Genomic DNA, 54,748 nt, shown 5'->3' on the forward strand with positions numbered 1-54,748 from the left:
CGATCCTAAACGCCATCGCAAGAACAGACCCAGCCTTCAAACCATAACTCCACGGTTGCTTGACCCGAGGATCCACGCGGCATCCGCGGAAAGAAAGCAGGCGCGAAACCGCCGGATCACGCCGGCAGGCGGTAGTCCAGCAGGCGACCCTGGCGCATGTCGAAGAGCTTTCCCGTCTCGGCGAAATCCGGAGCCACCAGCGGCAGGATGGCCTTCGCCACCTCCGAGGGATGCTGCACCGTCGCCGGGTCCTCGCCGGGCATGGCCTGGGCGCGCATGGCTGTGCGGGTGGCGCCGGGATCGAGCGAGGTGATGCGCAGGGTCGTGCGCTGCGTCTCGCCGGCCCAGGTGCGGGCGAGCGCCTCGACGGCGGCCTTGGAGGCGGAGTAGGGGCCCCAGAAGGGCTTGCACTTGTGCGCGGCGCTGGACGAGAGGATGACGGCGCGGCCGGCGTCGGATTTCAGGAGCAGCGGCTCGACCGAGCGGATGAGCCGCCACGTCGCCGTGACGTTGATCGTCATGACCTTCTCGAACACCTTCGCCTCGACATGGCCGATCGGCGAGATCGTGCCCAGCACGCCGGCATTGGCCACGAGGATGTCGAGCTTGCCCCAGCGCTCGAAGATCGAGCCGCCGAGCCTGTCGATCGCCGCCATGTCGGCAAGGTCGAAGGGCACCAGCGTCGCGCTGCCGCCGGCCGCCTTGATCGCATCGTCCAGTTCCTCCAGCCCCCCGACGGTACGGGCGCAGGCGATGACATGCGCGCCGGCTTTCGCAAGTTCGAGGGCGGTGAAATAGCCGATCCCGCGCGACGCGCCGGTGACCAGCGCGATGCGGTCTTTCAGGTCGATGCTCATGCTTCTTTGTTTATCCGTTGCTTGCCAGAACCGAGACCTTCCGTCCCATCGTCTCGCCTTCCTTGTCAAGGAGGCGCGTCGGATAGTCGCCGGTGAAGTAATGGTCGGTGAACTGCGGACGGGCCGGGTTGCGGTCCTCGCCGCCGACGGCGCGGTAGAGCCCGTCGATGGACAGGAACTCCAGCGAATCCGCCCCGATATACTTCGCCATGGCCGTCACGTCGTTGTACTGGTTGGCGAGCAGCTTGTCCCGGTCCGGCGTGTCGATGCCGTAGAAGTCGGGGTAGAAGATCATGGGGCTGGCGACGCGAATATGCACCTCCTTGGCGCCCGCATCGCGGATCATCTGCACGATCTTCAGCGACGTCGTGCCGCGCACGATGGAATCGTCGACGAGGATGACGCGCTTGCCGTCGATCATCGCGCGGTTGGCCGAATGCTTCAGCTTCACGCCGAAGGCGCGGATCTGCTGCGTCGGCTCGATGAAGGTGCGCCCGACATAGTGGTTGCGGATGATGCCGTATTCGAAGGGGATGCCGCTCTCCTGCGCGTAACCGAGCGCGGCGGGCGTGCCGCCGTCCGGCACCGGCACGACGACGTCGCCCTCGACCGGATGCTCCCTGGCAAGGTTCATGCCCATGTTCTTGCGCGCCACATAGACGCTGCGGCCGCCGACGACCGAATCGGGGCGGGCGAAATAGACGTATTCGAACAGGCAGAGGCGCTCCGGCTGCGGATTGCCCGATTTCTTCGCCTCGATGGTGATCGAACCGTCCGGCTGGATCTCGCAGACGACGATCTCGCCGTTCTCGACGTCCCGGACGTATTTCGCGCCGATGATGTCGAGCGCGCAGGTCTCGGAAGCGAAGATCGGCTTGCCGTCGAGCTCGCCCATGACGAGCGGGCGGATGCCCGTGGGGTCGCGCGCGGCGATCAGCTTGGTGCGGGTGATGCCGAGCATCGAATAGCCGCCTTCCATCTGGCGGATGGCGTCGATGAAGCGGTCGGTGGTGGATGTGTAGCGCGAGCGGGCGATGAGGTGGAGGACGACTTCCGTGTCGGAGGTCGACTGACAGATCGCGCCGCCTGCGATGAGCTGCCGGCGCAGCGTCAGGCCGTTGGTGAAGTTGCCGTTGTGGGCGACGGCGATGCCGCCGACTTCCAGCTCCGCGAAGAGCGGCTGCACGTTGCGCAGCGCCACTTCGCCGGTCGTGGAATAACGCGTGTGGCCGACCGCGATATTGCCCGGGAGCTTGGCCAGCGTCGCGGGGTTCGTATAGTGGTCGCCGACGAGTCCCATGTGCTTTTCGGTATGGAACTGCTTGCCGTCGAAGGAGACGATGCCCGCCGCCTCCTGGCCGCGATGCTGGAGCGCGTGCAGGCCGAGCGCCGTCAGCGTGGCGGCTTCCGGATGGCCGAGGATGCCGAAGACGCCGCACTCCTCGTGAAGCGTGTCGCCGTCGAGATCGTCGTCGTGGCGGCCGGGGAACAGGAAATCGCTCATTGCTGCAAGCCTTCGTTCGGGCACGGGGTTCAGGGTCTTCGCCGCCTCGGCAAGGCCCATATGGGGTTCGCCGAAAGCATTTGCCACCGAGGCCCGGAAGCGTCAGTGGCTGTTGTCTTGATCCTACCAAAAAATCGGGTAGCCTGCCTTCGTCAATTCTCGCGAGCGGCGGCTCCCCCGATCACTTATCCGTTCGTGGCGGGCGTCTCTTCGGCCGGCGTCTGGCCGGTGCCGCCGGTGGCGGCATCCGGGTCTTCCGTGCCGTCTTCCCCTTCGACCGGCTTGCCGCGCAGGCGATCGAGGATCGTCGCGTCGGCATCTTCCGGCAGGAGCGCCACCAGGCGCGAGCCGAGATTGTCGAGGAGCGGCTTGGATTTGGCGGTGGTGACCCAGGACGGCTGCTGCTGCGGGGCGACGAGCCAGTTGAAGAACAGCATGGCGACGACGACGAGCAGGACGCCGCGGGCCGCGCCGAACAGGAAGCCGAGCGTGCGGTCCAGCGCGCCGATGCGGCTGTCGATGATGAAGTCGGCGATGCGCATGGTGATGAACGAGATCACGATGAGCGCGATCAGGAAGACGACGGCGGCCGAGCCCACCATCGCGACCGTGTCGCTCGTCGTATAGTCCTTCGCGTAAGGCAGGAGCACCGGATAGAGGAAGTAGGCGGCTGCCGCGGCGCCCACCCAGCTTGCGACGGAGAGCACTTCGCGCGAGAAGCCGCGCACCATCGCCAGCACGGCGGAGAACAGCGCGACGCCGATGACGATACCGTCGAGAATTGTGATGGGCATGTTCGTCCTACTCCAAACCCGAAATGTCGCCGGGCCCCGCATCGTGCGGGGCACATTAGCGGAAGGCATCCTCGCCGTCCCGGTTCGGCTCGCACAAGACCTGCGTTTCCCACAGGGCTTTGCGCTCGCCGGAGGGCGTCAGACGTCCTCGTCTTCCCGCTTCAGGGCGTTCTTCGATCCGGCAATGCGCGCCACCAGATCCGGCAGGCTGTCGATCTCGCTCCAGCGGCTCCCGCTGCCCTTGGGCAGATCGGCGGAGCCGGCGGGCAGCACGGCCTGCGAAAAACCCAGCTTTTCCGCCTCCTTGAGGCGCTGGGCGGTGTGCGCCACCGGGCGAATGGCGCCCGACAGGCTGACTTCGCCGAAATAGACGCAATCGGCCGGAAGGGCAAGACCGGCGAGCGAGGAAACCAGCGCCGAGGCAACGGCAAGGTCGGCGGCCGGCTCCGAGATGCGGTAGCCGCCCGCCACGTTGAGGTAGACGTCGTGCTGCCCGAGCCGCACGCCGCAATGGGCCTCCAGCACCGCGAGGATCATCGACAGCCGCGCCGAATCCCAGCCGACGACGGCGCGGCGCGGCGTGCCGAGCGAGGTGGGCGCGACGAGCGCCTGCACCTCGACCAGCACCGGGCGCGTGCCCTCCATGCCGGCGAAGACGGCGGCGCCCGGCGCCTTCGCGTTGCGCTCGCCGAGGAAGAGCTCGGACGGGTTGGAGACCTCGCGCAGCCCCTTGTCGGACATCTCGAAGACGCCGATCTCGTCCGTCGGCCCGAAGCGGTTCTTGACGGTGCGCAGGATGCGGTAGTGGTGGCCGCGGTCGCCCTCGAAATAAAGGACGGCGTCGACCATGTGCTCGACGACGCGCGGGCCGGCGATCTGGCCCTCCTTGGTGACATGGCCGACGAGCACCATGGCGGCCCCGGTCTGCTTGGCGAAGCGGATCATCGCCTGGACGCCGGTGCGCACCTGCGTCACCGTGCCGGGCGCGGCCTCGGCCGTGTCGCTCCACAGCGTCTGGATCGAATCGATGATGACGAGATCCGGCCGGCGGCCTTCGCCGACGGTCGCCAGGATGTCCTCGACATTGGTCTCGGCGGCGAGCAGCACGTCGGTCTCGGCCGCCTGGAGGCGCTGCGCGCGCAGGCGCACCTGCGCCACCGCCTCCTCGCCCGAGACGTAGACGATGCGGTGGCCTCGGCGGGAGAGGGCGGCGGCGGACTGCATGAGGAGCGTCGACTTGCCGATGCCGGGGTCGCCGCCGATCAGCACGGCCGAGCCGCGCACGAAGCCGCCCCCCGTCGCCCGGTCGAGCTCGGCGATGTCGGTATGGATGCGCGGGGCCTCCTCCGTCTCGCCGGAAAGGGTGGTCAGCGCGACGGGACGGCCCTTCTTCGGCACCCTGCCGGGGCCGGCGCCGATGCCGCCCATCGGGTCCTCCTCGACGACGGTGTTCCATTCGCCGCAGCCCTCGCATTTCCCGACCCAGCGGGAATGCACGGTGCCGCAGTTCTGGCAGACGAATTGGGTGCGGGCTTTCGCCATCGGGTCTCGCTTTCCGGAATCACTCCGGAAGCCATTAGCACAAAACGGGAACGTGTCCTATTTTTTCGCCGCCTCGTAGCGCCGCTCGTACCGGCGGCCGAGGCTGGTGAGGAGCTCGTAGTCGATGGTGCCGCCCGCGCGCGCGACGTCCTCGATCGGCATGTTGCGGCCGAACAGCTCGATGAAGTCGCCGGCGCGCACGCTGCCGGGCGGCAGGTCGGTGACGTCGAAATGGGTGAGGTCCATGGTGACGCGGCCGATCAGCGGCACGGCGCGGCCGTGCAGCATGCCGCTCGCGCCGGCAAGGCCGGCCTTGCGCAGCGGCACGCCGGAGCCGGAGAGGCTGCGCATATAGCCGTCCGCATAGCCGATGGCCGCGACGGCGATGCGCGTGTCGCGGGCAAGCACCGTGGCGCCGTAGCTCACGCTCTCGCCGGCCTTCGCCTCGCGCACCTGGAGGATGCGCGCCTCGGCCGTGACCACCGGTTTCATCGGGTTCGGCATGTCGCTGACCGCGCTGCCGCCGTAGAGCGCGATGCCGGGGCGGGTGAGGGTGAAGTGATAGTCCTCGCCCAGGAAGATGCCGGCCGAATTGGCGAGCGTCGCGTCGATGTCGTCGAAGGCCTGGACGACGCTGCGGAAGCGCTGGAGCTGCTGGCGGTTGAGCGCATGGCCCGGATCGTCCGCGCAGGCGAGGTGGCTGAGCAGCATGATCGGCGAGAAGCTCGCCGGCCGGGCCGCATCGCTCGCCAGCGCCAGCGCGTCCTCGACCCTGAGCCCGAGCCGGCTCATGCCCGTATCGACATGCAGCACGCAGGGCAGGTCGCCGCTGTCGGAGACGGCCGACATGAAGACGACGAGCTGCTCTTCCGAGACGATGACCGGCACGAGGTCGAATTCGAAGAACAGCCGCTCGGACCCGGCCCACATGCCCGAGAGCACGTAGATGCGGGCGTCCGGCAGCACGGCGCGCAGCGCCGCGCCCTCCGCCGGCGTGGCGACGAAGAAGTCGCGCGCACCCGCGTGACGAAGGGTCCTGGCGGCGGGCTCGAGCCCGATGCCGTAGGCGTCGGCCTTCAGCACCGCCGCCGTGCGGGCCGCGCCCGAGCGCCGCGCCATGGCGCGCCAGTTGTCGGCGAGCGCGGAAAGGTCGATCGTCAGGCGGGCATGGTCCTCGCCGGCGACGGGAAGGGTGGGGCGGGCGTGCGTCTGGTGCGTGCTCATGGCCTTGAATACAGCCTGTTGACCATGGCGGCAATATGCCCGCCGGCCGCATTGCCGCCGCGCGGGGCCGCCTCTATGGTGCGGCCCAAAAAAGGGAAAGAAGCATGTGGCGCGGGATAGGAGCGACCTTCGGGGCGGTGGCATTCGTTCTGGCCTGCCGGGCGCCGGCCGCCGCGCAGGACGCGCCGACGGACGCCGAGATGCGCGAGGCGCATGCGGTGCTGCTCGGCCTTGCGCAGGACGGCGCCGAGCCGGTGCGCGACAAGGGCGCGGACATCTACTATTCGGTCGTCGACAATCCCGATGCGCCGCGGCTGGTGACGCGGCTCGAGGTTTCCGGCGCGCCCTGCCGCGCCCGCACCACCGCCGCCCTGCAATTCCCGGACGAATGGGCGGCGCTGACGCTGACCCTCGTGGATCTCGGCCGCATCACCGCCGTCGCCGCCTATGCCTCGGTCGACGACATGATCGCGGAAGCCAACCCCGTCCCCTTCGATGCGCCCGAGGCGGAGCAGATCGTGCTGACGGGCAAGGGACTCTACTGTTCGAGCCGCATGTCGCTCTCCGGCAAGGACGATGCAACGGACGACACCTGCTCCGACCGGCTCGACCTGCCGATGGCGGACGCGGAGCAGAAGGCGCGCGGCCGGCGCGCCCTCGCCATCGTGGCGAAGTTCTGCAAGGCGCCGGCCTTTAACGTTAAAGAGAAGTGAGGCACGATCTTTTCCCCGTCATGGTCGGGTCAGGCCGACCATGACGGGGGAGAGGCGAGTGGCTTGCCGCCGGCCCGGCCCGGTCCAGCCTCAATGCTCGTACTGGCTGAACGACGGGTCGGCGAGGTCCGTGAAGCGGGTGTATTCGGACTGGAAGGCGAGCTTGACCGTGCCGGTCGGCCCGTGGCGCTGCTTGGCGATGATCACGTCCGCCGTGCCCTTCACCTTCTCGAACTGCATCTTCCATTCTTCGTACTTCGGGTCGAACTCGTCGCGCGGCTCGAGGTTCTTCACGTAATATTCCTCGCGGAACACGAAGAGCACCACGTCGGCGTCCTGCTCAATGGAGCCCGATTCGCGAAGGTCGGAGAGCTGCGGGCGCTTGTCCTCACGGCTTTCGACCTGGCGCGAGAGCTGGGAGAGCGCGATGATCGGCACGTTCAGCTCCTTGCCGAGCGCCTTCAGGCCCGTGGTGATCTGGGTGATCTCCTGCACGCGGTTGTCGCTCGACTTGCCCGAGCCGGTCATCAGCTGGATATAGTCCACCACCAGGCAATCGAGGCCGCGCTGGCGCTTGAGGCGCCGCGCGCGGGCGGAAAGCTGGGCGATGGAGATGCCGCCGGTCTGGTCGATATAGAGCGGCACCTTCTGCATCATCTGCGAGCAGGCGACGAGTTTTTCGAAATCGGCCTCGGAGATGTCGCCGCGGCGGATCTTCGAGGAGGAGACTTCCGTCTGCTCGGAGATGATGCGGGTGGCGAGCTGCTCGGAGGACATTTCGAGCGAGTAGAAGCCGACGACGCCGCCGTTCTTGGCCTTGAACGAGCCGTCCGCCTGCACCTCCGGCTCGTAGGCGGCGGCGATGTTGTAGGCGATGTTGGTGGCGAGCGAGGTCTTGCCCATGCCGGGGCGTCCGGCGAGCACGATCAGGTCCGAGCGCTGCAGGCCGCCCATGCGCGCGTCGAGCGAGTGGATGCCGGTGGAGATGCCCGACAGCGAGCCGTCGCGCTCGAAGGCCGCGCCCGCCATGTCGATCGCCTGGGCGACCGCATCGTTGAACGACTGGAAGCCGCCGTCGTAGCGGCCGGTCTCGGCCAGCTCGAACAGGCGCCGTTCGGCATCCTCGATCTGGCTCTGCGGCGGCATGTCGAGCGGCGCGTCATAGGCGATGTTGACCATGTCCTCGCCGATGGTGATCAGCGAGCGGCGCAGCGCCAGGTCGTAGATCGCGCGGCCGTAGTCCTCCGCGTTGATGATCGTCACGGCTTCCGCGGCAAGGCGCGCGAGGTATTGCGGTATGGTCAGGTCGCCGACCTTGCCGTCCGCCGGCAGATGCGTCTTGAGCGTGATGGTCGTGGCGATCTTGCCCATGCGGATCGTGTCGCCGGCAAGCTCGTAGATCTTGCGGTGCAGCGGCTCGTAGAAATGGATCGGCTTCAGGAAATCCGAGACGCGGTAATAGGCGTCGTTGTTGACCAGAATGGCGCCCAGCAGCGCCTGCTCCGCTTCGACGTTGTTCGGCGCCTCGCGGTGATGCGGCTCCGTCGTGTCGCGATCAGCCTGGTTCAGCTTGCGCACGGCATCGTTCATCGTCCCGAATCTCCCCGTCCTGTTTCCTGAAGCCCGGTGGTTTCGGACCTTTCAGGCCAAGGGTCAAGCGCTTCCGACTCGGCCCGTCCTTTAGGCCCGGTGTTAGACTTTTCCACAGGCGGCCGGGACACGGCAAGCCCGGATTCCGCCGGGCCCGCCGTCTTTGGATTGACTCGAGCGCCGAATCTCAGAGCGAGGCTTCCTGCGGGAACTGCCGCGCCCCGCGCCGCTCGCCCTTGGGGTTGCCCTCGTGCGAACGCAGACAATCCTCGCCGTGCCCGATATAGTCGCGGGTCAGCGGCACCGCCTCCTGGTCGTGCACGAGCTGGAGCTGGAAGACGACGAGGTTCTGCCAGCGGAAGGCGCTTTCGGATGCGGCGAGGTAGAACTCCCAGATGCGGCAGAACTTTTCGTCGTAGAGGGCCTTGGCCTCCTCGCGCCGCGCCATGAAGCGCTCGCGCCAGTGGCGCAGCGTCTCGGCATAGTGCAGGCGCAGGATCTCCACGTCCGTGACGGCAAGGCCGCTCTTTTCCACCGCCTGCATCACCTCGGAAAGGGCGGGGATGTAGCCGCCGGGGAAGATGTACTTCTCGATGAACGGATTGTTGGCGGACGGCCGGTCCGTGCGGCCGATCGTGTGCAGCAGCATCACGCCGTCCCGCTTGAGGAGCGATGCGCTCTTTTTGAAGAAGGTGAGGTAGTTCGGCCGGCCGACATGCTCGAACATGCCGACGGAGACGATGCGGTCGAAGGGGCCTTCCGTGTTGCGGTAGTCCTGCAGCAGGAACTTCACCTCGTCGGAGAGGCCGGCCTCGCTCGCCCGCCTGACGGAAAGCGCGTGCTGCTCGTCGGAGAGCGTGACGCCCGTCACCTTGGCGCCCAGCTGGCGGGCGAGGTAGAGCGCCATGCCGCCCCAGCCGCTGCCGATGTCGAGCACGCTCTGGCCCGGCCGGTTGATGTTGAGCTTGGCGGCGATGTGGCGCTTCTTGGCGAGCTGCGCGTCGTCGAGCGACTGGTCCGGCCGCTCGAAATAGGCACAGGAATATTGCCGGTCCTGGTCGAGGAAGAGGTCGTAGAGCGCGCCGGTCAGGTCGTAGTGGTGCTGCACGTTCTTGCGCGAGCGCACGATGCTGTTCTTCTCACGCGCCCAGCGAAAGAGGTAGCGCAACCGTTCGAGGAGGCGGTTCCAGGCGGTGTCGTAATACTTGAAGTCGGGATTGCCGGTGAAGACAGCCTTGAGCAGGCCGTACATGTCGCCTTCGACGATGTCTATGTCCCCGGTGCCGTAGTGGTGGCCGAGATAGTAGGCGGGGTCGATGGCAAGGCCCCAGAGGGCCTTCTTCGTGTTGATGCGCAGATGGATGGGGTTGCCGGTGCCGTCGCCGAAGGTCTGGCTGGCGCCGTCGGGATAGGTAACCGTCAGATTTCCGGTCTCGATGAGGCGGGAAACGAGAGCCTGTACAATGAATTTCATTCGCTAAACTCCGTCACGCTTAAAAATCTGGCGGAACGGGTCTGGTCGGAAACCGGCCTGGGAAGCGGCCCGACCGCCAATCCAGTCTAACGAGGTATAAATATTGACGTAAGGAAACGGATTTCAAGCCGTGTTTTCTGGCCGTCGAAAAGCGAACGGGCCGGCAGGGCCGGCCCGTCGGATCGCACAACCGAAGAGCAGAGCCGGCATCGCCGGCTCGGTTTGACGGTCTCAGGCTTCCTCGTCTTCGCGGTCTGCTTCCGGATCGAAGAAGTCTTCCGGCTTCAGGGCGTCTTCGTCGACGCCGTAGATGGCGTCGGCGGAGGTCAGGCTTTCGCCCTTGGCCTGGCGCTCGGCTTCGTCGGCGGAGCGGGCGACGTTCAGCTCGATCGAGATCTCGACTTCCGAATGCAGGTGCAGGACGACCTTGTGCAGGCCGATCGCCTTGATCGGGGTGTTGAGCTCGACCTGGTTGCGGCCGATGTTGAAGCCTTCGGCGGCAAGCACTTCGATGATGTCGCGGGCGGCGACCGAACCGTAGAGCTGGCCGGTTTCGCCGGCCGAGCGCACGACGACGAAGGACTTGCCGTCGAGCTGCTCGGCGACCTTCTGGGCTTCCGACTTGCGCTCGAGGTTGCGCGCTTCCAGCGTCGCGCGCTCGGCTTCGAAGCGCTTCTTGTTGGCTTCGTTGGCGCGCAGGGCCTTGCCGAGCGGCAGGAGGTAGTTGCGGGCAAAGCCGTCGCGGACCTTTACCGTCTCGCCCATCTGGCCGAGCTTGGCGATGCGTTCGAGGAGAATGACTTCCATGTTCGGGTTTCCTTTCTTTAAGTTCCGTCGTTCTGGTCGTTCTTCTCGGCCGGGCCGGCGGGCGTCAGCGCGATGGTGCGCCTTGTGTCCATCAGGCCGAGGACGAGGATGGCGAAGATCGGTATCGTGAAGAGCAATACCGAAAGATAGGCGAGCCACAGCGCAAAGAGCCGCCAGGGCTTGCCGCGCGTCCTGAAATGCAGGCTCGCGAAGCCGGCGAGCACGAAGCCGGCCCCGAAGGTGCCGCAGACGAGCGCGCCGATGATCGCCGGCACGCCGCCGAGGAAGGCGAGGACGAGGCCGGCGAGGAAGAGGAAGATGGCGTTGCGGTGCATGCGCAGCGTGGACGGCATGTCCTCGCGCGGGCGCAGGCCCTTGCCCGAGACGCGCACGATGAAGGTGGCGATGTAATAGGCCGCGAACAGCAGGAACACCCAGAGCGCGCCCTGCACGAGCGGCAGGGCCAGCGCGAAGACGGACTTGAGCTGCGCGACCGCGGCGGCGTCCGGGTTGTAGAGCGGCTCCTGCGCCTTCAGCGTCTCGATGACGATGTCGACGAGCTTGGCGGCCATGGCATCGTCGTAGCCGACGATCGCCCCGACGGCGATCATGCCGAGCGTCACCATGACGGCAAGGTGCGCGAGGATGTTGGACAGCGGATACCAGGCGAGCGCGCCCTCCGGCCCGCCGAGCTCGGAGGCGGGGCGGGCGAGGTTGGCGAGATGGCTCAGCCAGCCGGCCGGGACCAGCGTGATGATGACGATCAGCAGCGCGAAATGCGAGGAGACCAGCATGGAAGCCGTGACGCCGGCGGCAACGATCGCGATCAGCGCGCTCATGTTGCCCCAGCCGAGGCCGGCGATCAGGATGGGAAGGGCGGACGCGGCGTAGAGCACGATCGCAAGCGACGACTGCGCGTTCGCGCTCAGCGAGAGAGCGGCGGCGGTCACACCGGCGATCAGGCCGGTCGCAATCGAGGTCGGCGTCAGGTTCTTCACGGTTCGCTGTCCTGTCCGGTCAGACAGTTAGAGGAGTTTCCTGACAAACCTGTTCAGGATCGTCTCCCCAACATGGGATTTTGGCCCAGATGCCCCGGATGTGAGGGCGCAAGGCCGGCGGTTCCGATCCGCGCCCATCGCGGAAGGGAAAGGGAAGGCGGCGCGGGCCGTCTTCCCTTGAAGTCAGGTGCCTCGGCCCGACGTCGAGCGAGGCCGCAGAGCGAGCGTCCTTACGCTACGACGTAAGGCAGCAGGCCGAGGAAGCGGGCGCGCTTGATCGCCTTGGCGAGCTCGCGCTGCTTCTTCTGGGAAACGGCCGTGATGCGGGACGGGACGATCTTGCCGCGCTCGGAGATGTAACGCGACAGAAGACGGACGTCCTTGTAGTCGATCTTCGGGGCGTTCGCGCCCGAGAAGGGGCAGGTCTTGCGGCGGCGGTGGAACGGACGGCGTGCCGGAGCGGAAGAAATATCAGCCATTGTCTTAGTCTCCTTCTGCTTCGATTACGCGCGGTCTTCGCGGGCCGGGCGGTCGCCACGCGGCGGACGGTCGCCATCGCGGCGCGGGCCGCGGTCGCCGAAGTCGCGGCGCGGGCCGCGGTCGTCGCCGTCACGGCGCGGACGGTCGTCGCGGTCGCGCTTCTGCATCATCGCGGACGGGCCTTCCTCGTGGGCTTCGACGGCGATGGTCATGTAGCGAAGGACGTCTTCGTTGATGCGCATCTGGCGCTCCATCTCGTGGATGGCAGCGGCCGGAGCGTCGATGTCCATCAGCGCGTAATGCGCCTTGCGGTTCTTCTTGATGCGGTAGGTCAGGGACTTGAGGCCCCAGTTCTCGACCCGGCCGACCTTGCCGCCGTGTGCTTCGATCACGCCCTTATACTGTTCGACGAGAGCGTCGACCTGCTGGGCGGACACGTCCTGGCGGGCCAGGAATACATGTTCGTAGAGAGCCATGTGGCTTTGCCTTTCTTGCGTTTGATCCTACACCCGAAACCGGCGCCAAGCCTCAACGACAGTTCTCAAGGGCGGCAAGCCCGAAGCAAGAAAAGCGTTAATCCAGACGGTCGAGAGCGGAGACACGGGAGGCTGGAGCCCTTGGCCCCAAACGGCCGATCGCAAGGATCGCCGGCCCTCCGTTCAGCCACCAGCCGGTCGACCGGGTGTTTTGAACAGCGCGCTTATACGGGTTTTTCGCGCGAACGCAAGGCCTGCGGCGCAAAAGGCGGTGTCTCGTTCTAAAACGGGGCGGGAACCAAATTGCCGATGGTGCGTTGTTCCGTCCGATACAACCAGATGGAGTGACCGACATGCAGGACCCCAACCTTGTCAATCGTCCCCCGGAAGACCATACGACGCGTCCGGTGGAAGACCGCGGCCCGACCGTCGTCAATCAGAGCAGCGGCGGCACGGGCGGCTGGGCCGTCGCCGTTATCCTCGCCGTGCTCGTCGCGGTGGGCATCTTCTATTTCGTCGGCAGCGGAACGCCGGGTGACGGCGTCGATCCGAACGCCAACACCTCGGCGATCGGCACGCAGGACAATGCCCCGGCCGGCGGCACGGCCACCGATGGCCAGTCGGGCGCTCAGCCTGACGGGGCGGCAGGCACCCAGCCGCTGGAAAGCCAGCCGGGCGAGGGCGGCGGCGCCACCACGACCAACCCGTAACGTCACCCGCATGCAAGCGTAGGAAAACCCGCCGGAAACGGCGGGTTTTCTTTTTAGGGACGAAGCTGGAGGCGAAGGCAGCGCGCCTACATCGGCGCCGGATAGAGGCGGTGGATGCGGCGGATGCCGTTCATCACGTCGGTCGAAAGTTCGAGATCCTTCGCCGCGATATCCGTCTTCAACTGCTCCATCGACGTCGCGCCGATGATGACCGAGGCCATGAAGGGGCGGGTCAGGCAGAAGGCGAGGGCCATCTGGGCGGGGTCGAGCCCGTGTTCCTTCGCAAGTTCCACATAGGCGCGCACCGCCGGCTCCTGCAGCGGCTGGTAGCGTCCGCCGAGGTCGCCGTTCTTCGTCAGGCGCGAGCCCTCCGGCCGGGCGCCGTCGAGATACTTGCCGGTGAGGAGCCCGGCGGCGAGCGGCGAATAGGCGAGGAGGCCGACATCCTCGTGATGCGACAGCTCCGCCAGGTCGAGGTCGAAGGTGCGGTAGAGCAGGTTGTACTCGTTCTGGATCGAGGCGACGCGCGGCAGGCCCCTTTCCCCGGCGAGCTTCAGGAGCTGCATCGTGCCCCAGGCCGTATCGTTGGAAAGGCCGAGCGCCCGCACCTTGCCGGCCTTGACGAGCTCGCCGGCGGTCTCGAGGATTTCGAGGAGCTCGGCCGCCACCTTCTGCCGGTCCTGCTTCGAGGGATCGTAGCTCCAGGCATTGCGGAAATGGTAGTGGCCGCGGTTCGGCCAATGCAGCTGGTAGAGGTCGAGATAGTCGGTCTTCAGGCGCGAGAGGCTGTCGTCGATCGCCGAGAGGATGCCGGCACGGCTCATCGGCGCGCCGCCGCGGATATAGGGACGGCCGGGACCGGCGACCTTGGAGGCGAGCACCACCCTGTCGCGGTTGCCGCGCGCCTTCATCCAGTTGCCGATGAAGCGCTCGGTATCGCCGTAGGTCTCGGGCGAAAGGGGCGTCGTCGGGTAGAGTTCGGCCGTATCGATGAAGTTCACGCCCTGGGAAAAGGCATAGTCGAGCTGGTCGTGGGCTTCCTGCTCGCTGTTCTGCGAACCCCAGGTCATCGTGCCGAGGCAGATCTCCGACACGCGGATGCCGGTCCGGCCGAGCGGATTGTATTTCATGGGTGGGAGAATCCTGTTTGTGGAACGGCGCGAATGTAGGCCGGTGGCCGCGAAGTGCAAGACGCAAGCGTCGATTCCCTGTGCGAAGCCCCGGAAATGCCGGCCCGGGAGCGGCACGGGGCGGCCTCACGCCTTGACTTGCGGGGCCGGAATGTGAATGGAAGGGAAAACATAAGACGGGAGAAACCCCTATGAGCGTAGCATTCACCTTCCCCGGCCAGGGCAGCCAGGCCGTCGGCATGGGCAAGGACCTCGCGGAAGCCTTTCCGGAGGCGCGCGCCGTTTTCGCGGAGGTCGACGAGGCGCTCGGCCAGAAGCTGTCCGCCGTCATGTTCGACGGGCCGGAGGAGACGCTGACGCTGACGGCGAACGCCCAGCCGGCGCTGATGGCCGTCTCGATCGCCGTCATGCGCGTCCTGGAAGCGCGCGGCTTTTCGCTGAAGGATCAGGTCTCCTACGTCGCCGGCCACTCGCTCGGCGAATATTCCGCGCTCTGTGCCGCCGGCGCCTTCTCGCTGGCCGACACGGCGCGGCTCCTGCGCATCCGCGGCAATGCCATGCAGTCGGCCGTCCCGGTCGGCGAGGGCGCCATGGCCGCCATCATCGGCCTCGAGCACGCCGACGTGGACGCCATCTGCCGGCAGGCCTCCGCCGGCGGCACCTGCCAGATCGCCAACGACAACGGCGGCGGCCAGCTCGTCATCTCCGGCTCCAAGCCGGCCGTGGAGGTCGCCGCCCGGCTCGCGACGGAAAAGGGCGCCAAGCGCGCGCTGATGCTCTCCGTCTCCGCCCCCTTCCATTCCGCCCTGATGGGCCCGGCCGCCGACGCCATGCGCGAGGCGCTGGCCGGCGTCGCGGTGAAGGCCCCGGTCGTGCCGGTCGTCGCCAATGTGCGCGCCGCCCCGGTCAGCGACCCGCAGGAGATCGTGCGCCTGCTCGTCGAGCAGGTCACCGGCCAGGTGCGCTGGCGCGAGACGGTGGAATGGTTCGCCGTAAACGGCGTCGCCACCCTCTACGAAGTCGGCTCCGGCAAGGTGCTGACCGGCCTTGCGCGCCGCATCGACAAGTCCGTCACCGGCATCGCGGTGAATACGCCGGCCGATATCGACAGCGCGCTTTCCGCGCTGATCTGAGGGGCGAATTGGGAGTGGCGAATAGCGAATAGCGAATAGAAAAGCTACGCTCTCGCTCTTCCCCTGTTCGCCACTCCCCATTCGCTATTCGCTCCAACGAGAGGAACCAACCCATGTTTGACCTTTCCGGCCGCAAGGCCCTCGTCACCGGCGCGTCCGGCGGCATCGGCGAGGAGATCGCCCGCATCCTCCATGCCCAGGGCGCCGTCGTCGGCCTGCACGGCACGCGCGTCGAGAAGCTCGAAGCGCTGGCCGGCGACCTCGGCGAGCGCGTCCACATCTTCCCGGCGAACCTCTCCGACCGCGCCGAGGTGAAGGCGCTCGGCGAGAAGGCGGAGGCCGAGCTCGGCGGCGTCGACATCCTCGTCAACAATGCCGGCATCACCAGGGACGGCCTCTTCGTGCGCATGAGCGACGAGGACTGGGACGCCGTGCTCGAAGTGAACCTGACGGCCGTCTTCCGCCTGACGCGCGAGCTCACCCATCCGATGATGCGCCGCCGCTACGGCCGCATCATCAACATCACCTCCGTCGTCGGCGTCACCGGCAATCCGGGCCAGGCGAACTACTGCGCCTCCAAGGCCGGCATGATCGGCTTCACCAAGTCGCTGGCGCAGGAGATCGCGACCCGCAACGTGACGGTCAACTGCGTGGCGCCCGGCTTCATCGAAAGCGCCATGACCGGCAAGCTGAACGACAAGCAGAAGGAAGCGATCATGGGCGCCATCCCCATGAAGCGCATGGGCACCGGCGCGGAAGTCGCTTCCGCCGTCGCCTATCTCGCCTCGTCGGAAGCCGGCTACATGACGGGCCAGACGCTGCATGTGAACGGCGGCATGGCGATGATCTGAACGATGATCCGGACACGGCCCAAGCGCCCGGCGAAACAGCATAAATTGCATGTTGACCGCTGGCGCGCCGGCCATTTTCGGACTTTGCGGCAGGCATAAACCGTGTTAATCGGGCCATGACTGCCAGCAGTCGACCGGCAAATGCCTGAGCGATCAGGCGATACGGGAACAGTATCGTCGATGCCGCATTGCCGGTTGAAGGGATTGCCGGGTGTGTTCTTGAGGCACATCGGGCGTGTCGAGTGTCCGGTGCCGTGACAGGCGCCGATCAAAAACGAAGGTCGAGGAATCCGACATGAGCGATATCGCAGAACGCGTAAAGAAAATTGTCATTGATCATCTGGGCGTTGACGCCGAAAAGGTCAGCGAAGGCGCAAGCTTCATCGATGATCTTGGCGCGGACTCGCTCGACACCGTCGAACTGGTCATGGCGTTCGAAGAGGAATTCGGCGTCGAGATCCCGGACGATGCCGCCGACTCGATCCTGACGGTCGGCGACGCCGTCAAGTTCATCGAGAAGGCTCAGGCCTGACCTGAACCGACTTGCCGGCGGGCCGCTTTCCAGGCGGCCCGTCCCGGTCTCCGTCCGGGAGGCCGCACCTCTCTACGAGGCAACGAATACGAAAAAAAGGGTGGATCACGGACGATGAGGCGTGTCGTTATCACGGGTACCGGCATGGTATCCCCGCTGGGCTGTGGTACCGAAGTGACCTGGAGCCGGCTTCTGGAAGGCCGCAGCGGCGCCGCCAGGGTAACCGCCTTCGAGGTCGAGGACCTTCCCGCCAAGATCGCCTGTTCCATCCCGCTCGGCGACGGCTCCGACGGCACCTACAATCCCGACCAATGGATGGAGCCCAAGGAGCAGCGCAAGGTCGACCCCTTCATCACCTACGCCGTGGCCGCCGCCGACATGGCGCTCGACGATGCCGGCTGGCATCCGGCGACCGACGAGGACCAGGTCGCGACCGGCGTGCTCATCGGTTCGGGCATCGGCGGCCTCGAAGGCATCGTCGAGGCGGGCTACACGCTGCGCGACAAGGGGCCGCGCCGCATTTCGCCCTTCTTCATCCCCGGCCGCCTGATCAACCTCGCCTCCGGCCAGGTCTCCATCAAGCACAAGCTGCGCGGCCCCAACCATTCCGTCGTCACGGCCTGCTCGACCGGCGCGCATGCGATCGGCGACGCGAGCCGCCTGATCGCGCTCGGCGATGCCGACGTCATGGTGGCGGGCGGGGCCGAATCCCCGATCTGCCGCATCGCGCTGGCCGGCTTTGCCGCCTGCAAGGCGCTGTCGACCGCGCGCAACGACGATCCGGCCGCCGCATCCCGCCCCTATGACCGCGACCGCGACGGCTTCGTGATGGGCGAGGGCGCCGGAGTCGTCGTCCTGGAGGAGCTGGAGCACGCCAAGGCGCGCGGGGCGAAGATCTATGCCGAAGTGGTCGGCTACGGCCTTTCCGGCGATGCCTTCCACATCACCGCGCCGTCCGAGGATGGCGAGGGCGCCTTCCGCTGCATGACGATGGCGCTGAAGCGCGCCGGCATCTCGCCGGGCGAGATCGACTATATCAACGCGCACGGCACCTCCACCATGGCCGACACGATCGAGCTTGGTGCCGTCGAGCGCCTTGTCGGCAATTCCGCCTCCCGCATCTCCATGTCGTCCACCAAGTCGGCGATCGGCCACCTGCTCGGCGCGGCCGGCGCGGTCGAGGCGATCTTCACGGCGCTGGCGATCCGTGACAATATCGCGCCGCCGACGCTGAACCTCGACAATCCCGACGTGGAGACGGCGATCGACCTGGTGCCGCACAAGGCCCGCGAGCGCGAGATCAACGTGGCGCTGTCCAATTCGTTCGGCTTCGGCGGGACGAACGCGTCGCTCGTGCTCAAGCGATACGCCTGACCCCGCATCGCCGGCGAGTCTCCTCATCCGGCATTCGGTGTCGACTAACTGGGCGGGACATCCCCGCTTTTGCCGTATTGCTCTGCTGAACACGTCGGGCAATACCCGAACCATGAGGACAGTCCGTGAGCGACACGAACGATTCCGGCGAGACGCCGTTTGGCCGCGAGGCATCCGGCCAGCCGCGCATCATCCCCAAGTCCGCCAAGGAGGCCCTGCGTCCCGAGCAGGTGCCCGAGCCGCCGAGCCGCCGCCGCTCGCGCAAGGCGCGCAGCCAGATCGTCATCTTCCTGAACTTCGTGATGACCGTCATCGTCTTCGCGACGATCATCGGCGTCGGCGTCTTCTACTACGGCGTGAAGAGCTACGAGGAGCCGGGGCCGCTGACCGCCAACACGAACTTCATCGTCCGCAACGGCGCCGGCACGAACGAGATCGCCGCCAACCTGGAGCGCAACAACATCATCACCGACAGCCGCGTCTTCCGCGTGCTCTCGCGCGTCTATCTCGACGGCGAGACGCTGAAGGCCGGCGAGTACGAGATCAAGGCCGGCGCCTCCATGCGCGAGATCATGGAACTGCTGAAATCCGGCAAGTCGATCCTCTACAGCGTCTCCGTGCCGGAGGGCCTGACGGTCAAGCAGGTGTTCAAGCGCCTTGCCGACGACCCGGTGCTCGAAGGCGACCTTCCGGCCGAGCTTCCGGCCGAGGGCACGCTGATGCCCGACACCTACAAGTTCTCGCGCGGCACCAAGCGCGCCGACATCCTCCAGCAGATGCTGACGGCGCAGAAGAACCTGGTCGACCAGATCTGGGAACGGCGCGACGACAACCTGCCGATCGCCACGCGCGAGGAGTTCGTGACGCTCGCCTCGATCGTCGAGAAGGAGACGGGCCGGGCGGACGAGCGGCCGCGCGTCGCCTCGGTCTTCCTCAACCGGCTTGAGAAGGGCATGCGCCTGCAGTCCGACCCGACGATCATCTACGGTATCTTCGGCGGCGAGGGCAAACCGGCCGATCGCCCGATCTTCCAGTCGGACCTCGAAAAGCAGACGCCCTTCAACACCTATATCATCAAGGGCCTGCCGCCGACGCCGATCGCCAATCCCGGCCGGGCGGCGCTCGAGGCGGTGGCAAACCCGTCCCGCACGCCCGACCTCTACTTCGTCGCCGACGGCACCGGCGGCCACGTCTTCGCCGAGACGCTGGAGGAGCACAACCAGAACGTCCGCCGGTGGCGCAAGCTCGAAGCGGAGAAGGCCGCGGAGGCCGCCAAGGAGGCGGAAGCCACCAGCGCCCAGTAGCGCCCTGCAATCCGCAAGCGGCCCCGGCGTCCTCGTCCGGGGCCGTTTCGTTCGGGCCCCGTAACCTTTGATGTGGATCGCCGCCCGTTCCGCACGCTTGCCCGTTTCCAACCCCGTGAAACTGTTCCACTTTGAAAAAACGGTGTCGCGCATGCCGCGCACACCCGGCCGGCCCGCCTGCGGCATGGCGAGGCGGGGCGCCATTGGAGGCTGACATGACATTGCAATCGATGACCGGCTTTGCGCGGGTCGAGGGGACCAGCGGGCGCACCCGCTGGGCGTGGGAACTGCGCTCGGTCAACGGCAAGGGCCTCGACCTGCGCCTGCGCCTGCCGCCCGGCTTCGAGGCGCTGGAGACGGACGTGCGGCGGCTCGCGGGCGAGGCCTTCTCCCGCGGCAACCTCCAGGTCGGCCTTGCCGTCAGCGTCAGCGAGCCGCAGGTCGAGGCCGTGGTGAACCAGGGCGCGCTCGCGGCCGTGCTGGCGCTGCGCGACCAGCTTGCCGGCATCGTCGATCCCGCGCCCCTCAAGCTCGATACGCTGCTTTCCGTGCGCGGCGTCGTCGACTTCCGCGAGGCGGAGGAGAGCGAAGCGGAGCGCGCCGCCCGCGACGGCGACATCCGGCAGGGTTTCGCCGAGGCGATCCGCTGTCTCGCCGACATGCGCCGCAAGGAGGGGACCGCGCTCGCCGAGGTCCTGCTCGGCCAGGTCGCGCGCATCGAGGCGCTGACCGAGGCCGTCGAAGCCGATCCCTCGCGCAGCGTCGCGGCGATCGCCGAGCGGCTTGCCGCGCAGGTCGCGATGCTCATGCAGGGCGGCACCGCGCTCGACCGTGACCGGCTGCATCAGGAAGCCGCGCTGCTCGCCACCAAGGCGGACCTGCGCGAGGAGATCGACCGGCTGAAGGCGCATGTGGCGGCCGCGCGCGCGCTCATCGCCGCGGGCGGGCCCATCGGCCGCAAGCTCGATTTTCTCGCACAGGAATTTAACCGGGAATCGAATACGATCTGTTCCAAGTCGAACGCCGCTGCTGTAACGGCTGCAGGCATCGAACTGAAGGTCGTCATCGACCAGTTCAGGGAACAGGTCCAGAATTTGGAGTAGGGCATGGCCGAGCAGTCGAAGCAGATCCACATCGAGCGCCGCGGGCTGATGCTCGTCATCTCCTCGCCGTCCGGCGCCGGCAAGTCGACCATCGCCCGCAACCTCCTGGAGGCCGATCCGGGCCTCAGCCTCTCCGTCAGCGTCACGACGCGCCAGCGCCGCGCCAGCGAGATCGCGGGCCGGCACTACCACTTCATCAACCAGAAGGAATTCGAGCGCCTGCGCGACGGCGATGCGCTGCTCGAATGGGCCGAGGTGCACGGCAATTTCTACGGCACGCCGCGCGAGCCCGTGGAGGAGGCCATGTCCGCCGGCCGCGACATGCTGTTCGACATCGACTGGCAGGGCGCCCAGCAGCTCCAGGAGAAGATGCCGGCCGACGTCGTCTCGATCTTCATCCTGCCGCCCTCGATGACCGAGCTGCAGTCGCGCCTGCATCGCCGCGCCGAGGACACGGAGGACGTCATCCAGACGCGCCTCGCCAACTCCCGGGCCGAGATCGAGCATTGGCGCGAATACGACTACGTCATCCTCAACGACGACCTCTCGGTCGCCTTCGACGCCGTGCAGAGCATCGTCAAGGCCGAACGCCTGCGCCGCGACCGCCGCCACGGGCTGTTCGATTTCGTGACGAGGCTGGTGACGGAGAAGCCGGTTCTGTAAGGTACGGCGCCCGTGGCGACGGCGCTCAGAGCGCGTTCGCCAGCCGCACGAATTCTTCCACGCTCAGCGTCTCGGCCCGGCGCTGCGGATCGATCTGCGCCCGCGCCAGGAGCGCCTCGCCGCCGAGCGACTTGACGCTCTGGCGCAGCATCTTGCGGCGCTGGCCGAAGGCGGCGTGGGTGACGCGCTCCAGCGCGGCGGCGTCGCAGGGCAGCGGGTCTGCGAGCGGTTCCAGGTGCACGACGGAGGACGTCACCTTCGGCGGCGGCGTGAAGGCCTGCGGCGGCACGTCGAAGGCCATGCGCGCGTGGGTGCGCCAGCCGCACAGCACGCCGAGCCGGCCGTAGTGGTCGTCGTTCTCCCCGGCGACGATGCGCAGGCCCACCTCGCGCTGGAACATCAGCGTCAGCGAGTCCCAGAAGGGCGGCCAGCGCTTCGGCAGCAGCCAGTTGACGAGGAGCTGCGTGCCCACGTTGTAGGGCAGGTTGGCGATGACGCGCACCGGCTCGCCCGGCGCCAGCGCCTCGAAATCCGTCTTCAGGGCGTCGCCCTCGATCACCGTCAGCCGGCCCGGATAGTGCCCGGCGATTTCCGCGAGCGCCGGCAGGCAGCGCGCGTCGCGCTCGATGGCGATCACATGTCTTGCGCCGAGCGCCAGGATGGCGCGCGTCAGGCCGCCCGGCCCCGGCCCGACCTCGATCACCGTATGGTTCTCGACGGGGCCGGCCGTGCGGGCGATCTTCTGGGTGAGGTTGAGGTCGAGCAGAAAGTTCTGGCCGAGCGCCTTCCTGGCGTCGAGCCCGTGCCGCTGGATGACGTCGCGCAGCGGCGGAAGTCCGTCGAGCGCCGCCATCACGCCGTCCCCTTCGCGGCGCGCTCATGCGCGGCAAGCTCGGCCGCCAGCCTCAGCGCCGCCAGCAGGCTGTCGGGCCTCGCCAGCCCCTTGCCGGCGATGGCGAAGGCCGTGCCGTGGTCCGGCGAGGTGCGGATGAAGGGCAGGCCGAGCGTCGCATTGACGGAATCGTCGAAGCCGAGCGCCTTGGCGGGGATCAGCGCCTGGTCGTGGTACATGCACAGCGCCACGTCATAGGTCGCGCGGGCCGCGTCGTGGAACATGGTGTCGGCCGGCAGCGGCCCGACGGCCTCGATGCCTGCCGCCCGCAGCCGCTCGACGGCGGGCCGTACGATGGCGTCGTCCTCCAGCCCCAGCGCGCCGCCTTCGCCCGCGTGCGGATTGAGCCCGGCAACGGCGAGGCGCGGCCGGGCGATGCCGAAGCGCCGGCGCAGGTCCCGCGCGGTGATGACGGCGGTCTCGACGATGAGGTCTTCCGTCAGCGCTGCCGGAACGTCCTTCAGCGGGATGTGGATCGTCACGGGCACGGCGCGCAGCTTCGGCCCGGCAAGCAGCATGACCGGGAGGAGGGCGGCTTCGCCCGTCGCCTTCGCGGCGAGGTCGGCGAGGAATTCGGTATGGCCGGGAAAACCGAAGCCGGCATCGTAGAGGACGGCCTTGGCGATCGGGTTGGTCACCACGGCGGCGGTGCGGCCCGCCATCGTCAGGGCGACGGCCGTTTCGATGGCACCGGTGATCGCGGCGGCATTGCGGGAATCCGGCGTGCCGGCGACGACGGGCGCGGCGCAATCCGACGTAAGAACCGGGATGGCCTCGGCAAAGACGGCGGCGGCCGTCTCCGGTTCGGCGGCGGCGACTGCAACTTCGAAGCCGAGCACCGCCGCGCGGTCGCGCAGGACCCGGGCATCGCCGATGAAGAGGAAAGGAGGGAGGGAAAGCGCCGCGCGGGCCGACCAAAGGGCAAGCGTGATGTCGGGCCCGATCCCCGCCGGATCGCCCATGGTGAGCGCCAGCGGGGGCGTGTTCGTCGTCGTCATGAAGGCCCTGCCGTCAGCGGGTTGGGACGGGCGCCCCGCTTGGGGCGCCGGGAGATCGCATGGGGCCGTCAGCGTTCGGTGATCGTCGCCTTCTTGCGCAGCTCGGCGAGGTACTTCTTGCTGTTCTCGTCGTTTTCGTTGCCCTTCGCCTTGGCGAGGTCCTCGGCGCGGAAGACCATTTCGGCGGCGACGTCGTCGTTCACTTCGCGCTGCTTGCAGATGGCGAGGTATTCGACGCCGCGCTCGGTGACGCGCGTACCGGTCGTCTGGCCCTTGGCCTTCTCGACCAGCGGCTTCCAGTCTTCCGGCATTTCCGGCGCCAGGATGCGGCCGAGGTCGCGGATCGACACGTCGCGCATCGTCGCGGCGAAGGCCTTGGCCTGGTCGCAGCCGGGGAACTTCGAGCGGGAGGCTTCCGCCTCCGCCTTGCGCTTGCCGAGGATGGCGCTGCGGCGCTTTTCCGGCACGACGAAGATGACCTGCTTGAGGAAATATTCCGTGGTCACCGGCTTCCTGCCGCCGTTCTCCTGCATGCGCTCGACGAGGGTCTTGCCGTTGTTCGTGCGGCCGAAGCGGGCGTTGACGACGCGCGGCCAGCTCATCTGCAAGGCGATGAACTGCTTGAAGTGCTCGGAGCCGACGCCGGCCTGGTTCAGGATCTTGCCGAGCTGCTCGGGCGACATCTTGTTGGATGCCGCAAAGCGCGCATAGGCTGCGTCCACTTCGGTCGTGCTGACGGAGGCGCGCGCCTTGACGATCTCCTCGCGCTTCAGCGCATCCTCGATCAGCTGCTCGCGGGCGACGGCGCGCAGGTTCCCCTTAGCCCGCTGCAGCCGGAGGAAGTTGACCCGGCGCTCGACGTCGCCGGAGGTGATCGGCGTGTTGTTGACGACCGCGACGACCGAACTTGCGGCGGCCTGCACGGTGCCTGCCGGAGCGGCGATCGTCACCGCGGCGGCCAGTGCGACGCCCATCGTCATGGAGCGCATCAGAGAGTGTCTGCCCATCATGCCAGTCCCTTTTCCAAACCCATTTCGCGTCCCCGCCTGCCGCGCGGCATCATACAGGCGCAGGGCGCCGGCAGGAAACGCTTTTCCCGGATGTGCATAATACATGCGGCCAAACGATGACAAGAGCAGCCTGCCGGCCTCTTAGAAGCCGGCGAGCGTGGTGTCGCCGACCTGGATGTCGCCGATCGTGCGGAACATCAGGCGCGCGCCGATCGACCAGTCGTTGGCCACGCTGCTCGATTTGTCGCGGGTCTGCTCGTAGACGATCGAGAAGACCGTATCGCGGTCGTCGTAGGACAGGCCGATGCCGTTGCGCGAGACGATGTGGTTGCCGATGTCGTAGGTGACGGAGCCGAAGACCGACCAGTAGTCGTGGAACTTGAACGCCGCCGCGCCCTGGACCTCGCTTGCGGTATCCGGCAGGCCGTAGAGCGGCTGCGCGGCGATGCGCGTGTAGGTGATCTCGGTCTCGAAGCGCGCGCCGTCGAAGCGCAGCGACGTGTCCGAGCGGCGCAGCGAGAAATTGTCCTTGTCGAGCCGCGCGCTGGTGGAGAAGGAGATGCCGTTCGGCAGGTCAATGCCGGCCATGCCGACATAGTCGGAGGCGTCCGTTTCCAGGCCCGAATTCGCGCCCGCATTGACGAGGTCCGGCGTGGCGAAGGAGTTCACCCCGCCGAGGTGGAAGGACTGGCCGACGATGCTGCGCAGCAGCACGCCGTTGTCGAAGGTGCCGGTATAGCGCAGGCCGAGATTGGCGCGCGTGCCGCCTTCGACCCGGTCGAAGCCCGAGAACTTGTCACGCTCGAAGAGATTGGTGGCGTCGAAGACGAAGCTCTGGGCGTCCTCGTTCGGCAGGCCGCCGGCAAGGTCCTCGTCGGGACGCACGTAGATCTGCGCGATCGGTTCGAAGAGGTGCGTGCTGTAGTCCGTCGTCGCGAGGATCGGGTAGCGTGCTTCCAGGCCCGCCGTCAGCATCGAGCGGGTCGCGCTGTCGCCGGATTCGAACGCGCCGCCGTAGCTGGCGCCCGGCGGGCGCATGTCGAGGCGGTAGATGTCGCCGCGCGCGGCGAGAAGCGGCGTCAGCACCAGGCCGCCCGGAACAATGAACTGGCGCTTCCATTCCATTTCGCTGGTCAGCCGGGTCGAGCCGCCCTCCAGGCCGCGGAAGCGGTCACGTCCCTGCACCGAGTAGATGTCGGCGAGGTCGCGGTCGATGTTGGTGATGTTCGTCGTGACGCTGAGCTCGCCGCCGAGCACCGGTTCCGGCACGATATATTCGTGGTCGAGCGTCTGGGCGATCGCCTGCTTGCGCTCCGCCTGGTCCTGCGGGTCGGCGTCCTGGACGTCGAAGTAGAAGGCGCGCAGGTCGAAGCTGTTGCGGCGGCCGAGACCCGACAGGTAGCCCTGGTTCACGAAGGTATCGCTGTCGAAATCCCTGATCTCGTAGGTGCGCGAGAAGTTGTTGTCGCTCTGCGCCATGACGTTCCAGCCGAACGCCCAGCGCGGGTTGATCTGGAAATGGCCGGTGGAGGCGACCATGCCGCGCAGGCCGTCCTCTTCCCAGTCGCTCGTGTCGGCCGTGAAGCTGTCGGCGTTCATCTGCTTGATGCCGGCGGCGCGCAGCGTCACCTGGCCGTTGTGGAAGCGCTTGCGGAACTCCGCTTCCATCAGGAAGCCCTGCTTGGTCAGCACGGTCGGCGAGAGCGTCGCGTCCATGTCGGGCGCGATCGCGATGTAGTAGGGCGTCGTCACGCCGAAGCCGAGCTTCTGCGCGTAGCGGAACTGCGGGAAGAGGAAGCCGGTCTTGCGCTTGACGGTGTGGTCCGGCACCTCGAGCACCGGGATATAGGCGATCGGCCTGCCGAACATCTCGAAGCGGGCGCGTTCGAGGCGGATGGTGTGCGTGCGGCCGTTCTGCACGACGCGCTCGGCCTTGACTTCCCACAGGCCGCGATGGGTCGGGTTCGTGGCGCAGGGCGTACAGGCGGTGTAGACGGCGTGGTTGAGGATCATCTCCTCGCCGTTGACGCGCTCGCCGCTGGTCGCCGCCAGCTTGGTGAGGTCGGTGGTCTCGATGCGCAGCGCGTTGACGAAACCGTTGGCGAAGTCGTCCGACAGGTCCATCTCGTCGCCGTAGAGGCGGTTGCCGGTCGGCTCGATGAGCTCGATGTTGCCGCGCGCCTTCAGCCGGCCCGTCTTCTGGTCGTATACGACCTCGCGGGCGACGAGCTTGTAGCCGGCATAGTTGATCTGCACGGCGCCGCGGGCGACGACCGTTTCGTTGTCGTTGTTGTAGACGAGCTCGTTGGCGGCGAGCAGCAGCTTGCTGCCCTCGGGAATGTCGGGCTGCATCGCCGCGATGTCCGAGGTCTGGGCGCGGGCGGGAAGGGCGGAAGCGGACACGAGGGCACACGTGGCCGCACCTGCAAGCAGGGCGGCTTTCAACCACCGATTCGTTTTGCGGTCGCCTGCCGCCACTATCCGTCCTCCTGATGCAGAAGAATCGTCGCACCCAAGGACATTGCGACGACCACTGGGAGCCAGGCCGCAACGAACGGAGGAACAACACCGCTGCTTCCGAATGCCTTCACAAGCACGGTGACGACATAAAGCATGAAGCCCGAAAGGATTCCACCCAGAATCACCGCACGCGATTGATTAAACCGACTAAATTTTAACGATACACAGGCGGCGATCAGCGTCATCGCAACCAGGAGCAGCGGCAGCGAAAGCAGCGAATGGAACTGCGTTTCCATCGCATTTGTCGGGAAGCCGAAGGATTTTGCCGCCTCGATCTTCCGGTCAAGGTCGAAAAAGGCAATGCTTTCAGGCTTTTCGAGGCTTTCCTGAACGAATTCCTGTTTCAGGTTGGTACGAAGCTGTACCTCGGCGAGACGGACCGGCAGTTCGCCGCTCCGCGTCTCGTGCACGTTCTTAAGAAGCCAGTAACCATCTTCCAAAGTGGCCGAGTCGGCGTCCTGCCGCAGCACGATGCGGCTGTCGGAATCGAAGTGGATGACGGAGACGTTCAGCAGCCGCGTTCCGTTGTCGAGGACCGCCTTCGCGCCGATGATCGCCTCGTCGTTTCCGTAGATCTGGCGCAGCCACGGAACGGCGTTCTCGCCGCGCGCGGCGTTGGTCGCGCCCCAGGAGGCCTCGAACTCCTGCGCCTTCTTGCTGCCCCAGGCCGCAAGCGGATTGAGCGTCAGCACCGCGAACACGCCGAACAGGAACGCGCCGGCGACGAAGGGGCGCAGGAACTGCCAGACGGAGATGCCCGCGGCCCGCGTCACGACCAGCTCGTAGCGCCGGTTGAGCGAAATGAGGGCGGCCATGCCGGCAAACAGCGCCACGAAGGGGATCGTCTGCATCAGGATCATCGGAATGCGCAGCGCCGTCACGAGAAGGCCGGTGGAGAGCGTGTAGCCCGGCAGCGCGCCGACGCGATTCGACATTTCGCTGAAGTCGATGATGAAGATCAGCGAGAAGATGCCGAGCAGGAACCACACCGTGGTCATGATGTAGCGGCGGAAGAAGTAGAGGCCGAGCGTGCGGATCATGGATTGCCGCCTCCGCCGGCGGAGGGCGAGCCGGCCCTCGTCAGGCGCGCCAGCAGCCTGTCGCGCAGTTCCGTGACGCGCTCGCCGAGCGTCGCGGGGATCTCCAGGCTCTTGTTGCGCGCGAGGTAACGGATCGCCAGCCCCGCCGTGACGATCGGGATGAGATACATGATCGGTACGAAATAGAGCGAATCCTCGGCGCTGTTGGACGCATAGAAGCTCGCCCAGCGCACGAAGAGCGCCGTCAGCAGCGCGGTGATCATCGGATGCATGCGCGCCTCGCGGTGCGAGCGCGCGTCGCCGCTGACGACGAGGGCGATCAGGCCGAAGACCGCGGGAAACAGCCATTCGGTGAAGCGGCGGTGCAGCTCGGCGGTGAAGGAGCCCGGATTGTTCTTGTATTGCGGGTCGTCCGGATCCGGATTGAAGAGGTACGGCAGGTCGCGGTCCTTGGCGCGCACGTTCGAGGTGCCGGTGCTCTGGGTCAGGTCGGCAAGGTCGAAGGCGTAGGAATCGAACTTGATGATGGAGACGTTGCCGTCGGGCAGCTTGCGGTGCACCTCGCCGTCCTTCATCACCAGCGCCGAGGAGTGCTCGTCTACCGCGCCCTCGCGGGCATAATAGACCATCTCGAAGCGCGGATCGCGCGTATCGGCGACGAAGAGCCCGTGCAGCACGCCGTTGTTGCGCCGCTCGGCCACCTGCACGTAGAGGCCGTCGGTGATCTTGCGGAAGGTGTTCTCCTGCACCACGGAGGAGAGCATGTCGGCATGCGCCGTCGCGATCATCTTGCGCACCGCCATGCGGGAATAGGGCTCGATGAAGTTGTCGACGGCGAAGGAGACGAGGCTCATCGCCACGGCGAGGATCATGATCGGCCGGATGATCGTCGCGCGCGAGCTGCCCGCCGAGTTCAGCACCGTCAGCTCCGAATCGGAATTCATCACCGTCAAAGTCTGCGACACGCCGATGACGAGCGCGAAGGGCAGGATGATCGGGATGACGGAGGGCAGGATCAGCGTCGCGAGCCTCAGGAAGGCGAAGATCGACTGGCCGCTGTCGGTGACGAGGTTGATGCTGCCGAGCGCCTGCGTGACCCAGACGATGCCGAGCAGGGGCAGGAGCGTGGCCACGAACATGAGCGACGCCCGCCGCAGGATATAGCGCTCGATCAGTTTCATCGTTCGGTCCGTGTTTCCGACAGGCGGCTCCGGCTTGGTGTCACCACGCCCATCGGAACTGCCATGGGCATATAAGCTTTCTTGAGGCTGACGCCATAGCGGAGAGTCTCCGCCCGGATGGAAAATTTATGACGAACAAGCATGGCTAACGATCTCTAAACAAGCCGGCGCATCTTGCCAAGCGCCGCAAAAGCGACAAGGAATTGGTGCGACTAGCGGCTGGACGAAGGGTCGTGCGGCCCATATGCGGAGTAAATCATGGCTTCCAGGTTAGACATCGGATTCGCAAGGACGGCGCGTGTTTCGGGCGGTCTTGCGGTCCTCCTCCAGATTGCCGACGGGCAGGCGGCAGGGCTCGGCGAGGTCGATCCGGAAGGCATCGTGAACCGCGCCGCGGGCGTCGCGAAGTTCACGGGCAAGGCCTTGAAGAGCCTCGACGTGCTGGCGCCGCACGGCGCGCCGGTCGACCGCATCCTCGTGCTCGGCCTCGGCGAGGCGGACAAGCTGACCGCCCACGACTGGCTGAAGGCGGGCGGCGCGGCCGCCGCCAGGCTCGGCCGCGCGGAAAAGGCGACGGTCTACCTCGACGCGCCCGGCATCGCCGTCACGGGCAGGAACGCCGCCGATTTCGCGCTCGGCATGCGGCTCGGCATCTACAGCTTCGATGCCTACAAGACGAAGAAGAACGACGAGGACGAGGCGAGGAACGGCAAGAGCGTGAAGGTGACGGTCGTCACCGCCGCCGCGACCGCGGCGAAGAAGGCGAACGACGTCTCCGACGCGATCGCGGACGGCGTGATCCTTGCCCGCAACCTCGTCAACGAGCCCGCCAACGCGCTCGGGCCGGTCGAGTTCGCCGAGAAGGCGAAGGCGCTGGAAAAGCTCGGCGTCGAGGTGGACATCCTCACCGAGCGCGAGATGAAGCGGCTCGGCATGGCGGCCCTCCTCGGCGTGGCTCAGGGTTCCGTGCGTCCGCCGCGCCTTGCCGTCATGCACTGGAAGGGCGGCAAGGAGAAGGACCGCCCGATCGCCTTCATCGGCAAGGGCGTCGTCTTCGACACGGGCGGCATCTCCATCAAGCCGGCCTCGGGCATGGAGGACATGAAGGGCGACATGGGCGGGGCCGCCGCCGTCATCGGCCTCATGCACACGCTCGCCGCGCGCAAGGCGAAGGCGAACGTCGTCGGCATCCTCGGCCTTGTGGAAAACATGCCGGACGGCAACGCGCAGCGCCCCGGCGACATCGTGAAATCCATGTCCGGCCAGACGATCGAGGTCATCAACACCGATGCGGAAGGCCGCCTGGTGCTCTGCGACGCGCTCTGGTACTGCAACGAGACCTTCAAGCCGCAGTTCATGGTGAACCTCGCCACGCTGACCGGCGCGATCATGGTCGCGCTCGGCAGCCATCATGCGGGCCTCTTCTCCAACGACGACACGCTCGCCGCGCGCCTCACCGCCGCCGGCCTTGCCACCAACGAGCGCCTGTGGCGCATGCCGCTCGGCCGCGAATACGACAAGATGATCGACAGCAAGTTCGCCGACATGAAGAACACCGGCGGGCGTCATGCCGGCTCGATCACCGCCGCGCAGTTCCTCCAGCGCTTCGTCAAGGACACGCCCTGGGCCCATCTCGACATCGCCGGCACCGCCATGGGCTCGCCGACCGACGAGATCAACCAGTCCTGGGCCTCCGGCTTCGGCGTGCGGCTGCTCGACGAACTGGTGCGCGCGAACTACGAGGGGTGAGGAGAAGCGCCGTTATTCCGCCGGTTTTGCCTCTTCGGTCCCGGCTTTGCCGCTTTCGGCGTCCGGTCCCTTAAGGGGCAGCCCCGCCTTCCTGCGCAGGAGATCGGCATTGATCGGCAGTTGGATCTTTTCGTAGGCGAGCCGCCATTCCTCGTATTTGCGGTCGTTCTCCTCCGCGACGGTGCGGAGCGAGGAGCCGAAGAACATGCCCCCGCCGCTTGCCAGCGCCAGGGCCAGGATGCCCGCGGGAATGAACTGGACGCGGCCGAGGATGTCGTTCAGCGCTTCCTTCCTGGCGTCCGTCATCTGGGCTTCGTTCTTGTCCGTCAGCGAGCGCAGCAGGGCCTCGCCCCGCTCCTGCGCCTCCTTGCTCGGCTTCTCCTTGGCGTAGAGATAGGCGAGAAAGGTCGATACCAGCGTCAGCAGGGCGGGCAGGGCGACGGAAATGATCGGCGAACGGGAGAAGCCGATCATCAGCCCGGTGGTCGCGCCGACGGCGGCGAAGGCCAGCACGGCCCGGCGGTCGACGATGCCGGCATTCCTCGCCGCGAGGCGGATGGCCAGCAACCCGATCGCCAGCCCGATCACGACGATCGGCAGAAGGCCGTAGAAGATGCTGTACAGCAGGTGATACAGGAAGCCCGCGGCCATTCCGGGAAGGCTGGTCAAGGCGGCGATCATCTATCTCTCCTGCGTTTTCGTTTCGCCATCCAGGGCTGCGCCGTCCTTAAGCCATTCCGGCATGTCTTCCCTGTTGAACGGCGCGGGGTCGAACCCTCGTGCCGGCCTGGGGCACTCGACCAGGCCATCGGGTGTCAGGTCGCATGGCCTTCGCTCGTCCGCCGCCCGGGCGGAGAAGGCCGTGGTCGAGAGGAGGGCGGCGGCAAGGCACAGGGCGGCCGGGCTGGCGGTGCGGAGGATGCCCTGCATGTGCCGTGCGCCGAGGGCATGCGATGCTTCCGGCATGATGTCCATCATCTGCACCTCTTGGTCGAGTGACGATCATCCTGCAACTTTCCTGAAAAGGAAAGAGGATTCTGAGCCGTACGGGCGATGACCCGCGCGGCGAAATCCCCTATAGAACGGGCCATGAGCGAGGTCCTCTTCTACCACCTGACGGAATCCAAGCTCGAGGACGCGCTGCCGCCGCTCCTCGACAAGAGCCTGGAGCGCGGCTGGCGTGTCGTCGTGCAGGCGGGAGACGCCGAACGGCGCGATGCGCTCGATGCGCATCTTTGGACGTTTCGCGAAGACAGCTTCCTGCCGCACGGCACGGACGAGCAGGCCTTTCCTGCCGACCAGCCCGTGCTGCTCACCACGTCGCCCGAAAACCCCAACGCCGCCACCGTGCGCTTCCTCGTCGCCGGCGCCGAGCCGCCGCCGCTCGACGCCTACGAGCGCGTCATCTTCATGTTCGACGGCTACGACCAGGCGGAAGTGGAAAGGGCCCGCGCGCACTGGAAACGCCTGAAAGGCGAGGGGCACCAGCTCACCTACTGGCAGCAGAATTCCGACGGGCGATGGGTGAAGAAGGCATAGAGGCAAGCAAAGATCTTCGTGAGCCGATCATGCGCCGGACCGCTCGCAGGGGTCTATTCGCGGTCTTCGATCTAAGGGACGAAGTGCTTCCCCGTGGCCGTCTCCATCACGCCCATGAGCTGCTTGGCGAGCATGCTTTCGATCAGTTCTTCCATTTTGGTCAAATCGATCCCGCCCTTCGCCAAGGCGCGATCAGCCTCTTCGAGGGCATCGAAATAAGGCTGACGGTTGTCAACGATCTGGTCCGGTATCGTATCGCGACCGGGAAGGAGCATGCCCAGTCTCACCGACAAAACGAGATAGGAAACCATGCGTGAAGTGCGCCCGTTTCCGTCACTGAAGGGATGAATCCAGTTAAGCCGCCACATGACGTACGAGGCCAGGTGAACAGCGGTTCTATCCTTCCAATGCTCGTTCACATAGTCGCAAAGGTCTTCGATGAGCTCCGGAACGAGATGGGCGTCGACCGGTTTATGTTCGCTGCCCGATATGGCGACGCTCGACGGACGAAAGTTGCCCGCATAGCTGCTGATGCCTTCAAGGGCGGCACGGTGAAGCGCAAGGATGGTGGAAGGGCGAAGTTTCCAGCTCTCACCCTTTTCGATCGCGTCTACGATCATGCTGCATGCATGATCGAATTGGAGCAGACCGTTGCGAGCTTCGGCCTCCGCGCGTTGCTGTTCGTCTTGGATCAGATACGCTTCGCTCGCTACACTATGGCGGCGTTCTTCTTCACTCATCGACGCGATTCGCGTTGAGGTTCACATCCTCGGAGAACGGCATTTCATCCGCGATCCTGTTCACCATTTCACGCGTTATCCTGTCGTTTTCGAAATGTGTATTGCCATAGGCAAAGCTGCGGCGTTGAACTTCCAGATCACTCTTCGTCTGGGGGGCTTTGCGCGCGGCCTCGATGAGCGTTCTAAGGGATTCATTCATGCCGATGTCCTTTCAGTAAGCCCCATAGAAACATATTCGCACTTGATGGCAATGATGTTCATACGATGCCCGCCATTGCGCGGGCCTGATGGGGCGCAACTGCAACATATAGGGACGGGCAGAGCTGCCGCCAGTCTCGCCGCGTCCCTCAATCGTGAAACGCCTCGACGAACTTGCGCCGTCCCAGCATGAAGGCGTCGGCGACGTGGCGCAGGGGGGCGAGGTCGACGTCGGATGTGCCGGCCTTGATGATCTCGGCGAAGCGCCTGTAGAGCATCGGATATTCCTGCTCCGGCTCCGCGTGGACGAGTTTGCCGTCGACCGAGAGCTTTGCGCCGCCCTCCGAAAGCACCATCTCGCCGGCCTCCGTCTCGGCCACGATGTCCCAGCTCTGCTTGCCGGTCTGCCGCCAGTCGAACTCGGCTGAAAGGTCGAGGCCTCCGGCATCGGAGAAGGTGATCGAGGCGGCGATCGGCGCGTCGCGGTTCTCTGGGAATTCCAGCGTGGCGGCGGTGATGAAGACCGGGCGCGGCAGGATATGCGTGACGATGGAGAGCGCGTTGATGCCCGGATCGAAGACGCCGAGGCCGCCGGCCTGCCAGATCCATTCCTGGTTCGGGTGCCAGTGGCGCACGTCCTCCTTCCAGATCACCCGCATGGAGCGGATCGTCGTGCCGGCGAGGAAGTCCTTCGCCGCCTCGACGGCTGGCGCATAGCGCGAATGCCAGCTGGCGAAGAGCGAAAGCCCCTTCCCGGCGGCGAGCGCCTCCAGGTCGGCGACTTCGGAGAGCGTCGCGCCCGGCGGCTTTTCGAGGAAGACGTGCTTTCCGGCCGAAAGCGCCTTCTCGGCGGCCGCGTAGCGGTATTGCGGCGGCATGCAGAGCGAGACGGCCTCGATCGCCGGCACGGCCGCGAGCATCTCCTCGATCGACTTGAAATTGTCGATGTCGTCGACCGTTCCGTGGCGGCTCGCCGCGGCGATCAGCCTGTAGTCGCCGTTCTTCGCGATGGCCGGAAGATGCTGGTCGCGGACGATCTTGCCGACGCCGACGATTGCAAGATTGATCGGTGGCATGGCTCTCCCCCTCATTTGTATGATGATTTGTCTCCTCTAGCACAAACGGCGCCACTGGCAAGCGGCGCCGTCTTTCGTCTCGACGGGGTAGGAGCCTACTGCCCGAACTGCGGCGGCGAATCGAGGCCGAAGCTCGGCGCGCTGTCGAGCCCGGTGCCGCCTTCCGCGCCCGGCACGAGGATCTGGATGCTGTCGAGGTCCTGCACCACGTCCTTGTCGAGGAAGAAGGTCACCATCTCCGGGAAGGCGATCAGCAGGCCGACGAGGATGAGCTGGAGGATCAGCCAGGGAATGGCCCCGAGATAGATGTCGCGCGTGCGCACCGTCTTCGGCGCGATGCCGCGCAGGTAGAACAATGCGAAGCCGAAGGGCGGATGCATGAAGCTCGTCTGCATGTTGGCGCAGATCATCACGCCGAGCCAGATCAGGTCGATGCCGAGCGCCTGCGCGGCGGGCGCGATCAGCGGCACGATGATGAAGGCGATCTCGAAGAAATCGAGGAAGAAGGCGATGACGAAGATGAAGATGTTGATGAAGATCAGGAAGCCGACGACCCCGCCCGGCAGCGAGGTCAGCATCTCCTCGATCCAGTGGCTGCCGCCGACGCCCTGGAAGACCAGGGAGAAGACGCGCGCGCCGAGCAGGATGAAGACGACCATGGCGGTGAGCCGCATGGTCATGTCCATGCCCTGGTAGACGAGCTTCCAGGTCAGCCGCCTGTTCATCCAGGCAAGCAGCATCGCGCCGACGACGCCCATGGCGCCCGCCTCCGTCGGGGTGGCGAGGCCCATGAAGATCGTGCCGAGGACGACGAAGATCAGCGCCAGCGACGGCACCATGCCGCGGATGCACTTCCAGTAGAGCGGCCAGCCGCGCAGCGTGCGGGCTTCCGGCGGCAGCGCGGGAACGTAGTGCGGGCGCAAGATGCTGAGGATGAAGACCCAGCCCATGAAGAGCAGCACCTGCACGATGCTGGCGCCGGTCGCGCCGATATACATGTCGCCCGGCGAGCGCTGGAGCTGGTCGGCGAGCACGATCAGCACGAGCGAGGGCGGGATGAGCTGGGTGATCGTGCCGGAGGCCGCGATGACGCCGGTCGCGTGGCGGATGTTGTAGCCGTAGCGCGTCATGACGGGCAGCGAGATGAGGCCCATGGCGATGACGGAGGCGGCGACCGTGCCGGTGATGGCGCCGAGCACCGCGCCGACGAGGATGACGGCGTAGGAAAGGCCGCCGCGCACGCCGCCGAAGAGCTGGCCGAAGCCGTCGAGCAGGTCCTCCGCCAGCCCGCACCGTTCCAGGATCACGCCCATGAAGGTGAAGAAGGGGATGGCGAGCAGCAGGTCGTTCGAGAGGACCGAGAACAGCTGGTAGGTGAGGTTGCCGAGGAAGTCCGGCGCGATCAGGCCGAGCTCGATTGCCAAGAGGCCGAAGAACAGCCCGACGGCCGCCAGCGAGAAGGCCGCCGGATAACCGATGACCATGAAGAAGATCAGGCCCACGAACATCATGGGCGCCATGTAGTGGATGATGAATTCGGTCATTGCAGCGGCTTCTCGTAGGCGAATTCGCGGACGTATCCGTGGGTGAGCACGAGAACGCACTTGATGATCTCGGCGACGCCCTGCAGCCCGACGAGGGCGAAGCCGAGCGGGACCATCAGCTTGGCCGGCCAGCGCGGCAGGCCGCCGGCATTGTTGGAGCCTTCGTTGGTGATCCACGAATCGACGAACCACGGCCAGGTGAAATAGATCATCAGCAGGCACATCGGCAGCAGGAAGAAGACGCCGCCGAGCAGGTCGATCCAGGTGCGCGTGCGCTCGCTCACCCAGCCGTAGAACAGGTCGACGCGCACATGCTCGTTGACCTTCAGCGTCCAGGCGCCGCCGAGCATGACCATGCCGGCGAACATGTACCACTGCGACTCCGACAGCGTGTTGGAGTTGTTGCGGTAGAGGTTCAGGATGAATTCGAAGAAGCCGACGCCGCCGACATTGCGCTCCAGCCAGAGGATCGTGTCGGTGGAATAGCGGAAGACCGCGTTGAAGGCGGCGACCATCGACGAGAACAGCACGAGCCAGATCGCGATGACCCCGACCCGCCGGCTGAGTTCGTCGATGACGCCGGTGATGCGTAAAGCGAGAGCCAAGTTTCCCCTCCCTCCGTTTTCATTGAACGGATTGTCTGGTGCCGGAGTTTCGCGCCCGGTTTCGTTCTTCCGGCGAAACGAAGGCGGCGGGATCCGGGATCCCGCCGCTCAAAGGCAAACTCAGCCGAGTTTGCCGGCGCGCTGCAATTGCATCATGAAGGTGTCGTTGGTGTACTCCGCCACCTGCTGCCACAGGAAATATTCCTTGCGGAACGCCTTGATGGAGCCCCAGATCTTCTTGAAGTGCTCGTTGGAGCCTTCGAGTTCGGCATAGGTCTGCTCGGCCGCCTCGAAGCAGGCCGTCAGGATCTCCGGCGTGAAGGGGCGCAGCTGTGCCCCCGAGGCGACGAGCTTCTTGATCGCGGTGGGGTTCAGGTAGTCGTATTTCTGCAGCATGTTGGCGTCGGTGGCCTGCGCCGCCGTGCGCACCAGCGACTTGTAGTTCTCCGGCAGCTCGTCGAACTTGGCCTTGTTGAACATCAGGTGCACGGTCGGCCCGCCTTCCCAGAAGCCGGGATAGTAGTAGTACGGCGCGACCTTCTGGAAGCCGAGCTTCTCGTCGTCATAGGGGCCGACCCATTCGGCGGCGTCGATCGTGCCCTTTTCCAGCGCCTGATAGATTTCGCCGCCGGCGATCTGCTGCGGGATGACGCCGAGCTTGGAGACGATCGCCCCGGCAAAGCCGCCGATGCGGAACTTCAGGCCCTGGAGGTCGGCGGCGGTCTTGATCTCCTTGCGGAACCAGCCGCCCATCTGCACGCCGGTATTGCCGCCGGGGAAGGCGACGATGTTCTGCGTGGCGAAGAACTCGTTGCACAGGTCTATGCCGCCGCCGTGATAGTGCCAGGCGTTCATGCCGCGCGCGTTGAGCGCGAAGGGAACGGCAGCCGCCAGCGCCCAGGTCGGGTCCTTGCCCCAGTAGTAATAGGCCACGGTATGGCAGGCCTCGACCGTGCCGGCAGAGACGGCATCCGCCGCCTGCAGGCCCGGCACCAGTTCGCCGGCGGCGAAGGGCTGGATCTGGAAGTTGCCGTCGGTCGCTTCGGAAAGGTATTTTGCGAAGGTGTCCGCACCGCCGTAGATCGTGTCGAGGCCCTTCGGGAACGACGAGGTCAGGCGCCAGGTGATCTTCGGGTTGCTCTGCGCGATCGCCGGTGCGGCCAGCATGGTTGCGGCCGCGCCGCCCATGCCGGCGACACCGGCCTTCTTGATGAATGAACGACGATCCATAGTTTCCTCCCAATGGCGAGCGGGGTCCTCTTCCCCGCCCTCGTGTCATCACGCGGGAGCTAACCATGTCGGCCATGGCGTTTCAAGCCGAGGGGGCGAAGAACCGGGAAGGGGTTCCCTACGACTTTCGTCGTAGGCGGGGACTTCGGCTATCTGCCTGTTTTTTGTGCGTTTCTTGAAGGCGGGGCGCGGCGGTCAGCCGGCCATCGCCTCTTCGTATTCGGCCGAAAGCTCCAGCCACTGCTCCTCGGCCTCGTTGAGCTTGTCGGCCGCCATCGCGCGCAGCTTGGCCTTCTCCGCGGCCTTGGCGGGGCTCTTCTCGTAGAGCGCCGGGTCCGCCAGTTCGGTGTCGAGACTTTGAATCTGTTTCTGCAGTTTCGCCGTCAGCGATTCGATTTCGTTGATCTTTTTCCGGAGCGGGGCGAGCTGGGCGCGCCGGTCGGCGTTTGCCTTGCGCAGCTCCGCCTTGTTGGTCTCGGCGGAAGCGGGCCGGTCCTTGTCGTCCTTCCTGCCGGACTGGACGATGAGGCCGCGATAGTCCTCCATGTCGCCGTCGAAGGTCTTCACCGTGCCGTCGTTGACGAGCCAGAGCCGGTCGACCGTCGCCTCGATGAGGTGCCGGTCGTGCGAGATCAGGATGACGGCGCCGTCGTAGTCGTTCAGCGCCTCGATCAGCGCCCGGCGGCTGTCGATGTCGAGATGGTTGGTCGGCTCGTCGAGGATGAGCAGGTTCGGCGCGTCGAAGGCGGCAAGGCCCATCAGCAGGCGGGCCTTCTCGCCGCCGGAAAGGTCCTTTGCCGCGGTCGACATCTTCTCCGTCGCAAGCCCCATCTGCGCGACGCGTGCGCGCACCTTGGCCTCCGGCGCGTCCGGCATCAGCCGGCGCACGTGCTCGACGGGCGACTGGTCGGGCACGAGGTCGTCGAGCTGGTGCTGGGCGAAGAAGCCGATCTTCAGCCCCGGCGCGCGCTTGACGACGCCCGCCTCCGCCTCCAGCCGGCCGGAGATGAACTTGGCGAAGGTCGACTTGCCGTTGCCGTTGGAGCCGAGCAGGGCGATGCGGTCGTCGTTGTCGATCCTGAGGTTGATGTGCCTGAGGATCGGCTTGCCCGGCACGTAGCCGACCGCGCCGCCCTCGATCGCCACGATCGGCGAGGCGGGCTGCTTTTCCGGCTCCGGGAAGGTGATCGGCTGCACCTGCGTCTCCACGACGGCGGCCACCGTGCCCATGCGCTCCAGCGCCTTGATGCGGCTCTGCGCCTGGCGCGCCTTCGTCGCCTTGGCGCGGAAGCGGTCGATGAAGCTCTGCAGGTGCTTGCGCGCGGCCTCGTTCTTGGCCTTGGCCTTCATCTGCAATTCGTCGGCCTCGGCCTTCTGCCGCTCGAACTGGTCGTAGGAGCCGCGGTAGAAGGTGAGCTTCTGCTGGTCGAGGTGGACGATCGCGTTGACGGCGGTGTTCAGGAGGTCGCGGTCGTGGCTGATGATGATGACCGTGTGCGGATAGCGCTTCACGTAGTCTTCCAGCCACAGCGTGCCTTCGAGGTCGAGGTAGTTGGTCGGCTCGTCGAGGAGCAGCAGGTCCGGCTCGGAGAAGAGCACGGCCGCGAGCGCCACGCGCATGCGCCAGCCGCCGGAAAAGCTCTTCGCCGGACGCTGCTGCGCCTCGTGGTCGAAGCCGAGGCCGGCGAGGATGCTCGCGGCGCGCGATTGCGCCGAGTGGGAGCCGATGTCGGCAAGGCGCGTCTGGATTTCGGCGATGCGGTGCGGATCGGTCGCCGTCTCGGCCTCCTTCAGCAGGCTGGCGCGCTCCTTGTCGGCGGAAAGCACGATCTCGATCAGCGGCTCGTCCGTGCCCGGCGCTTCCTGCGCCACCTGGCCGATGCGCGCGTTCTTCGGCAGAAAGATGCTCCCGGCCTCCGGGGCGAGGTCGCCGGTGATGACGCGGAACAGCGTGGACTTGCCGGTGCCGTTGCGCCCGACGAGGCCCGCCTTCGTGCCGCTCGGCAGCGAAACGAAGGCGTTGTCGATGAGAAGACGCCCGGCGACGCGGGCGGTGAGGCCGGAAATCGTGATCATGCCGGGTCTATAGAGCAATTCCAGCGAAAGTGCGAAGCGGTTTTGCGTCCCCTCAGGCCGCAGCGCCCGTCCGGTAGGTGCGGCCCGCCCGCTCGGCCACCTCGGCCGAATAGATGCGCAGCGCGATGCCCGTCTCCGCCGCATAGCCGAGCGCCTGCTCGGCCTGGTCGTAGAGCGCGGCGGGCGAGCGCGCCGAATCGCTCATGGAAACGCCGGCGGTCAGCGTCAGGAAACCGGCCGGAAGCTCGCGGTCCATGAAGGGGAAGGGTTTTTCCGCGATGCGCACCGCGATGCGCCGCGCGATGGTGACGGCGATCTCGCGGCTGACGTCGGAAAGCAGGAGGCAGAAGAGGTCGGGGCCCGTGCGGGCGACGAAGTCGTCCTTCTTCACCGAGCGGCGGAAGATCGCCGCCAGCCGCTTCAGCGTCTTTTCCGCCGCGCCGGCCGGGTGCGTCTCGGCGAATTCCTTGAGCTGCTCGACGCGGAAGAGGAGGAGCGCGGAGGTCCTGCCGCCCGCCTCCGTCTGGAAGAAGCTCCTGAGGCGGCCGAGCAGCGCGGCGTGGTTGGCAAGGCCCGTCACCGGATCGTGGGTCAGCGCCTCGCGGCTGACGGTAAGGCCGGAGCGCAGGCCGTCGAGATGGGCCTGAAGGTCGTCGATCTTCGCGGATGTCGCCCGGTCCGCCCCGAGAATGTCGCGGACCAGGCAAAGAAGGCGCACGGTGTCGCTGGCGAAATCGGAGATGCCGAGCACGGGATCCCTTTTCATGCGGGCGACGATCTCCTCCAGCTCCTGCACGGCGACGGCCCGCTGGCGGTGGTTCTCCTCCGCCGTCTTCGAGATTTCAGAAAGCACCCGCACGGCCTCGCCGGCGGCCTGCCCGGCGGCGAGAACGTTGTGGCTCGGCAGCGAATGGCGCAGCGCGATCGAATCGAGGGACGCCTGGTCGGGCGTCTTGCCGAGCGCGGCGATCTCGCGCGCGACGCTCGCATTGCCGTTCAGCGCCTCGAACAGCAGTTCGTAGTTGCGCGGCAGCGCGGCGATGCCGAAACTGGCCATGACATGGGCGATGCGCGCCATGATCGGAGGAACGGCTTGCGGTATGTCTTTGGGGGCGGAGGTCGCTTTGCTGCTCATGGAACGCCGTAAGGTGAGGTGCAGGCGGCGTGCGCCCGCGCTTGAATGAATCGGTCGGCGTAACTATCGGATTGCGCGGTTAATTTTGCGTGTGCTGAAGCACGGATTCAACCAAAGTTGACGATGCGCAAACGCACGGCCGGGCAGCGGCCGTCGTACGGGCCGCCCCGGCGGGCCGGGCCGCGTCAGGCCGTGCGCCGCGCCAGCGGAATCACCCGCATGACCTGGCCGATGACCGTGAGGCGCTGGGGGGGCTTGCTGCGCGCGGGACGGCTCTGCTGGAGTTCGCGCAGCGCCGCCGCATAGCCTTCGGCGCGCGCCTCCTTCAGCGCCACGTCGAAGGTCTTCTCGATCACCGGATAGCATTCCTCCGGCAGGTAGGCGTTCGGGGCGTCCGTGCCGTAGACACGGGCCATCTTGCAAAGCGTACTGCCGAGCAGGGCTGCCCACTCTTCGGTCGTTCTTGCCATTGCTTTTCCTCTCTTCGGGCGAGGCACGCGCCGTTCGGCGTCAGCCCCAATGGCAGCGACTATCCCATCACCGATCGCCCGCGCCTGTCACCCGGGTGACAGGACAGGGCCGCCCCCAAAAGTCGATGCCGAGCGCTCCCATATCCCACCACTGTATCACTACTGTTGCAGGAATCGGAAGACGCCACTCACCCTAAAATTTACAGGAGGTTCTTGCCCTCGTTGCGCGCGAAATGGATGAGGTCGAGCGTGACGCTCGGCCCGCCGAGCGCCGTCAGCATCGCATGGCACTGGCCGCGGTGGTGCGTCTGGTGGTTGAAGACATGGGTCAGCGCCGTGCCGAGCGAATGGGTGACGGCCGCCGGCCGGGTGAGCGGGCTGTAGGTGAAGTCACCCCGGATCCTCTCTTCCGTCAATGAATCGATGAACGCCGCCATGCGCGCGTCCTCCGCCTGCCGCGCCGCCCGGAGGCTCGCGAAGTCCTCGTGGAGGATCGCATCGAGGCTGACGGGCGCATCGCCTTCGCCGGTGAAGCGCCTCATCCAGATGCGGTCGGCCGCGAGCAGGTGGTTGAGCGTGCCGTGCAGCGAGCCGAAGAAGGCGCCGAGGTCCCTGCGGTAGGCGGCATCGTCCAGCTTGCCGACCTCCTCGTAGAGCACGCGGTTGGCCCAGGCGTTGTAGGCGGCGAACATGCGGTAGTGGTCGAGCATTCCGGATCTCCTGCTGGCCGTGCGACTATAGCCCAGGTGCTTATCGCCGGCATGAATGCGATCCATGAAATTATCTGATTTGCGCTGTCCGCCGCCCTGCGCTCCAATACGGGAAAACCGAACGAAGAGGCTTCGATGACCCGATTGCTTTACGCGCTCGCCGGCGCCGACAGGGCCCGCCAGTTTTCGCCCCATGTCTGGAAGACGGTGATGTCGCTCGCCCACAAGGGCCTCGACTACGAGACGGTGCCGGTCGGCTTTACGGAAATCCCGGCGATCGAGGGCGGCGCGACGGCCACCGTGCCGCTGCTGCGCGACGGCGAAAGGCTGGTGCGCGACAGCTTCGACATCGCGCTCTATCTCGACGAGGCCTATCCCGGCCGCCCGTCGCTGTTCGGCGGGGAGGGCGGCAAGGCGATGGCCCGCTTCATCGAGAACTGGTCGCAGTCGACCCTGCACATGGCCGTCACCCGCATCGCCATCCTCCACATCCACGACCTGCTCGGCCCCGAGGACCGGGCCTATTTCCGCCGCAGCCGCGAGGAGCGCCTCGGCGCTCCGCTGGAGACCATCGCGGCCGCCGGCAAGGCGGAGATCGAGGGCTTCGCCAAGCGGCTCCAGCCGCTGCGCAACATGCTGAAGGTCCAGCCCTTCATCGGCGGCGAGGGGCCGCTCTTCCCCGACTATATCGTCTTCGGCGCGCTGCAATGGCTGCGCACCACGGCGGGCACCAAGGTGCTGGAAGAGGACGACCCGGTCGCCCTCTGGTTCCGCCGCTGCCTCGACCTCCACGGCGGCGTCGGCCACCGTGTGACGGCCGCGTGAAACTTTCCCGCCTAAGTCGCCAATCGCCGCCACCCCCTTGTTTTGCGGGGCGTTGGCGGCTATGGAACCGCCACTTTCACCGGAAAACCAAGGGAAACGGGAAAAATGGCGATTGAACGCACCTTTTCGATGATCAAGCCGGACGCGACGAAGCGCAACCTCACCGGCGCCATCACCAAGATGCTCGAAGACGCGGGCCTGCGCGTCGTTGCTTCCAAGCGCGTCTGGATGAGCCGCCGCGAGGCCGAGGGCTTCTACGCCGTTCACAAGGACCGTCCGTTCTTCGGCGAACTGGTCGACTTCATGTCCTCCGGCCCGACGGTCGTCCAGGTCCTCGAAGGCGAGAACGCCATCGCCAAGAACCGTGAGGTCATGGGTGCCACCAACCCGGCGAACGCCGCCGAAGGCACCATCCGCAAGGTCTTCGCGCTTTCCATCGGCGAAAATTCCGTCCACGGCTCCGACGCCCCGGAAACCGCCGCCGAGGAAATCGCCTACTGGTTCTCCGGCACCGAGATCGTCGGCTGAAGCGATTTGTCCGGCGCTGGCCGGAGCTGCAAGGCTCCGGTCAGGTTGTTTGATAAGCCTTGCTCCAAGCACTCCGTCATCCTCGGGCCTGACTCGAGGATACATTCTTTTCAAAGGCTTATGGATGGTCGGGTCAAGCCCGACCATGACGAAGGAGAGGTTCGGCGGACTTTGTCAGCAGTCTGAGCGGAGCCGCAAGGCTCCGGTTTTTTGCTGGCGCCGCCCCTCCGTTGCCCGCATCAGGCCGGGCATTTCGCCGTCTCGAAACGCGCCGGCGCCTTGCCGTCCTTGAAGACCTCCGGGTTCTTCTCGTAGCCGGGGCCGACGACGAGCGCCTTTTCCGGCAGGACGCTCTGGTCGAGGCTGGAGGTCACTTCCGTCTCCAGCGATTGCAGCCTGCTTCCGTCAGGCCCCACGACCGCGATTTCGACCTTGTAGGGCCTTCCCTTCTTCACGCAGGTCACGTCCGGGCTCTCCAGCACCACGCGCGGCAGGGCGGGGAAGATCTTCCGTTCCAGCGTCAGGGGCGCGCCGCCCGCCGGGTCCTCGAACGCGGCCTTCACGACGGAGCCCTCCGGCAGCGGCTCCGCCTGTTCCAGCGTCACGAGGTAGGTCGCGTAGGCCAGGCGATAGTTGAAGACGAACCGCTTGCCCGTCAGCTTCAGCGGATCGGGTCCCGCCTCGCGCTGGCAGGCGGAAAGCAGCAGGGCCAAGGGCAGCAGGACCGATAGGAGCTTCCTCATGGCCGTGCCTCCTCCTGGTTGCGGCGGTAGTGGCGGCGTGCCTTCGCCCGGTTGCCGCAGACGGCCATGTCGCACCAGGCGCGCGAGCGGTTGCGGCTGCGGTCGAGGAAGAGCCATCCGCAGTTGGGGCAGATCTTCAGCCGTTCCGGCTCCGGCCGCGCGAGCAGCGACAGGGCGGAGCGGGCCGTCGCCGTGTCGAGCGCCTGCGGCCGCGCGCCGGACCGGCGCAGCACTGCCGCGATGGCGTCCAGCAGGTCGGCGAGCAGCGCCGGCGTGCCCGCGCCCTGCACCTCGGCGCGGAAATGCCGGTCGATCGCCTCGCGAAGCTCCACCAGTCCCTCGCGCGCATCCGCGGCGACCGGCTCGACCGCGCCGAAGAGCGCGCGTTCCGTCCCATGCCGGTTCGCCCCGGCCGGGAAGGTGTCCATCGCGGCCGGGTCGGCGAAGCGGTCGATCCGCCGCGCGGGATCGGCGCGCAGCACCACGGAGTTCGCGACATCGAGCGCAAGCGCGCCGCCGGAGAAGCGATGCGGTGTCCAGGAAAAGGTCATGGCGATATTCTAACTGGTAAAAGCATTTTTGCCAGTTATAATTTCCGCGACATCCGGAACCGCCATGGCCTATTTCCTCCAGCAGATCGCCAATGCCGTGCCCGTCGCGGCGCTCTATGCGGCGCTCGCCTTCGGCTATTCGATCGCCTTTTCCGTGACGCGCCGGGCGGATGTCGGCTACGGCGCGCTCTTCGCCTTTTCCGCGCAGATGTTCGTGCTGTTCTCCGGCTACGGCTGGAACGGGCTCTGGCTCGTGCTGCCGGCCGCGCTCGCTTTCGGCGCGGCGATGGCGCTCCTCTACGGCGTCGGCGCCGGCCTCCTCGTCGGGCGCCATGTCATGCGTCCGCTCGCCTTCTCCTCGGACAACACGGTCGTGGTCGCCGCCCTCGGCGTGGTGCTGGTGCTGATGGAGACGGCGCGGCTCGCCTCCGACACGCGCAGCCTCTGGCTGCCGCCGCTGCTCGCCGCTCCGGTCGTCTTCTGGGACGATCCGGCCTTTCCGGTCACGCTGACCGTGCTGCAACTGGCGAACACGCTCGCCATGCTGCTGATCGTCGCCCTCGGCCATGCCTTCCTGATCCGCTCCGCCTGGGGCCGGCGCTGGCGGGCGGTGTCCGAGGACCGGATGGCGGCGGAACTGTGCGGCGTCGATGCCGCGGGCGTCTACCTCTCCGCCTATGCCGCCGCGGCGCTCGTCGCCGGCCTCACCGGCATCCTCGCCGTCTCCTACTACGGCAACATGGATTTCGGCGCGGGCCTCGTCTTCGGCGTGAAGGTGCTGTTCATCGCCGCGATCGGCGGGGCGGGGGCGCCGCTCCTCTCCGCCCTCGGCGGTGCGGCCATGGGCTTTGCCGAAACGCTCTGGAGCGCCTACGGCGATTTCCTGTGGCGGGACCTGGTGATCTTCTCCGCGCTCGTGCTGCTGCTGGTGATCTTCCGGAGGGAACGCCTGGTGCCGTAGGCGGCGTGCCCGCGGGTGGATCCTCGGGTCAGGCCCGAGGATGACGAAAGAAGAGAGATGTTCGGCCAAAGCGGCGGCACCGCATGCCGCACCGTTCAAGAGGCAGGCAACCTTGCCTCCCCTCCGTCATCCTCGGGCCTGACCCGAGGATCCACCCATGGGCACCGCGTTCATCAATCCTTAAGACCACTTCCCCCGCGCCCGGTCGTCGCTGTCCTTGGCCTCTACCCAGCCGCCTTCGCTGCCGTCGGCGAAGTGCTCCTTCTTCCAGAAGGGCGCGGAGGTCTTCAAGTAATCCATCACGAAGGACGCGCCGTCGAAGGCGGCGTGGCGGTGCGGCGCGACGGCGATGACGAGCACGATGTTGCCGCCCGGCGCGATTTTCCCGACGCGGTGGATGGCGGCGAGCCCGAGGAGCGAGAAGCGCTCGACGGCCTGCCGGCAGATGCGGCCGATCTCGGCCTCCGCCATGCCGGGATAATGCTCCAGCTCCAACGCCGAAAGCCGCCCGCCCTCGTCGCGGCAAAGACCGGTGAAGGCGACGACGGCGCCCGCGTCGGTCCGCCCGGCGGTGAGCCGCGCCATTTCCGCCGCGGCGTCGAAGTCCTCCGCCTGCACGCGCACGACGACCGGTGCCGAGGCGCCGGCCACCGCTCAGCCCCCCGTCATCGGCGGGAAGAGGGCGATCTCCCGCGCCCCGGCGATCGGCTCGTCGTGCTCGACATGCTCCTGGTCGATGGCGATGCGGATGACCTTCTCGTGCTCCAGCGCATGGGCGTAGTCCTCGCCGAGCGTCTTCAGGTGCCGGAGGAGGTCGCCGCCGGTCTTCACGGTGGCGGGCAGGTCGATCTCCTCCTCGCCCTTGCCGATCCGTTCGCGCACCCAGGCGAAGTAGACGAGCTTGGTCATCTCATTCGTCCACGATGTGCTTCAGCCCGGCGCGGAAATAGTCGTAGCCGGTGTACATGGTGATGAGCGCGGCTGCCCACAGCAGGGCGATGCCGATGCCCGTGACGACGCCGGTCTCGCCGGCGCCCGGCGGGACGCCGTCCATGGCGGGGCCGACGAGCAGCAGGCCGATGGCCACCATCTGGATCGTGGTCTTCCACTTGGCGATGCGCGTCACCGGCACGCTGACCTTGAGGTCGGCGAGATATTCGCGCAGGCCCGAGACGAGGATCTCGCGGCACAGGATGATGATCGCCGCCCAGATCGTCCAGCCGGCGATGGTGCCGTCGGCGGCCATCAGCAGCAGCACGGAGGCGACCAGCAGCTTGTCGGCGATCGGGTCCAGCATGCGGCCGATGTTCGACGTCTGGTTCCAGATGCGGGCGAGGTAGCCGTCGAAATAGTCGGTGATCGAGGCGACGACGAACAGGCCGAAGGCCGTCCAGCGCGCGAAGTCCGACGATTCCAGCCGCCCCTCGATGAAGAAGCAGAAAACGATCAGCGGAACGGCCAGGATGCGGCCGTAGGTGAGGAGGTTCGGGATGCTGTATGCGCGGGAGGCCATGGATTCTTCAGTCTCGACTGTGTCTGCGGCTAGATGAGGTCTTTGTGACGGTGCCGTCAACCTTTGTTTCCGGCAATTCTTGGCGAATTTACGGAGCGCCGCGCGAAGGCGCCGTCCAGCGCCGGTTTGCCGCAGCGGGAAAAGCGGGAAGGCGCGGGGCGGGGCTCACGTCGGCGGCTTGCCGTCCGTCGTGAAAGCCGCGGAAAACGCGCCTCCGCCGGCCAGCGTGCCCTCGCAGGAGATGGTCATCGGCCCCTTCATCGGGTTGCCGAAGCCGCAGGTGCCGCTCGCCTGGAAGACGTCCGGCTGGTCCGGCGTGTCGGTGCGGCTCATGATCACTTTGTCGAGATCGACCACGTCCGTGTCCGGCGTCGGGTTGTCGCCGTCCATGCCGCTGAAGGTGACGATGCGTCCGTCCGTCAGCACGAAGTAGAAGCCGACGCGCCCGTCCGGATAGGTGACGTTGAGCAGTTTTGCCGAGCAGGCGTCCGTGAGCTGCCGGTCGCCGACGACGAGCTTGCCGCAGCTTCCCGTCACGCCCGCCATCTGCGCATTGCCCACCTGGGTCTGCGCGCCGGCGCCCGTTGCCAGGAGGAGGAGGCCCGCGAGAGGCATGGTTCTCTTGAAGACGGTCATCGAACCTCGCTGTCGGTGAGGGAAGGGTGCGGGCATCCTAGCATCCGCCGGCGGGCCGGCGCCAGCTATCCCGCCGCGTCTTCGTGGAAATGGTTGTAGACGAGACGCGCGACGCTCTCCGAAATGCCGTCGACGGCCATGAGGTCCGCCATCGCCGCGCGCGAGACGGCCTTGGCCGTGCCGAAGTGCTGGAGCAGGGCGCGCTTTCGGGTTGGGCCGATGCCGGCGATCTCGTCCAGCGGGTTCCTGACCAGCTCCTTCTTGCGCCGCGCCCGGTGCGAGCCGATGGCGAAGCGGTGCGCCTCGTCGCGCAGGCGCTGCACGAAGTAGAGCACGGGATCGCGCGGCGGCAGCGAGAAGTCCGGCATGCCCTTCATGAAGAAGCGCTCGCGCCCGGCCTCGCGGTCCGCGCCCTTGGCGACGCCGATGGCCACCACCTGGTCGGTGATGCCGAGCTCTTCCAATATGGCGCGCACCGCCGTCATCTGCCCCTGGCCGCCGTCGATGAGGATGACGTCCGGCCAGGCGGGGAAGGGCAGGTCCGCGGCCTCCGCGCCGTTTTCGGCGGTGCGGTCCGGCAGGCCCTCTTCCTTGATCAGGCGCGAGAAGCGCCGGGTCATGACCTCCTTCATCATGCCGAAGTCGTCGCCGGGCGTGATGTCGGTCGATCTGATGTTGAACTTGCGGTACTGCCCCTTCACGAAGCCTTCCGGCCCCGCCACCACCATGCCGCCGACGGCATTGGTGCCCATGATGTGCGAGTTGTCGTAGATCTCGATGCGGCGCGGCACGTAAGGCAGCTTGAAGGTCGCGGCAAAACCTTCCAGCAGGCGCGACTGCGAGGCCGTCTCGGCGAGCTTGCGCCCGTGCGCCTCGCGGGCATTGGCCACCACGTGGTCGACGAGGTCCTTCTTCTCCCCGCGCTGCGGCACGGAGATCGCGACCCGGTGGCCGGAGCGCTCGGAGAGCGCCTGCGACAGGAGGTCCATCTCCTCCACCGTTTCCGAAAGCAGGATCTGCCGGGGACAGGGCTTGTCGTCGTAGAACTGCGCGAGGAAGGCGTTCAGCACCTCGGCGCCCGAAAGCTGCGGGTCGGCCTTCGGGAAATAGGCGCGGTTGCCCCAGTTCTGCCCGGTGCGGAAGAAGAAGACCTGGATGCAGGACACGCCCCCCTCGTGGTGGATGGCGAAGACGTCCGCCTCCTCCACGCCGGCCGGGTTGATGCCCTGGTGGCTCTGGACGTGGGAGAGCGCCGCCAGCCGGTCGCGGTAGACGGCGGCGCGCTCGAAATCGAGCTCTTCGGCGGCGGCGTTCATGGCCTCGGCCATGTGCGCCTTCACCTTCTGGCTCTTGCCGGAAAGGAAGTCCTTCGCCTCCTGCACCAGCTCGGCATAGTCCGCATCGCTGATCTCGTGGGTGCAGGGGCCGGAACAACGCTTGATCTGGTAGAGCAGGCACGGGCGCGTGCGCGTCTCGAACACGCTGTCGGTGCAGGTGCGCAGCAGGAAGGCGCGCTGGAGCGAGTTGATCGTGCGGCCCACCGCGCCGGCCGAGGCGAAGGGGCCGAAATAGTCGCCCTTGCGGCTGCGCGCGCCGCGATGCTTGAAGATCGCCGGCGCCCGGCTGTCGCCGGTCACGAGGATATAGGGAAACGACTTGTCGTCGCGCAGGAGCACGTTGAAGCGCGGGCGCAGGCGCTTGATGAGGTTCGCCTCCAGCAGCAGCGCCTCGGTCTCCGTGCGCGTCGTCACGAATTCCATGTTCGCCGTCAGGCGGATCATCTGCGTGATGCGGTTGGAGTGGCCGCGGCCCTGCGCGTAGTTCGTCACGCGCTTCTTGAGGCTGCGCGCCTTGCCGACATAGAGCACGTCGCCGGCCGCGTTGAACATGCGGTAGACGCCGGGGCTGTTCGGCAGGCGCTTGACGAAGAGCTGGATCAGCTCGGCGCCGATGAGGCCCTCCGGCACCTTGCCGCCCTCGTTCCAGTCGATGCCGGGCGTGACGGGGCCGGCGGCCGGGCTTTCCTGAAGCTCGTCCTCCTCGTCCGTCTCGTTCTCGTCATAGAGGATGCCGCCATCCTCCACCTTCCGGCCGTTCATTCCGCTATTCCCCCGACATCGGGTGTTTCCCAGGCGAGGTGCTGCCCGCCGTCGAGCGCTATCATTTGCCCGGTAATGGACGGCGTGTCGAACAAAAAGCGAACTGTGCGGCCGAATTCATCGAGAGAAGGCCCCCGGCGCAGGATCAGCCCCTCCACCTGCGCCTGGAAGGCGGCGTCGTCCTGGCGCTCGTTCGGCAGGGAAGGGCCGGGGCCGATGGCGTTGACGCGCACGCGCGGCGCGAAGCTCTGCGCCATGGTGCGCGTCGCCATCCACAGCGCCGACTTGGAGAGCGTGTAGGAATAGTAGCGCGGCGTCGGGTTCCAGACGCGCTGGTCGATGATGTTGACGATGGAGCCGGCCGCGTCCTCCGGCAACTGGCGCACGAAATCGCGGGCGAGGATCGACGGCGCCTTCACATGCACGGCGAAATGCCGGTCCCACAGGGCATCGTCGAAGGCCTCCACCGTATCGGGCTTGAAGAGGGAGGCGTTGTTGACGAGGAGGTCGAGCGGGCCGATGGCGGCGGTTGCCGCCTCGATGAGCCGCGCCGTCGCCGCCCCGTCCGCCAGGTCGCACCGTATGGCGGCGGCCGTCACGCCGCGCCGGGCGAGGTCGCGGGCGATCGCCTCCGCCTCGTCCACCGACTCGTTTGCATGGATGGCGACGGCAAAGCCGTTTGCCGCGAGGTCTTCCACGATGGCCTTGCCGATACGTTTCGCGCCGCCCGTCACCAGGGCCGTCTTCATGGGCTTCTTCAAGAAAAGTCCGTCCTGCCGATTCATTTGATTAACCGGCCAAAGATATAGACATCTCTGCGCAGGCTTAAACTCCCCCTGAAAATTGGTTGCGGAAAAATTAACGGCGGAAGCTGTTTCAAAGTAATTTGAAGTATATTTTATTATATTCTGCCATTATTGAAATTATGGTTAACAAATTCCCTGTTGTGTAAAAGACACATCAAATTTGTGCCGCGCGTGTGCCACAATCATTTCACATTTTGGCTCTTTCAATTCCTCAATCTTTATTCAATTTCCGCTCAACCGGGCGGGAAAAATGAAATGACGATGCCCGATAGCCTCCCAAAAGAGGGCGTCGTTTAGTAAAGGAGAATAACATGCGTACACTCATCGCCACCCTCGTCGCTTCCACGGTTTCCATGGTCGCCTTCCAGGCCGCTCACGCTGCCGACGCCATCGACGAAGTTCCGCAGGCTCCGGCCGCCGAATATACCGAGCCGGTCGTCAAGAACTGGTCGGGCGCCTATGTCGGCGGCACGGCTTCCTGGCAGAAGGGCAAGTTCAACGGCCAGGGCCAGGATCGCGGCCATGCGCTCGGCGGCGGCGTCTACGGCGGCTACAACATGCAGAGCGGCCAGCTCGTCTACGGCGGCGAAGCCGACCTCAACTACTCCGGCGTGGACAACACCTCCAACGGCTTCACGGCGAAGCAGGGCGTGAACGGCTCCATCCGCGGCCGCGTCGGCGTCGACCTGAACCCGGTCCTCGTCTACGGCACGGGCGGTATCGCGGCGTCCAACGTCGAGGTCAACAACGGCGGGGCCAAGGACGACGCGACCCTGCTCGGCTGGACGGCCGGCGTCGGTGCGGAAGCCTTCGTCACGGACAACGTCACGGCCCGCGTCGAATACCGCTACAGCGACTACGGCAAGAAGGACTTCCGCGGCGCCGGCGTCCGCAGCGGCTTCGAGGACCACAGCGTCCGCGTCGGCATGGGCGTGAAGTTCTAAGCCCGAACGGCTCTGGAAATGCGAAAAGGCCGGGGAGACCCGGCCTTTTCGTTGCGCTCAATCCTTGAACTGCGCGAAATCGGGGAACACCGCCTCGAAGCGCGCCAGGTAGCGCTTCAGCTTCGGCCGCCCGCGCTGCCATTTTCCGGCAAAGCGCAGTTCGATGTAGCGCAGCATGGCGGCGAGCGCGAAATGGCCGGCATTGGGCTTCTTGCCGAGGCGCGGCATGTTGGCCTCCAGGTGATCGAGCGCGCGCTCGACCTTCTGCCACTGGCGGTCGATCCACGGCTGGTGGATCTTTTCCTCCGGTCGGAAGCGGCGCTCGTAGACGATGGCGAGCAGGCAGTCGCAGACGCCGTCGGCGGTTGCCTCCAGCACGTCGACCTCCGTGCGCTTGGCGGCGTTGCGCGGATAGAGCGCGCCGCGCGTTTGGCGGTCGATAAAGTTCATGATCGCCCGGCTGTCGTAGACGGCGAGCCCGTCATCGGTGACCAGCGTCGGGATTTTTCCCAGCGGGTTGGCGGCGAGCAGTTCCGCCGGGTCGGCGTTCGTGTCGACGACGACCGCCTCGGCGGCAAGCCCCGCATGGTGCGCGGCCATGCGCACCTTGGTGGAGTAGGGCGAGGCATTGGAACAATAGATCTTCATGGGCGGGGTCCTGTTCTAGCGGATGGGCGGCTGTTCGATGGTTCTGGCGCGGCAGGCGGCACGGTCGACGTCGGGGCAGGTGCGGAAGGCAAGGTCCGCCGTCAGGCAGATGCGCACCTCCTCCAGCCGCCCGTCCTCGCAGGTGACCGCGATGCCCTTGCGGTCGAGGCCCGGATTGGCGGCGATGAAGGCTTCCTCCACCGCATCGGGCGCAAGGCGCCCGCCGCCGCGCTGCGATTTTAGCTCTTCCGGAACGTCGATGCGCTCGAAGGCCGCGCGGGTGACGGCGAAGTAATTCCTCTGGCCGAGCCCGGAACAGCTGCCGTGCTTGCGCCACTGGTGTCCGATAAGCCCCATCGATGGAATGATGTCGAGGACCGTACGGCCGAGGCTTTCCGGCACGCGGTCCGGCTCGCGCGTCGGGCAATATTCCGGATAGCCGCGCTCGTTCTGCGGCCAGAGCCCGTGCACGATGAAGCCGTGGTTCTCGCCGCGCCGGCACTGCTGCGTCCTGCCGGCGGAATCGTTTCCGGCGCACCAGGTCGGCGACCAGGAAAGCGACAGCACATAGAAATCGAAGCCCCTGCCGCGCGGGACCTCGGCCCGCGTCTCAGGCGCCGTGCGGCTCGTGTCCGTCTTCGCTCCTCCGGCGGGCTTTTCCTCGCTGCAGCCGGCGAGAAGCGCAAGCAGCAGGAGCGCGGATCGGGCAAGGACGGAGGAGGGCGGCCGGCTCATCATTCGGCGGCCGGCGCGCGTCCGGCAAGGGGGCGGCCCGGTCGTGCGCCGGAGACTGGGGGAAGACGAGGAAAAGGCATCATGAGGGCTCCCGGTTCGGGCGGCATTTGTTGCCGCCGGGCGCCAAAGGTCAAGAGGCCTTTGCTTCTCCGGTGATCCAGAAGGCCCGCGCCGAGGCGAAGCGGTCCTGCGCCAGCCGCTCCTTCAGGAAGGGCAGCAGCACGTCGAGCTCGCCCTTCAGCGTATAGGGCGGATTGACGACGATGAGCCCGGAGCCCGTCAGCCCCGTCGTCTCCCGGTCGCTCCTCACGACAAGCTCCGCGCAGAGCATCTTGGGAATGCCCGTTTCCTTCAGCGCCTTGTGGAAGGCGGCGACGGGCGTCCCCTTCTTCAGGGGATACCACAGGCAGTAGACGCCGCCGGCAAAGCGGCGCACGGCCTTTTCCAGCCCCTCCACCAGCCGCTCGTACTCCCCCTCGGCCTCGAAGGGCGGGTCGACCAGCACGAGGCCGCGCTTTTCCTTCGGCGGCAGGTGCGCGCCGAGCGCCAGCCAGCCGTCGAGCCTGGTGATGCGGCTCTGGAAATCGCCGTCGAACAGGCGGTGCAGCACCTCGTAGTCGTCCGGGTGCAGTTCCATGGCGGAAAGCCGGTCCTGCGGACGCAAGAGCATGCGCACCAGTTTTGGCGAGCCGGGATAATATGTTAGCCCGCCGTCCGGATTCAGTTCATGAACGGTCTTCAGGTAGGGCGCGAGGATTTCGGCGACGTTCGCCGGCATGTCGCCCGCCAGCAGCCGGCCGATGCCGCTCTGCCACTCGCCCGTCTTCTGCGCTTCCATGCCGGAAAGGTCGTAGAGCCCGATGCCGGCATGGGTGTCGAGCACGCGGAAAGCCTTGTCCTTGCCCTTCATGTAGGTGACGAGGCGCGCCAGAACGGCGTGTTTCAGCACGTCCGCGAAATTGCCGGCGTGGTAGATGTGGCGGTAGTTCATGCGGGATAAGGCGCCCTGATGCGACGATGAATTGTTGCGATGATAGAACGTTTTGCCTTTTGGCCGTTTCCGCTCTGCAATATAGAAAAGCCATGAACGTTGCGACCCCCCATCTCGGAAAACCGCGGATCGGCCATTCGGCCTGTCCGCACGACTGTCCCTCCACCTGCGCGCTCGACATCGAGATAGGCGCGGACGGCCGCATCGGCCGCGTCAAGGGCAGCACCGGCAACAGCTACACCGCCGGCGTCATCTGCGCCAAGGTCGCGCGCTATGCCGAACGCCTCTACCATCCCGAACGGCTGATGAAGCCGCGCGTGCGCAAGGGGGCGAAGGGCGGCGGCGAATGGGCCGACATCTCCTGGGACGCCGCGCTCGACGCGATCGCGGAGGCCTTCGTAAAGGCCGAGCAGGCGCACGGCAGCGAGGCCGTCTGGCCCTATTACTATGCCGGCACGATGGGTCTCGTGCAGCGCGATTCCATCGATCGCCTGCGCCACGCCAAGCGCTATTCCGGCTTCTTCGGCTCGATCTGCACGAATCCCGCCTGGACCGGTTTCACCATGGGGGCCGGAACGCTGCGCGGCCCCGATCCGCGCGAGATGGCGAAGTCCGATTGCGTGGTGATCTGGGGCACGAACCCGGTCTCCACCCAGGTCAACGTGATGACCCACGCGGTGAAGGCCCGCAAGGAGCGCGGCGCGAAGATCGTCGTCATCGACATCTACGACAACCCGACGATGAAGCAGGCGGACCTCGCGCTGAAGCTGCGTCCCGGCACGGACGCCGCGCTCGC

The 54,748-nt window shown here is 66.5% G+C and carries 57 protein-coding genes (1 of these 57 cut by a window edge); 16 read left to right on the forward strand and 41 right to left on the reverse strand.

The genetic code is table 11. The features are described from left to right. Window positions 1-116: 116 nt before the first annotated feature. The 5 genes from ACIIOY_RS13425 to alr all read right to left on the reverse strand — a co-directional run bounded on the left by ACIIOY_RS13425 (window position 117) and on the right by alr (window position 5,921). Window positions 117-857, reverse strand: coding sequence for an SDR family NAD(P)-dependent oxidoreductase (locus tag ACIIOY_RS13425; protein ID WP_411035184.1), 741 nt, complete (start codon window positions 855-857; stop codon window positions 117-119). 10 nt (window positions 858-867) lie between these two features. Continuing rightward, window positions 868-2,361 carry an amidophosphoribosyltransferase gene (gene purF, locus ACIIOY_RS13430; protein ID WP_411035185.1) on the reverse strand — a complete coding sequence of 498 codons (1,494 nt, stop codon included), beginning with the start codon at window positions 2,359-2,361 and terminating at the stop codon, window positions 868-870. 185 nt (window positions 2,362-2,546) lie between these two features. Next, window positions 2,547-3,155 carry a CvpA family protein gene (locus tag ACIIOY_RS13435; protein ID WP_411035186.1) on the reverse strand — a complete coding sequence of 203 codons (609 nt, stop codon included), beginning with the start codon at window positions 3,153-3,155 and terminating at the stop codon, window positions 2,547-2,549. Window positions 3,156-3,293: 138 nt separating this feature from the next. Further along, a complete protein-coding gene (gene radA / locus ACIIOY_RS13440; protein WP_411035187.1) occupies window positions 3,294-4,697 on the reverse strand; it encodes a DNA repair protein RadA in 1,404 nt (467 codons plus the stop codon). Between the two features lie 57 nt (window positions 4,698-4,754). Next, window positions 4,755-5,921 (reverse strand): alanine racemase, encoded by a 1,167-nt coding sequence (gene alr, locus ACIIOY_RS13445; RefSeq protein ID WP_411035188.1) that lies wholly within the window; start codon window positions 5,919-5,921, stop codon window positions 4,755-4,757. Between the two features lie 137 nt (window positions 5,922-6,058). Here alr and ACIIOY_RS13450 point away from each other — a divergent pair, with 137 nt between their 5' ends. After that, window positions 6,059-6,634: a hypothetical protein gene (locus ACIIOY_RS13450; protein ID WP_411035189.1), complete on the forward strand. Its 576-nt coding sequence runs from the start codon at window positions 6,059-6,061 to the stop codon at window positions 6,632-6,634. A gap of 90 nt (window positions 6,635-6,724) precedes the next feature. Here ACIIOY_RS13450 and ACIIOY_RS13455 read toward each other — a convergent pair whose 3' ends face one another. The 6 genes from ACIIOY_RS13455 to rpsF form a co-directional block, all read right to left on the reverse strand. After that, window positions 6,725-8,224 carry a replicative DNA helicase gene (locus tag ACIIOY_RS13455; RefSeq protein ID WP_411035190.1) on the reverse strand — a complete coding sequence of 500 codons (1,500 nt, stop codon included), beginning with the start codon at window positions 8,222-8,224 and terminating at the stop codon, window positions 6,725-6,727. Between the two features lie 187 nt (window positions 8,225-8,411). Continuing rightward, window positions 8,412-9,698, reverse strand: a complete 1,287-nt coding sequence (locus ACIIOY_RS13460) for a cyclopropane fatty acid synthase (protein ID WP_411035191.1) — start codon at window positions 9,696-9,698, stop codon at window positions 8,412-8,414. Window positions 9,699-9,929: 231 nt separating this feature from the next. Then, window positions 9,930-10,505, reverse strand: a complete 576-nt coding sequence (gene rplI, locus ACIIOY_RS13465; protein WP_411035192.1) for a 50S ribosomal protein L9 — start codon at window positions 10,503-10,505, stop codon at window positions 9,930-9,932. A 17-nt stretch (window positions 10,506-10,522) separates the two neighbouring features. After that, entirely contained in the window at window positions 10,523-11,503 is a 981-nt protein-coding gene (locus ACIIOY_RS13470) for a YybS family protein (protein WP_411035193.1), read from the reverse strand. Window positions 11,504-11,733: 230 nt separating this feature from the next. Beyond that, entirely contained in the window at window positions 11,734-11,982 is a 249-nt protein-coding gene (gene rpsR, locus ACIIOY_RS13475; RefSeq protein ID WP_097139135.1) for a 30S ribosomal protein S18, read from the reverse strand. Between the two features lie 24 nt (window positions 11,983-12,006). Further along, window positions 12,007-12,459 (reverse strand): 30S ribosomal protein S6, encoded by a 453-nt coding sequence (gene rpsF, locus ACIIOY_RS13480; RefSeq protein ID WP_411035194.1) that lies wholly within the window; start codon window positions 12,457-12,459, stop codon window positions 12,007-12,009. A 353-nt stretch (window positions 12,460-12,812) separates the two neighbouring features. On the opposite strand from rpsF, the gene ACIIOY_RS13485 reads away from it, so the two are divergent. Continuing rightward, window positions 12,813-13,169: a hypothetical protein gene (locus ACIIOY_RS13485; protein WP_411035195.1), complete on the forward strand. Its 357-nt coding sequence runs from the start codon at window positions 12,813-12,815 to the stop codon at window positions 13,167-13,169. Between the two features lie 86 nt (window positions 13,170-13,255). On the opposite strand, the gene ACIIOY_RS13490 is transcribed toward ACIIOY_RS13485, so the two are convergent. After that, entirely contained in the window at window positions 13,256-14,299 is a 1,044-nt protein-coding gene (locus ACIIOY_RS13490) for an aldo/keto reductase (protein ID WP_411035196.1), read from the reverse strand. A 191-nt stretch (window positions 14,300-14,490) separates the two neighbouring features. Here ACIIOY_RS13490 and fabD point away from each other — a divergent pair, with 191 nt between their 5' ends. The 7 genes from fabD to gmk all read left to right on the forward strand — a co-directional run bounded on the left by fabD (window position 14,491) and on the right by gmk (window position 21,259). Continuing rightward, the gene (gene fabD / locus ACIIOY_RS13495) at window positions 14,491-15,432 is read left to right on the forward strand and encodes an ACP S-malonyltransferase (protein ID WP_411035197.1); all 942 of its coding nucleotides are present in this window, start codon (window positions 14,491-14,493) and stop codon (window positions 15,430-15,432) included. A 113-nt stretch (window positions 15,433-15,545) separates the two neighbouring features. Beyond that, window positions 15,546-16,283 carry a 3-oxoacyl-[acyl-carrier-protein] reductase gene (gene fabG / locus ACIIOY_RS13500; RefSeq protein ID WP_411035198.1) on the forward strand — a complete coding sequence of 246 codons (738 nt, stop codon included), beginning with the start codon at window positions 15,546-15,548 and terminating at the stop codon, window positions 16,281-16,283. A gap of 295 nt (window positions 16,284-16,578) precedes the next feature. Beyond that, window positions 16,579-16,815, forward strand: a complete 237-nt coding sequence (locus tag ACIIOY_RS13505; RefSeq protein WP_003531676.1) for an acyl carrier protein — start codon at window positions 16,579-16,581, stop codon at window positions 16,813-16,815. A 114-nt stretch (window positions 16,816-16,929) separates the two neighbouring features. After that, window positions 16,930-18,189, forward strand: coding sequence for a beta-ketoacyl-ACP synthase II (fabF, locus tag ACIIOY_RS13510; protein WP_411035199.1), 1,260 nt, complete (start codon window positions 16,930-16,932; stop codon window positions 18,187-18,189). Between the two features lie 125 nt (window positions 18,190-18,314). Beyond that, window positions 18,315-19,493: an endolytic transglycosylase MltG gene (mltG, locus tag ACIIOY_RS13515; protein WP_411035200.1), complete on the forward strand. Its 1,179-nt coding sequence runs from the start codon at window positions 18,315-18,317 to the stop codon at window positions 19,491-19,493. Between the two features lie 215 nt (window positions 19,494-19,708). Beyond that, on the forward strand, window positions 19,709-20,596 hold the full coding sequence (locus tag ACIIOY_RS13520; RefSeq protein WP_411035201.1) for a YicC/YloC family endoribonuclease: 888 nt from the start codon (window positions 19,709-19,711) through the stop codon (window positions 20,594-20,596). A 3-nt stretch (window positions 20,597-20,599) separates the two neighbouring features. Continuing rightward, a complete protein-coding gene (gene gmk, locus ACIIOY_RS13525) occupies window positions 20,600-21,259 on the forward strand; it encodes a guanylate kinase (RefSeq protein ID WP_411035202.1) in 660 nt (219 codons plus the stop codon). Between the two features lie 25 nt (window positions 21,260-21,284). Here gmk and rsmA read toward each other — a convergent pair whose 3' ends face one another. The 6 genes from rsmA to lptF form a co-directional block, all read right to left on the reverse strand. Further along, window positions 21,285-22,112, reverse strand: a complete 828-nt coding sequence (gene rsmA / locus ACIIOY_RS13530; protein WP_411035203.1) for a 16S rRNA (adenine(1518)-N(6)/adenine(1519)-N(6))-dimethyltransferase RsmA — start codon at window positions 22,110-22,112, stop codon at window positions 21,285-21,287. Next, window positions 22,112-23,149 carry a 4-hydroxythreonine-4-phosphate dehydrogenase PdxA gene (gene pdxA / locus ACIIOY_RS13535; RefSeq protein WP_411035204.1) on the reverse strand — a complete coding sequence of 346 codons (1,038 nt, stop codon included), beginning with the start codon at window positions 23,147-23,149 and terminating at the stop codon, window positions 22,112-22,114. The genes rsmA and pdxA overlap by 1 nt, the downstream gene beginning before the upstream one ends. 68 nt (window positions 23,150-23,217) lie before the next feature. Beyond that, window positions 23,218-24,123, reverse strand: a complete 906-nt coding sequence (locus tag ACIIOY_RS13540) for a SurA N-terminal domain-containing protein (RefSeq protein WP_411035326.1) — start codon at window positions 24,121-24,123, stop codon at window positions 23,218-23,220. Window positions 24,124-24,300: 177 nt separating this feature from the next. Continuing rightward, window positions 24,301-26,637, reverse strand: a complete 2,337-nt coding sequence (locus ACIIOY_RS13545) for an LPS-assembly protein LptD (RefSeq protein WP_411035205.1) — start codon at window positions 26,635-26,637, stop codon at window positions 24,301-24,303. Further along, on the reverse strand, window positions 26,637-27,719 hold the full coding sequence (lptG, locus tag ACIIOY_RS13550; RefSeq protein ID WP_411035206.1) for an LPS export ABC transporter permease LptG: 1,083 nt from the start codon (window positions 27,717-27,719) through the stop codon (window positions 26,637-26,639). Before lptG ends, ACIIOY_RS13545 begins: the two co-directional genes overlap by 1 nt. Then, window positions 27,716-28,900, reverse strand: a complete 1,185-nt coding sequence (gene lptF, locus ACIIOY_RS13555) for an LPS export ABC transporter permease LptF (RefSeq protein WP_411035207.1) — start codon at window positions 28,898-28,900, stop codon at window positions 27,716-27,718. Before lptF ends, lptG begins: the two co-directional genes overlap by 4 nt. A 258-nt stretch (window positions 28,901-29,158) precedes the next feature. Here lptF and ACIIOY_RS13560 point away from each other — a divergent pair, with 258 nt between their 5' ends. Further along, on the forward strand, window positions 29,159-30,649 hold the full coding sequence (locus ACIIOY_RS13560; RefSeq protein ID WP_411035208.1) for a leucyl aminopeptidase: 1,491 nt from the start codon (window positions 29,159-29,161) through the stop codon (window positions 30,647-30,649). A gap of 12 nt (window positions 30,650-30,661) precedes the next feature. On the opposite strand, the gene ACIIOY_RS13565 is transcribed toward ACIIOY_RS13560, so the two are convergent. After that, on the reverse strand, window positions 30,662-31,330 hold the full coding sequence (locus ACIIOY_RS13565) for a hypothetical protein (RefSeq protein ID WP_411035209.1): 669 nt from the start codon (window positions 31,328-31,330) through the stop codon (window positions 30,662-30,664). Further along, window positions 31,331-31,627: a hypothetical protein gene (locus ACIIOY_RS13570; protein WP_411035210.1), complete on the reverse strand. Its 297-nt coding sequence runs from the start codon at window positions 31,625-31,627 to the stop codon at window positions 31,331-31,333. A 111-nt stretch (window positions 31,628-31,738) separates the two neighbouring features. Between ACIIOY_RS13570 and ACIIOY_RS13575 the strand changes: the two genes are divergently transcribed. Continuing rightward, window positions 31,739-32,188 (forward strand): DNA polymerase III subunit chi, encoded by a 450-nt coding sequence (locus ACIIOY_RS13575; protein ID WP_411035211.1) that lies wholly within the window; start codon window positions 31,739-31,741, stop codon window positions 32,186-32,188. Window positions 32,189-32,259: 71 nt separating this feature from the next. On the opposite strand, the gene ACIIOY_RS13580 is transcribed toward ACIIOY_RS13575, so the two are convergent. The 10 genes from ACIIOY_RS13580 to ACIIOY_RS13625 form a co-directional block, all read right to left on the reverse strand. Beyond that, window positions 32,260-32,928 (reverse strand): Fic family protein, encoded by a 669-nt coding sequence (locus ACIIOY_RS13580; protein WP_411035212.1) that lies wholly within the window; start codon window positions 32,926-32,928, stop codon window positions 32,260-32,262. Continuing rightward, window positions 32,921-33,127: a hypothetical protein gene (locus tag ACIIOY_RS13585; RefSeq protein WP_411035213.1), complete on the reverse strand. Its 207-nt coding sequence runs from the start codon at window positions 33,125-33,127 to the stop codon at window positions 32,921-32,923. The genes ACIIOY_RS13580 and ACIIOY_RS13585 overlap by 8 nt, the downstream gene beginning before the upstream one ends. Before the next feature lie 148 nt (window positions 33,128-33,275). Then, window positions 33,276-34,202, reverse strand: coding sequence for a Gfo/Idh/MocA family protein (locus tag ACIIOY_RS13590; protein ID WP_411035214.1), 927 nt, complete (start codon window positions 34,200-34,202; stop codon window positions 33,276-33,278). A gap of 95 nt (window positions 34,203-34,297) precedes the next feature. Then, entirely contained in the window at window positions 34,298-35,746 is a 1,449-nt protein-coding gene (locus ACIIOY_RS13595) for a TRAP transporter large permease (protein ID WP_411035215.1), read from the reverse strand. Further along, window positions 35,743-36,351 carry a TRAP transporter small permease subunit gene (locus tag ACIIOY_RS13600; RefSeq protein ID WP_411035216.1) on the reverse strand — a complete coding sequence of 203 codons (609 nt, stop codon included), beginning with the start codon at window positions 36,349-36,351 and terminating at the stop codon, window positions 35,743-35,745. Before ACIIOY_RS13600 ends, ACIIOY_RS13595 begins: the two co-directional genes overlap by 4 nt. A gap of 120 nt (window positions 36,352-36,471) precedes the next feature. After that, entirely contained in the window at window positions 36,472-37,581 is a 1,110-nt protein-coding gene (locus ACIIOY_RS13605; RefSeq protein ID WP_411035217.1) for a TRAP transporter substrate-binding protein, read from the reverse strand. 195 nt (window positions 37,582-37,776) lie between these two features. Continuing rightward, window positions 37,777-39,657 carry an ABC-F family ATP-binding cassette domain-containing protein gene (locus ACIIOY_RS13610; protein WP_411035218.1) on the reverse strand — a complete coding sequence of 627 codons (1,881 nt, stop codon included), beginning with the start codon at window positions 39,655-39,657 and terminating at the stop codon, window positions 37,777-37,779. A 52-nt stretch (window positions 39,658-39,709) separates the two neighbouring features. Next, window positions 39,710-40,792: a sensor domain-containing diguanylate cyclase gene (locus ACIIOY_RS13615; protein WP_411035219.1), complete on the reverse strand. Its 1,083-nt coding sequence runs from the start codon at window positions 40,790-40,792 to the stop codon at window positions 39,710-39,712. Between the two features lie 185 nt (window positions 40,793-40,977). Continuing rightward, window positions 40,978-41,262 carry a hypothetical protein gene (locus ACIIOY_RS13620; protein ID WP_411035220.1) on the reverse strand — a complete coding sequence of 95 codons (285 nt, stop codon included), beginning with the start codon at window positions 41,260-41,262 and terminating at the stop codon, window positions 40,978-40,980. Between the two features lie 200 nt (window positions 41,263-41,462). Further along, complete coding sequence (locus tag ACIIOY_RS13625) at window positions 41,463-41,972, reverse strand: DinB family protein (protein ID WP_411035221.1); 510 nt, start codon at window positions 41,970-41,972, stop codon at window positions 41,463-41,465. A 135-nt stretch (window positions 41,973-42,107) separates the two neighbouring features. On the opposite strand from ACIIOY_RS13625, the gene ACIIOY_RS13630 reads away from it, so the two are divergent. Both ACIIOY_RS13630 and ndk read left to right on the forward strand, forming a co-directional pair. After that, on the forward strand, window positions 42,108-42,797 hold the full coding sequence (locus ACIIOY_RS13630; protein WP_411035222.1) for a glutathione S-transferase family protein: 690 nt from the start codon (window positions 42,108-42,110) through the stop codon (window positions 42,795-42,797). Between the two features lie 105 nt (window positions 42,798-42,902). After that, on the forward strand, window positions 42,903-43,325 hold the full coding sequence (gene ndk / locus ACIIOY_RS13635) for a nucleoside-diphosphate kinase (protein ID WP_411035223.1): 423 nt from the start codon (window positions 42,903-42,905) through the stop codon (window positions 43,323-43,325). A gap of 239 nt (window positions 43,326-43,564) precedes the next feature. Here ndk and ACIIOY_RS13640 read toward each other — a convergent pair whose 3' ends face one another. Together ACIIOY_RS13640 and ACIIOY_RS13645 are read right to left on the reverse strand one after the other, a co-directional pair. Next, window positions 43,565-44,068, reverse strand: a complete 504-nt coding sequence (locus ACIIOY_RS13640; RefSeq protein WP_411035224.1) for a hypothetical protein — start codon at window positions 44,066-44,068, stop codon at window positions 43,565-43,567. Further along, complete coding sequence (locus tag ACIIOY_RS13645; protein WP_411035225.1) at window positions 44,065-44,619, reverse strand: CGNR zinc finger domain-containing protein; 555 nt, start codon at window positions 44,617-44,619, stop codon at window positions 44,065-44,067. The genes ACIIOY_RS13640 and ACIIOY_RS13645 overlap by 4 nt, the downstream gene beginning before the upstream one ends. A gap of 64 nt (window positions 44,620-44,683) precedes the next feature. On the opposite strand from ACIIOY_RS13645, the gene ACIIOY_RS13650 reads away from it, so the two are divergent. Beyond that, on the forward strand, window positions 44,684-45,580 hold the full coding sequence (locus tag ACIIOY_RS13650) for a branched-chain amino acid ABC transporter permease (protein ID WP_411035226.1): 897 nt from the start codon (window positions 44,684-44,686) through the stop codon (window positions 45,578-45,580). Window positions 45,581-45,760: 180 nt separating this feature from the next. On the opposite strand, the gene ACIIOY_RS13655 is transcribed toward ACIIOY_RS13650, so the two are convergent. The 6 genes from ACIIOY_RS13655 to ACIIOY_RS13680 form a co-directional block, all read right to left on the reverse strand. Continuing rightward, window positions 45,761-46,231 carry a molybdenum cofactor biosynthesis protein MoaE gene (locus tag ACIIOY_RS13655; RefSeq protein ID WP_411035227.1) on the reverse strand — a complete coding sequence of 157 codons (471 nt, stop codon included), beginning with the start codon at window positions 46,229-46,231 and terminating at the stop codon, window positions 45,761-45,763. A gap of 3 nt (window positions 46,232-46,234) precedes the next feature. Next, a complete protein-coding gene (gene moaD, locus ACIIOY_RS13660; protein WP_411035228.1) occupies window positions 46,235-46,489 on the reverse strand; it encodes a molybdopterin converting factor subunit 1 in 255 nt (84 codons plus the stop codon). 1 nt (window position 46,490) lies between these two features. Continuing rightward, the gene (gene pgsA / locus ACIIOY_RS13665) at window positions 46,491-47,093 is read right to left on the reverse strand and encodes a CDP-diacylglycerol--glycerol-3-phosphate 3-phosphatidyltransferase (RefSeq protein WP_411035229.1); all 603 of its coding nucleotides are present in this window, start codon (window positions 47,091-47,093) and stop codon (window positions 46,491-46,493) included. Window positions 47,094-47,258: 165 nt separating this feature from the next. Beyond that, window positions 47,259-47,729, reverse strand: coding sequence for a hypothetical protein (locus ACIIOY_RS13670; protein ID WP_411035230.1), 471 nt, complete (start codon window positions 47,727-47,729; stop codon window positions 47,259-47,261). Window positions 47,730-47,794: 65 nt separating this feature from the next. Further along, window positions 47,795-49,828 (reverse strand): excinuclease ABC subunit UvrC, encoded by a 2,034-nt coding sequence (uvrC, locus tag ACIIOY_RS13675; protein ID WP_411035231.1) that lies wholly within the window; start codon window positions 49,826-49,828, stop codon window positions 47,795-47,797. Further along, window positions 49,825-50,577, reverse strand: a complete 753-nt coding sequence (locus tag ACIIOY_RS13680) for an SDR family oxidoreductase (RefSeq protein ID WP_411035232.1) — start codon at window positions 50,575-50,577, stop codon at window positions 49,825-49,827. The genes uvrC and ACIIOY_RS13680 overlap by 4 nt, the downstream gene beginning before the upstream one ends. Before the next feature lie 368 nt (window positions 50,578-50,945). On the opposite strand from ACIIOY_RS13680, the gene ACIIOY_RS13685 reads away from it, so the two are divergent. Further along, entirely contained in the window at window positions 50,946-51,578 is a 633-nt protein-coding gene (locus ACIIOY_RS13685) for an outer membrane protein (RefSeq protein WP_411035233.1), read from the forward strand. Between the two features lie 57 nt (window positions 51,579-51,635). Here ACIIOY_RS13685 and ACIIOY_RS13690 read toward each other — a convergent pair whose 3' ends face one another. The 3 genes from ACIIOY_RS13690 to ACIIOY_RS13700 all read right to left on the reverse strand — a co-directional run bounded on the left by ACIIOY_RS13690 (window position 51,636) and on the right by ACIIOY_RS13700 (window position 53,952). Further along, window positions 51,636-52,226 (reverse strand): glutathione S-transferase family protein, encoded by a 591-nt coding sequence (locus ACIIOY_RS13690; RefSeq protein ID WP_411035234.1) that lies wholly within the window; start codon window positions 52,224-52,226, stop codon window positions 51,636-51,638. Between the two features lie 15 nt (window positions 52,227-52,241). After that, entirely contained in the window at window positions 52,242-52,964 is a 723-nt protein-coding gene (locus ACIIOY_RS13695) for a ribonuclease T2 family protein (protein WP_411035235.1), read from the reverse strand. A 127-nt stretch (window positions 52,965-53,091) separates the two neighbouring features. Beyond that, window positions 53,092-53,952 (reverse strand): 23S rRNA (adenine(2030)-N(6))-methyltransferase RlmJ, encoded by an 861-nt coding sequence (locus tag ACIIOY_RS13700; RefSeq protein ID WP_411035236.1) that lies wholly within the window; start codon window positions 53,950-53,952, stop codon window positions 53,092-53,094. A 92-nt stretch (window positions 53,953-54,044) separates the two neighbouring features. On the opposite strand from ACIIOY_RS13700, the gene ACIIOY_RS13705 reads away from it, so the two are divergent. Continuing rightward, window positions 54,045-54,748, forward strand: the start of a protein-coding gene (locus ACIIOY_RS13705; RefSeq protein ID WP_411035237.1) for a molybdopterin-containing oxidoreductase family protein. 1,411 nt of this gene lie beyond the right edge of the window; 704 of the gene's 2,115 nt are visible here — the first part of the coding sequence; the start codon lies at window positions 54,045-54,047; its stop codon lies off the right edge, out of view.

This window comes from Shinella agrisoli (assembly GCF_046557955.1).
GTDB lineage: Bacteria > Pseudomonadota > Alphaproteobacteria > Rhizobiales > Rhizobiaceae > Shinella.

Coding starts and splice junctions, on each gene's coding strand:
- ACIIOY_RS13425 (WP_411035184.1), bottom strand. CDS start 857: ATGAGCATCGACCTGAAAGACCGCATCGCGCTGGTCACCGGCGCGTCG.
- purF (WP_411035185.1), bottom strand. CDS start 2,361: ATGAGCGATTTCCTGTTCCCCGGCCGCCACGACGACGATCTCGACGGC.
- ACIIOY_RS13435 (WP_411035186.1), bottom strand. CDS start 3,155: ATGCCCATCACAATTCTCGACGGTATCGTCATCGGCGTCGCGCTGTTC.
- radA (WP_411035187.1), bottom strand. CDS start 4,697: ATGGCGAAAGCCCGCACCCAATTCGTCTGCCAGAACTGCGGCACCGTG.
- alr (WP_411035188.1), bottom strand. CDS start 5,921: ATGAGCACGCACCAGACGCACGCCCGCCCCACCCTTCCCGTCGCCGGC.
- ACIIOY_RS13455 (WP_411035190.1), bottom strand. CDS start 8,224: ATGAACGATGCCGTGCGCAAGCTGAACCAGGCTGATCGCGACACGACG.
- ACIIOY_RS13460 (WP_411035191.1), bottom strand. CDS start 9,698: ATGAAATTCATTGTACAGGCTCTCGTTTCCCGCCTCATCGAGACCGGA.
- rplI (WP_411035192.1), bottom strand. CDS start 10,505: ATGGAAGTCATTCTCCTCGAACGCATCGCCAAGCTCGGCCAGATGGGC.
- rpsR (WP_097139135.1), bottom strand. CDS start 11,982: ATGGCTGATATTTCTTCCGCTCCGGCACGCCGTCCGTTCCACCGCCGC.
- rpsF (WP_411035194.1), bottom strand. CDS start 12,459: ATGGCTCTCTACGAACATGTATTCCTGGCCCGCCAGGACGTGTCCGCC.
- ACIIOY_RS13485 (WP_411035195.1), top strand. CDS start 12,813: ATGCAGGACCCCAACCTTGTCAATCGTCCCCCGGAAGACCATACGACG.
- ACIIOY_RS13490 (WP_411035196.1), bottom strand. CDS start 14,299: ATGAAATACAATCCGCTCGGCCGGACCGGCATCCGCGTGTCGGAGATC.
- fabD (WP_411035197.1), top strand. CDS start 14,491: ATGAGCGTAGCATTCACCTTCCCCGGCCAGGGCAGCCAGGCCGTCGGC.
- fabG (WP_411035198.1), top strand. CDS start 15,546: ATGTTTGACCTTTCCGGCCGCAAGGCCCTCGTCACCGGCGCGTCCGGC.
- ACIIOY_RS13505 (WP_003531676.1), top strand. CDS start 16,579: ATGAGCGATATCGCAGAACGCGTAAAGAAAATTGTCATTGATCATCTG.
- fabF (WP_411035199.1), top strand. CDS start 16,930: ATGAGGCGTGTCGTTATCACGGGTACCGGCATGGTATCCCCGCTGGGC.
- ACIIOY_RS13520 (WP_411035201.1), top strand. CDS start 19,709: ATGACATTGCAATCGATGACCGGCTTTGCGCGGGTCGAGGGGACCAGC.
- gmk (WP_411035202.1), top strand. CDS start 20,600: ATGGCCGAGCAGTCGAAGCAGATCCACATCGAGCGCCGCGGGCTGATG.
- rsmA (WP_411035203.1), bottom strand. CDS start 22,112: ATGGCGGCGCTCGACGGACTTCCGCCGCTGCGCGACGTCATCCAGCGG.
- pdxA (WP_411035204.1), bottom strand. CDS start 23,149: ATGACGACGACGAACACGCCCCCGCTGGCGCTCACCATGGGCGATCCG.
- ACIIOY_RS13540 (WP_411035326.1), bottom strand. CDS start 24,123: ATGGGCGTCGCACTGGCCGCCGCGGTGACGATCGCCGCTCCGGCAGGC.
- lptG (WP_411035206.1), bottom strand. CDS start 27,719: ATGATCCGCACGCTCGGCCTCTACTTCTTCCGCCGCTACATCATGACC.
- lptF (WP_411035207.1), bottom strand. CDS start 28,900: ATGAAACTGATCGAGCGCTATATCCTGCGGCGGGCGTCGCTCATGTTC.
- ACIIOY_RS13560 (WP_411035208.1), top strand. CDS start 29,159: ATGGCTTCCAGGTTAGACATCGGATTCGCAAGGACGGCGCGTGTTTCG.
- ACIIOY_RS13565 (WP_411035209.1), bottom strand. CDS start 31,330: ATGATCGCCGCCTTGACCAGCCTTCCCGGAATGGCCGCGGGCTTCCTG.
- ACIIOY_RS13570 (WP_411035210.1), bottom strand. CDS start 31,627: ATGATGGACATCATGCCGGAAGCATCGCATGCCCTCGGCGCACGGCAC.
- ACIIOY_RS13575 (WP_411035211.1), top strand. CDS start 31,739: ATGAGCGAGGTCCTCTTCTACCACCTGACGGAATCCAAGCTCGAGGAC.
- ACIIOY_RS13580 (WP_411035212.1), bottom strand. CDS start 32,928: ATGAGTGAAGAAGAACGCCGCCATAGTGTAGCGAGCGAAGCGTATCTG.
- ACIIOY_RS13585 (WP_411035213.1), bottom strand. CDS start 33,127: ATGAATGAATCCCTTAGAACGCTCATCGAGGCCGCGCGCAAAGCCCCC.
- ACIIOY_RS13590 (WP_411035214.1), bottom strand. CDS start 34,202: ATGCCACCGATCAATCTTGCAATCGTCGGCGTCGGCAAGATCGTCCGC.
- ACIIOY_RS13595 (WP_411035215.1), bottom strand. CDS start 35,746: ATGACCGAATTCATCATCCACTACATGGCGCCCATGATGTTCGTGGGC.
- ACIIOY_RS13605 (WP_411035217.1), bottom strand. CDS start 37,581: ATGGATCGTCGTTCATTCATCAAGAAGGCCGGTGTCGCCGGCATGGGC.
- ACIIOY_RS13610 (WP_411035218.1), bottom strand. CDS start 39,657: ATGATCACGATTTCCGGCCTCACCGCCCGCGTCGCCGGGCGTCTTCTC.
- ACIIOY_RS13615 (WP_411035219.1), bottom strand. CDS start 40,792: ATGAGCAGCAAAGCGACCTCCGCCCCCAAAGACATACCGCAAGCCGTT.
- ACIIOY_RS13620 (WP_411035220.1), bottom strand. CDS start 41,262: ATGGCAAGAACGACCGAAGAGTGGGCAGCCCTGCTCGGCAGTACGCTT.
- ACIIOY_RS13625 (WP_411035221.1), bottom strand. CDS start 41,972: ATGCTCGACCACTACCGCATGTTCGCCGCCTACAACGCCTGGGCCAAC.
- ACIIOY_RS13630 (WP_411035222.1), top strand. CDS start 42,108: ATGACCCGATTGCTTTACGCGCTCGCCGGCGCCGACAGGGCCCGCCAG.
- ndk (WP_411035223.1), top strand. CDS start 42,903: ATGGCGATTGAACGCACCTTTTCGATGATCAAGCCGGACGCGACGAAG.
- ACIIOY_RS13640 (WP_411035224.1), bottom strand. CDS start 44,068: ATGAGGAAGCTCCTATCGGTCCTGCTGCCCTTGGCCCTGCTGCTTTCC.
- ACIIOY_RS13645 (WP_411035225.1), bottom strand. CDS start 44,619: ATGACCTTTTCCTGGACACCGCATCGCTTCTCCGGCGGCGCGCTTGCG.
- ACIIOY_RS13650 (WP_411035226.1), top strand. CDS start 44,684: ATGGCCTATTTCCTCCAGCAGATCGCCAATGCCGTGCCCGTCGCGGCG.
- moaD (WP_411035228.1), bottom strand. CDS start 46,489: ATGACCAAGCTCGTCTACTTCGCCTGGGTGCGCGAACGGATCGGCAAG.
- pgsA (WP_411035229.1), bottom strand. CDS start 47,093: ATGGCCTCCCGCGCATACAGCATCCCGAACCTCCTCACCTACGGCCGC.
- ACIIOY_RS13670 (WP_411035230.1), bottom strand. CDS start 47,729: ATGACCGTCTTCAAGAGAACCATGCCTCTCGCGGGCCTCCTCCTCCTG.
- uvrC (WP_411035231.1), bottom strand. CDS start 49,828: ATGAACGGCCGGAAGGTGGAGGATGGCGGCATCCTCTATGACGAGAAC.
- ACIIOY_RS13680 (WP_411035232.1), bottom strand. CDS start 50,577: ATGAAGACGGCCCTGGTGACGGGCGGCGCGAAACGTATCGGCAAGGCC.
- ACIIOY_RS13685 (WP_411035233.1), top strand. CDS start 50,946: ATGCGTACACTCATCGCCACCCTCGTCGCTTCCACGGTTTCCATGGTC.
- ACIIOY_RS13690 (WP_411035234.1), bottom strand. CDS start 52,226: ATGAAGATCTATTGTTCCAATGCCTCGCCCTACTCCACCAAGGTGCGC.
- ACIIOY_RS13695 (WP_411035235.1), bottom strand. CDS start 52,964: ATGATGAGCCGGCCGCCCTCCTCCGTCCTTGCCCGATCCGCGCTCCTG.
- ACIIOY_RS13700 (WP_411035236.1), bottom strand. CDS start 53,952: ATGAACTACCGCCACATCTACCACGCCGGCAATTTCGCGGACGTGCTG.